Raw genomic sequence first — 48,298 nt, forward strand, 5'->3', positions numbered from 1 at the left:
GATGTCAATACATATAAGGCTTTTGGCAAAATAAAGATGCTTTTTTTGTGTTTATATGAGTGCTATAACTAATAATTTGGCATAATAGCTACTGAAGAACCGTTTATTTTTACATTTCAATTTGTTTGGCACATGTTAAACGCAAATGCTTGGCAAGGATGCAAATTAGTAAAGCGATCGCAACTTAAGCCAATTTTTTAGAAGTAATTCTGAAAAAAGGGCTTATTTACGGTGATGCAAGTTCGGTTAGATGGTGGATTGTAGCAGTTATACATGGTTTAGGTCATCGCCGAGTACTAAATATTATCAAAGCACATATTGATATTGCTCCCTTATGCGTAGAAAAAATACTTTATTGGCTACCTATGTTTTATAAAGAGCAATCTGAAGAATTTAAAAATTAGAAATTCGTGGACTGCAAACAGAAAATCGCCGTATTCTTGATATTTTACAGAATCGCAATCCTGAAGATGATTCCTCAAGTTAGCCATCAGAAAAACTAGATCTCCGACTTATCAAAAAAGTCGGAGATCTGATGTTGATTAACTAAATTGTTCGATAATTCCGCCACCTAAGACTTTATCCCCTTCGTACCATACCGCCGCTTGTCCAGGGGTGATGCTAAACTGGGGTTCATCAAACACCAAACGCACGCGGGAGTTTTCCAGAGGAATCACCGTTACTGGTGTGGGATGGGAACGATAGCGAATTTGCACTTCTGCATGAATTGGGGTAGAAGGTTCAGCAATAGAAACCCAATTGACGCGATTGACGGTGCATTCTGGTTGAGTGGCTTTAGTGCGATCGCCTACAATCACTCTATTATTTACCGCATCTAATTCAATCACATACAAAGGTTCAGCCGCCGCAACTCCCAAGCCTTTACGTTGCCCAATTGTGTAATGATGGACACCATCATGCTGTCCCAAAATTTTACCCGATGTATCGACAATATCGCCTTTTTTCGGTGCGAGATACTTATCCAGAAACGCCCGCATGGAACCGTTGCTTTCTACCAAGCATAAATCTTGGCTTTCTGGCTTATCGGCGGTGGCGAGTCCATATTCCGCAGCGATGCGGCGGGTGTCAGCTTTTTGCATATCTCCCAGTGGAAATACTGTAGCCGCTAGTAAATCCTGGGACAAATCATAAAGGAAGTAAGACTGGTCTTTATTGCGGTCAACTGCTCTTAACAATTGATAGCGCCCAGTAGCTTCATCATAGTTAATTTTGGCATAATGACCGGTAGCAATGCGATCGCATCCCAGTTCCTCACGCGCATATTGCACCATCGGCCCGAATTTCACCGTTTTATTACATTGCGAGCAAGGTAGCGGCGTGATCCCCACACTGTAACCAGCTACTAAATAATCGACTATATTTGTCTGAAAGACATCGCGAATATCAACAACTTGATGGGGAATACCCAATTGTTCGCAGATATTTGCCGCGTCGATCATTCCTTCAGAACAACATTGACCTTTACCTTTCATGAGCCAAAGGGTCAAACCAACAACTTCATAGCCTTGATTGTGGAGTATAGCGGCGGCGGCGGAACTGTCAACGCCACCGGAAAGACCAACGACGACTTTTTTCATATCCTCAAAATATTACTAGGCTAGTGGCTGCTGATAACGCTAATGCTAAACACCAAACGCAAGTTTTGCAGTATTGTTTTGCAGTATTAAAATATATGCCATGCAGCCCCATTGTGACGATTGTAGCATATATATCTTCAAAGCCTTGCTATATAAGCACTTCAGGTATATAAGTAGTAATAACTAAATTTTAGATTTGGAATTGCGATCGCCAACCATTTTTAATTCAAAAATTCTCACCCTCAAGGCTCAGAAAAGAACAACGGAAGGAGAAAAATTAGTATAGCCTTCTTAACCACTGACAACTGACAAAAATCGGAAATTTCAGCCAGACCTATGCAATGCCACTCAGCCCAATAAACACATTCTAAGTTAACACTGATATAGGTGCTACAACAGACTGCTCTATTAGTTCCAAGAAGGAAATTGTTGAGAAATCCTGTTACTACTATGTCCAGATCAATACCAGACCAACTATTTGCATTTCCCCTAGTCCCATTTTTTCTGGGAGGATGCTTGGCTTTGCTTCCCGATTCTACCCCAGCACAAGCACAAGTTACCAAGGATGGCTTTTTATTGGCACAACGAACGGTAGTAAATAGCTTACCACCGCCGCCCAACTTACAGACAATTCCTTACAATCAGCAGCCCTTAACTAAACCAAGTCAACTGACACAAACAGTACCTTGGAACTCATACAATCAAAATTTTCAGTCTCCTCCCAGAGTCAGGGTTAATCCATACAATCAAAATTTCAGGCCTTCCCAAACAGTCCAAGCTAATTCCTATACCTGGAGTGCTGAGCGCTATCTAGTATACGTCGATGGTGGTGATTACCAACAGTTACAACGTGTACGTCAGTTAGAAAGTAGTGCTTATATCAGACATGTCAATGGCCGTCCTGTTATTCAATCAGGAGCCTTTAGCAAACCAGCTAACGCTCAACAAAGAGTTAGAGAACTAGAGTTAAATGGTATTTATGGTGCTAGAGTTGTCAGATCTTCAAGCGGACAACAAGTAGGCTATGGTTCTGGTGGCCCTTATCCTTCTGATAGCCCTAATAACAGAAATTCTTCTCGACCACAAAGATCTAGTTATTACTATGTAACTATTCCCGCTAGGCCACAAGATTTATCTGCTATTGCTAGTCGCATTCGTCAAAGTTCTGGCAGATATGACATTGTAGTTGAAAGGCAGCAACCATTGGGGCCTCATGTCGCTGTAGGGCCTTTTGGAAAACGTGAGGATGCTGAACGCTGGAATGATTATCTACGAGATTTGGGATTTGGTAACGCCAGAGTGTATTACGGTAAGTGAAAAAGTGATACTTACCAAAAATATTTAGCCTTGCACTCAATGATATTTTTAGTGCAAGGCTGATATCTAGATAAATTATGCAATTTCTCAGGGCGATCGCTTAGCTCGACTGATAATGGCTATTCCTGCGGGTAACTTCAGGCTCATAAGTATAGATACATGCTGAAAATGGTTTTATTTCCGATTTTTCCATGCTCATGTTTCTTCGTCTTGACTCTTCATATTTTCAAAATAGATAAATTTGAGCTAAAGTCATACCAATTGAAATAATCTTGTGTCCTGAAGAATAATGTATGGGTCGCAAACCTTATTTAAATTAATATCAGCTTAAAAACTCAACCTAAATTTTTCAATACTCACGTTACCGCCTCTTCATTTGAAGAGGTTTTATATTACTTAACATTATTTACCAACGGCTTGATATATTTCCTTTATCAAATGGGTAATATAAGCTTACTCTGCTTACAACATCTTTATGAAGTTGTGAGCAGATAAATCATATTTCTGCAAAGTTAGCGTAAATTTACGGTATTAGTGCCCATAAACAGTAAGGAAATAAATCATTTTGGAAAAATCAGTATTTTCCGAATAAAACTGCAAACACAGCCCATGATATAAATCGAAGAAATTCTATTTTTGTTTATCTGCTTTTTAGACTTTATCAAAGGTTCTAATAACCAGACAAACAAAAAGAATATCATAGGCTGTGTGAGTATATTTAAACCAGAAACCCAGACAAAATTGCCAAAAAAACAAAAAACCTTTTTCCAAATGTAATAAAATCCTTGACAGGAAAGCAAATATGTCTCAGAAACGCCATCTAGTCAAGACAGCTAAAAAATTATTCAAACAAATTAGCAAGCAGTATTTGACTGCATTTAAAAAACTAATTATTTGGCTACTTAGAACTCTTTTTCAAACCAAAAAAAGAACCAGAGCCACAAATGCTGGTTTTGTATTGCCAACAGTGGCAATGGTCGCACTAGTAGTTGTGCTGCTAACAACAGCAATTTTATTTCGGTCTTTTGAGCGCTCAAAAAATGCCAGCAATGTGCGAGTAAATGAAGCAGTTCTCAATGCCGCAGCTCCAGCTATAGATCGAGCAAAAGCTAAATTAAATAAGCTGTTGTCAGATCCAACACTGCCAAGAGCAACACCTACAGATGCAGCTTTAGACAGTATATTTAACGATACTACCAAGCGGACTGAATATACCTTAGGTGATGAAACTCAACTCAAATTAACTAGTGGTACTGACAATATACGCTCCGCATGGATGTACCCAGTAGATACCGATAATAACGGTCTATTTGATAGCTACACACTTTATGGAATTTATTTTAAAAATCCTCCTGTTAGCGGTGGTGCATATACTCGTGCCAGAAATGCCATAGAAGCTAGAACTCCACCAATGGTAAATGGTGGTGCTGGTGACGCTTGTAAAGATACTAATGGTACTAGCGCTACTTTGGTGGGTAATTCGGGCTGGTTTAAGATTGGCGGTAAATTGAAAAAAGCCTTTTTTGTTTACACTGCCAATGTTCCGATTACAAACAGTGGTACTCTCCCGTCGGGATATGAGCGTCACAAAGGTAATAAAGGCTTTTCGGCAATAGAATATCAACAAGAGCGCGTACAACTACCGTTAGTTAATAATGCGGTAGTATATGAAGACGATTTAGAAATAACTCCTGGGCCAAGACTCAATCTAAATGGGCGGATTGTTACTAACAGTAACCTGCTCACAGGTAGCGGTTTTCAACAAGTAACCCTTTATCAAATTAGTAGCCCATATTCCTGTTATTATGAAGCGGACAATGCCAAAATAATTGTTGCTGGTAATGTCGCAGCAGGCACTTTTACTAATACTGATGCTGATTTAGCCAACGCAACTACGGTGCATTTATACCGTGGTGATGGCGTTAACCCTAATACCGCAGGTGATCTTAAAGAGAATAAATCTGTTAAAGATTCATGGTCAGCAGATATTGCATATAACAGTTTCGCTTACGCCAAACGTATAAATCGCTTAGTTGACGCTCAGATAGCTGCTGATAGTACTGGTAGTACTGACCCCCAAGAAGTGCAAAATGGCCCGACAACAAAAACCCGTCGGGAACGGCTAGAACTGTATTTTAAACGACGTACCCGCCGAGTACCTTATGCAGAAGTCCCGGCAAATTCAACCAATCCTTTACAAGTAGGAAGCGGTACAAATTACGCTACGACTAGTCCATTAGATGGTAGTGGAGAATCTCTACGCCCAATAGATGCATGGGTTTTTCCTTTTAATCCCAGTAATGGCACAGGTAAGACTGGTTATGCCAACTTAGACCTGAATAAGCCTAGTGGTGTAACTAATAGAATACTACCTTCGGCTACAGAGCCTACAAAACTAGAAAAAGAAGAGCAAGGTAAAGAAGCCTTTGTAGGCGATCGCGTTGCCGTTGGTAATAATCTCCCTGAATTATGGTGGGATAGTGCAAAAGGTCGGTTTGTTGGGCCAAATGTGGAAGACACCCAAACCATTACTACTAATTACTGGGATACTCCCCCTAATAACGCCGGCGGTACCAATACTAATGCCAATAACGTTCGCACTCGTCGCAGCCGAATTCAGCAACTAGCTGATTTAGGGGATATCAGCAGAGATGGAGAATGGGAACTAGCAGCAGCAAAAATACCAGCTACCGCCCAAGATCCTGTTGGCGGTTTGCGGGTAGTCACAGGTGCAGGTATTTATTTACCAGATGGTGCGACTACTGCAACTACTGACTTTTCCTCCTATGGCACAACACCACGAATCTGGCCTGATCTAATGCCAGCTAAGTATGACACAGTACCAGCTGCCATTAAACCCTTTGACATTTACGGTCTGAATATTGAATATAATGTGCCCCAACCACCTGCAAACGATGCATATCTGAGGATGCGGGCGACAGCAGTTTATCACTATAAAGCTACTAGCTATAGTGAAACCAGCCCCACACCAATCGCTTGTGTAAGTAGCTTCTACGACCCAACTAACAGCACAACTGCTAAGAATATTTCCACATTACCTTGGAATAATGCTACCGGAGGTAAATCTAACAACGGTATAGTTTACGGCCCTCCTGCTTCCACAAGCCTCGCTACTTATGAGAATTTACTCAACTACCAAGCACAATTAAGATATCCCGATCCTGCGCCAGGAGTTTTGGGACGTTTGGTCAATGAACCACTCAAAAATGCTTTAGCCAAAACTGCGGCAAATCGTACTCTTGCCGATCGCTCTGCAATTGACTCCGCACTTTGCGCCATAGAAATTATGGCCACAAAGACACCGGATAATACAGCTATTCCTCACGGTGCAATTAGAGAAACCACCTTTTTAGATGCCAGACAGATCCAGGCAATAGATGATGGTGATACTCTTACAGGAAATTACGATCGTCCTAAGAAAGACAGACAGCCTTTAGAAATCCGCACCACTGTATTGGATCTGAATCAGCTGCGACAACAAACAATTGGCACAGCAACAACAAGCAGCCCACAGGAATATTTGCTACCAAACAGCGGTATTATCTATGCCACTCGTGATGATGCACTAGCAGATCAAAGTGCAGGTACTTCAGCATCAGCCAAGCTAGAAAGCCCAGTTGACTTTAAACTTGACTCCACTCGCCGTCCTAACGGCATTATGTTGGTCAATGGTTCCAGACTTTTCCGTAGCACGACAAATACTTACCGCGACGTAGAAAAAGGATTGATTTTAGCCTCTAACTTGCCTGTGTATGTCAAAGGTGACTTTAACCTACATACTCAAGAAGAGTTTACTCAATTGCTCAACGATGACTGGACAACAAGTGCAGATGGTAAGTTCGCTTTTTATAGTCGCTCTACACTTAACCCCCAATTTGCCTGTCGTCCCAGCGATCCCAGGCTACCTAACTGTACTACTGGTGATGAATGGCGGTCTGCGGCTGTGTTAGCAGATGCTGTTACCCTACTTTCCAATAACTTTAGAGAAGGTTTCCGCAACGAAGGAGACTATGACTGGAAGGTTGTTACTAGTACTATTCCATCATTTTTTTCCAGTGACTTCTCTACTTATTTCTCTACCGTTAACAATTTTGTCCCACAGTTTAGATGGTATGGCAGCGATGGTATGCCCCAAGACCTTGATACTGTTGCTACTGGTTTTCAGGCTAGTTCCTATCTCAACAACTTTGTCACGCCAGTAATGAAATGGAGACCAGCTAGACAATACGCTTATGAAATTTGTCCGCAAACAAATGTCTCCCTATGTAGCGATCCTAAATACTGGATCATGACCAACACCAATACTGATCCAGAAACCTATGCTGGTCAAGGTCAAAGTTCATGGAACAACGGTGGACGTAATGTTGAGGGGAGTACAATCACATCTATCAAAACAGGAGCGATAGGTACTCCTCCTGAGGGCAAGTGGGCCAACCCCGCCTACCCAAAAAGACTTGCTTTTAAACGGGATCTTACAACTGGTGCGTTAGTTAGTCCCCTTCAGATTTACGGAGTAAAAGATGGAAACCCGAAGAAAATAGAAGCATTTGATTTTAACGGTGCTACACAACCAGCATTAGCAACAAGTGGTGGACAAACAATATACATACCTTGGTTAAGACCTGATAGCAATGGAAATTGGCAACGACCAATTTTACAAGTTGACGAACCTTTTACTACGGATAGTAACCCTACTCCTAATCCTAATATCATTAATGTTGGTTCACACGGGAACTGGTTGCCAGTAGCAACACAAACCACTTTCAATTTGATTATTGCTGCTGGAGATACCCCAGCTCGCCCCACTGAAGATAATGGTGGATTACATAACTTTCCGCGTTTCATAGAAAATTGGAACCCAACAGGAAATGTTAGCGATGCTATTAAAGCTAGAATTAGTGGCTCTTTTATCCAATTAAAGCGCAGTGAATATGCAACGGCTCCACTGATGGTAGTTTTATCAAACTCCTCCATGACCTATGCAACTGGGAATTCTAGTGGTAGACTACCCTTCTATTTTGCACCAACAAGGCAATGGGGTTATGATGTAGCCTTGCTATCTCAGTCACCAGATAGGTTTGCCCAAAAATTGGTAAGAATACCTGACGATTTACCCGATGAATACTACCGAGAAGTGAATCGAGATGACGCTTGGGTGAGGACTCTGTTGTGTGCCAAAAAACCAGATGATTCGCTGGCTGTGGATGCAGATCAGCGTCCTAATTGTAGTTAGTAATCTAGCCTAATTGTGGAGTTTGTAGTAAGCACTTATGTACTTAAAAAATAAGGACTAAAGTCCTTACTACAAAAACATTTATTCCTCAAAGTTAATGTAATAAACCATTAATCTCCACATCTTAGAAATTGGTGAGTAAGAATAATGAAGCACAAACAACAGTTAAAAATACCTTGTCCTAGTGAATCTGGTTTTACCATTATTGAATCGTTAATAGCGATGCTAGTTGTGACTGTTTTGCTGACTGCGATCGCACCTGTTATTGTCTTAGCTACAGCTTCTCGCGTCCAAGCTAGACGCATAGAACTAGGAACTCTAGCCGCAAGATCCTATATTGATGGTGTGAGAACAGGAGCTATTGCTGCACCAGCGGCTGCTAGCACAAGCACAGATTTTCAAAGCTTTGCTTCGCCAACAGCAGGCAGTTTAACCTGTAATGCCAATGCATACTGTACTGCTCCCGCCACCCCTGCCACCACTTTGTACTGTATCGATGGTAACAGTGATGGTATATGTAGCCTTACCAATAGTAAAGACTTGGTAATTCAAGCATATCGCTATAACAAGGCTTCTACCGATACTACTACTGGTTATGAACTAGGTGTAAGAGTTTACAGAGCAGATGGTTTTAACTCTGGTGGTAACTTAATAGCAGGTAGAAAACAAGCAACTTTCACCGCTGGTATAGGCGATCGCAAAGCGCCATTAGTAGAAATGACAACGGTGATTCCGCCTCAATCCACTTCATTTAATGAGTGGTGTAACCGCCTCAAAGTAACAGGTAGTACAACCTCGAATACTACATGTAACTAAGCCTTAATTTTGGGAATAAAAATATTCAGCATGAATCCAATTCAATTTCTGCTTGGTATCCAAATTAAACGCTCTAAGTTGTTGTCACAGAGCGGTTTTACCCTTCTTGAACTGCTGGTAGCCATGATTCTAGCTGTGCTGGTAATCACACCTCTGCTCGGATTTATGGTTAACATTTTGAACACAGATCGCCAAGAACAAGCAAAAGCTAATTCCGAACAAGAAATTCAAACAGCACTTGATTACATCGCTCGCGATTTGCAACAAGCAGTATATATCTACGATGCTACAGGCATTGATGCGATCAAAAACCAGCTACCTAGCCCAACCGCTACAGATAGAGTTCCTGTACTTGTTTTTTGGAAACGAGAGTTTATTGGACAGGCAATTACAGCAGCAGATAGTAATAAAGATGACACTTTTGTCTACTCATTAGTTGCCTATTATCTAATTAAAGACACTAGCACTATATGGTCTAATGCTGCGCGTATTGCGAGATGGCAAATCAGAGATGGTGTCTCAAGTAGCAGTACTAGCTCTGTTACTTGTAATGGATATACTGGCAAGTTTGTTAGTGGTTATTGCCCTAGTTCCGGTTACTCTTCATTTAACTTCGATGGAGTTGGTACTCTAGAGCAAAAGATGAATAGCTGGACAAGACTCAGCTCCTATACAACAACTACAACTACAGGTGGAAATACATCAACTACAACTACAACTGTAATGCCAGATGCGCCTTTAGTACTGGTAGACTACATAGATCAAACTACTACAGGCGCACCATCTGCAACCTGCCCTACTGGTTATTCAAAAGTAACGCCAACAAGTTTCAACACTAGAGATACAGGAAATATGACAGGCTTTTATGCCTGTATAGATAGGGTAAATACAACAGCCCAAGTATTTTTAAGAGGCAACGCACTAGCTCGCTTACGAACAACAAATATCAGTTATAGAGATAGTCAAAAAAATTATTTCCCTGGTATAAACATCAGGGTACAAGGACGAGGATTCGTATTTACAAAGTAATTTTTGCAACATTAAAAATTCAAAGCTTAAAACATTTCTAATTGGATTTTAAACCCTAATAAAATGTTCTACGACAAGAGGTAAAGGTCTTATCCCTTTGAAATTACGATAATTTATTAATGACAGGTTATTATGAACAATTTACCTGAGAATTTATCAACTGGAAGTACTAAGAAAGAGGTTGCAAACTATATATTTGTAACCAAGCAAGATAGTGGCTTTACTATACTAGAAGTCTTGGTAGTAATATTAATAGTAGGAGTTTTATCCGCAATTATTGCTCCTAATTGGCTGGCTTTTTTGAATAGACAGCGATTAAATAAAGCTAGCGATAATCTTGTTGCAACCTTGCAAGAAGCACAGCGACAAGCAAAAAGGAATAAACGTAATTATAGTGTCAGCTTTAGAACCAACAATAACTTACCAGAGATTGCCATTTATTCTGGTACTACACCAAGTAACTGGCAGAGTTTTGGTAAAGATGTAGGCGTTAAACAAGGGCAAGTAATAATTGGTACAAATTTAAGCGCGTTAAATACTACTACTGGTGCTACTGTATCCTATAATCTAACTACCCCAGTTACTATTACTTATGATTATATGGGAAGTTTGCCGAATGCAAACTTTGGCCCAATACCAACAGGACAAACAGAACCACCGGGTTTAAAAATTGTAGTTGCTTTACCAAGACCAGGAAGCCCGACAACAGCAGGTAATTTAAAGCGATGCGTAATTCTGCAAACCCTTATTGGTGGTGTCCGCACAGCCAAAAATACTGGATGCGATTAAATCAATCCAGCAAATCAATATAAAAAACCCTTAGAAATACTGAACTAAAAATAACATATCCAAAGCAGAATAGAAATAACAAATGCATAGTTGAGTTTCTATCTATAGATAGCTAGAGACCAATTATGCATATCTATTGCTTTGAGTATCTGTAGAATGAGCACTGCTCACGCTAATAATTTGTTCAAAAATAAAATAGTAAGTTCTATAGATACACCGTATTTGAATATGGTGAAATAACTAAATTCAAGCTAAAATGTCAGCTTAAATACCAAATTTTACTGTATATGTATACAGTCTTTGCTACTAAGAACACGGTAGTATTTTAAGTTTTTAATTGGAAATTACTGATGAGCGAGAGTTTAGACTTTACTGTAGCTATCCCCACTTATAACGGTGAAATTCGTTTACCAGAGCTATTAGAACGACTACGAAATCAACTCTACACCGAAGCATTTTCTTGGGAGATTATTGTTGTAGACAACAACAGTACTGATAATACAGCAACTATTGTCAAAAACTATCAAGCTTCTTGGCAATGTCCCTATCCTTTAAAGTATTTCTTTGAAGCAAAACAGGGTGCAGCTTATGCAAGAAAACGTGCTGTTGAGGAAGCTAAAGGTAAGTTCATTGGTTTTCTTGATGATGATAATTATCCAGTTTCTAATTGGGTAGCAGTTGCTTATGCTTTTGGTCAAAAGTATCCGAAAGCAGGGGCTTATGGAAGTCAAATTCATCCAGATTGGGAAGTAGAACCGCCCCAAGATTTTCAGCGAATTGCTCCCTTTTTAGCAATTACAGAAAGAGGGAATTTACCTTTAATTTATGACCCTCATAAAAAATTACTTCCACCATCTGCGGGATTAGTTATCCGCCGACAAGCCTGGTTAGAAACAATACCAAATGAGATGATTTTAACTGGTAGGGTCTCTAATAATACGCTGACTAGTGAAGATTTAGAAATGTTATCTCACATGCAAAAATCTGGTTGGGAGATTTGGTATAACCCAGAAATGGAAATTTATCACAAAATTCCTAGTTGGCGATTACGAAGAGAGTATTTAATTCCTTTTTTTCGAGGTATTGGACTCAGCCGTTATGTTACCAGGATGATACCTATAAAAACTTACTATAGACCCTTTGCATTTTTAGTTTATATAATAAACGATTTACGAAAAATTATTTGGCATTTAATTAAATATGGTAGAAGTGTCAAACTCGATCTAGTTGCAGCTTGTGAAATGGAATTATTTATCAGTAGTTTAATAAGTCCTTTTTATCTTTGGAAACAAGGATATTTGACCAAAAAATAACAAATAAATATAAAATTACTTCCCATGACTAATATACTCACTCAAAAACTAGATATTACCGTAGCAATTCCTACATATAATGGTGCGGAACGCTTACCTAAACTTTTAGATTTACTTTTAGCACAAACCGGAGTAGAAAACTTAAACTGGGAAATTATTATTGTTGATAATAATAGTTCTGATCGCACAGATATTGTCATTCAGAATTATCAAAAAATCTGTAATAGCATTTGTCCTTTAAGGTATTTTTTAGAAACTAAACAAGGAGCAGCTTTCGCTCGCATTAGGGGGGTACAGGAAGCAAGAGGTGAGGTAATTGCATTTTTAGATGATGATAATTTACCTGCACTTGATTGGCTAATAGCTGCTTATAATTTTGGAATTGAACATCCCCAAGCTGGTGTTTGGAGTGGTCAAATTCATGGTAGCTATGAGGTTAGCCCACCTAAAAATTTTGAAAGAATTCAAGGTTTTCTCGCTATCAGAGAACATGGTAATCAACCACATTTGTTTGAAGCAAAGAACTTAAGACTTCCCCCTGGTGCAGCGCTAGTTGTTCGCAAACAAGTATGGTGCGATCATGTTCCTACAATACCCATTCTGTCAGGAAAATTACCTGGTGTATTTGTGCAGGGTGATGATTATGAACCATTGCTATATATTCACAGCGCTGGTTGGGAAATTTGGTATAACCCAAATATGCATACTTATCATCAAATACCACATTGGCGCTTGGAAAAAGCTTACTTATTAACTTTAGCTCGCGGTTGTGGCTTATGTACTTTTCAATTACGCATGATTAAAACTAAAAGCTGGCAAAAACCAATAATATTTATTAAAACTTTTTTAGGTAATTTATATCGACTTATAAAACATATTATTAAATACAAAAAATCTTTAAAAAACGATACAATTGCACTTTTTGAATTTGAATTCTATTTGGGTAGTATGATTAGCCCTTTTTATTATATAAAAAAATTGAATATCTTTTCATAACAAGTTTGTAAAAACTATATTTTTAATAAATCATGTCTTCTGGTAACCAAAATAATCCTAGCATTTCTGTAATCATACCAGCTTATAATTGTCAAAAAACTATTCAAGCTACAATTGCATCAGTTTTAAACCAAACTTTTACTAATTTTGAATTAATTATAATTAACGATGGTTCGCAAGATTCAACTTTAGAGATTATTTATAAAATTGAAGACTATCGGCTGAAAATATTCTCTTTTGAAAATGCTGGCGGAAATGTTAGCCGCAATCGGGGATTAAAATATGCTATTGGAGATTTTGTCAGTTTCTTAGATGCGGATGATATTTGGAAGCCTGATAAGCTAGCAAGTCAGTTACAAGCTTTACAACAAAATAGCGATTGCAAGGTTGCTTATAGTTGGAGTGATTATATTGATGACAATGGTAAGTTTTTGGTGTCTGGTAGACATTTTATAGCTAATGGAGATGTGTATGAGCAATTACTACTAAATAATTTTTTAGAAAATGGCTCTAACCCCTTAATTTGTAAAGAAGCGATCGCTGAATTAGGTGGATTTGATGAATCTCTCAGTGCTGCTCAGGATTGGGATATGTGGTTAAAACTAGCCAACAAGTTTAATTTTGTATGTGTACCCTCTGTACAGATATTATATCGAGTCAGTGCTAATTCAGTTTCTTCTAATCTTGTTCGCCAGGAAAAAGCCTGTCTGCAAGTGATAGAAAGAGCATATAAAGCCAGAACATTTGATAAAAAAACTTGGCATATGGCTAGTGCAAATCTTTATAAATACCTGACATGTAAAGCTCTACAGCAACCATTTAATCGACATAAAGGTATGGCTGCTGCTTTATTTTTATGTAAGTATTTTATTAATAATTCTTCTCGACTACAGCGTATAAAATTTATGTTTAAACTATTGTTAAAAACATTGATAATTATTATTTTACCTACTGCTATATCAACCAAATTATTGTCAGGAGTAAAAACTGATTATCAGGATATAGAATATAGTTATAAATGATTTCATTTGTTTAAATAAAAATAATTTTTATAAAAAAAAGGTAAAAAGTATTGTGAAAAATCACTCTAACAGTGGCTTCACAGTGGTGGAACTGTTGGCAGTTATTTTAGTAGTTGGTATTTTAAGCGCGATCGCAGTACCTAGTTGGTTGAGTTTTGTAAATACTCGTCGCTTGAATGTGGCTCAAGATGAAGTTTACCGTGCCATGCGTCAAGCTCAAAGCGAGGCGAAAAGACAAAAATTGACTTGGCAAGCTAGTTTTAGAGAAAATAACGGTATTGTTCAATGGGCAATTCATCCTGAAAATGTAAATCCTGCCAATGCTAAGTGGCAAAATTTAGATGCGACTGTTCGCCTAGACCAGGAAACAACTTTACAACAATCAAATGGAGTCAGGCGTATCCAATTCGATCATATGGGTATTGTTGCTCAACCTCCGCTGGGGAAAATTACTTTATCTAATAAAAGTGGTGGTAAAGCTAAACGCTGTGTTTTTGTCTCGACAATTTTAGGGGCGATGCGAACTAGTAAAGAGCAAAATACGCCCCAAGATGGGAAGTATTGTTATTAATTTTGTCAGTGGTCAATAGTCAGTGGTCAGTGGTCAACAAATTTTATAATGTTGACGGTTGACTGTGGACTGTTGACTATGGACTCTTCTGTGCTGAAATCACCAGGTAGCTTTAAACAACACCTGATAGTTTTTACTCGCTATCCAGAACCGGGGAAGACGAAAACCCGAATGATACCTGCTTTAGGCGATGTGGGTGCTGCTGATTTACAAAAGCAGATGACTGAATACACAGTATCTCAAGTTAAAGAATTGCAAAAAATAGCGGAAGTATCTTGCGAGGTGCGTTTTGCTGGGGGCAATTTACAATTAATGCAAGATTGGTTAGGTTTGGATTTGGTTTACCAGTCTCAAGGAGAAGGAGATTTAGGCGATCGCTTGGCGCGATCGCTTAGTGATGCTTTTCAATCTGGTAGGGAACAAGTCATAATTATCGGTACAGATTGTCCTGGGGTAAATTCTCAGCTACTAACAAAGGCTTTTGAGCAAATTCGCAGCTTCGATCTAGTTATCGGCCCAGCAATTGATGGTGGCTATTACTTGATTGGTTTGCGTCAACTAATACCGAATTTATTCGCTAATATCGATTGGGGAACCCCGCAAGTATTACAACAAACTGTTAACATTGCTGAAAAACTTAACTTATCCAAGATTTACCTACCTGCTTTGAGTGATGTTGACTATCCAGAAGATTTACCAATCTGGGAACAAATTATTGCAGCAGAAAGGTGAGTTTATGGTAAATAATTATACTTATTTGGCAATACGGAGACGTTGTATCTGGTTTTTTAGCTAATTTATGGGTTTATTAAAACACTAAGTAAATTCTGAGGACACCCAAGATGACAGATGCTACTGTGGTGTAGTTTCATCCTCAAAGGCAGAAAACTCTAAGCTACTGACAATTTAATTACAGTAGAGGGTTTTCTTTGCAGTCTGATATGGAATGGATCGTTAAACGTTGCCATTCTGTAATTTTGTTGCATCTGCCTTTTGTTGCCATATAACAGTAAGGTTATGGGAACAATATTCAAGTAACTTGATATAGGACAATCACTCTGATTTATCAAAAGACCGAACAACTATGGTGAACCGTTTTACTTCTGTTAGCACTGCCCTCACATTAAAAGTAGTGGGCATAGTTTTAATTTTGTCCTTTTTGTTAGACTTTTTGCTGCTGTTGTTCCCCTTTCTACCAACTGATAGAGCTTGGCAAATCGGTTTGGCAACAAATCTTGTAGATCGAGGGATTGTGCCTTTGGTAGGATTAGGGATACTGTTTGCTGGACATTGGATTGAGAGTGCGGATAGCGATCGCCCACCAAGTTTAGATTTAAGATTTCCATCCCTAGTACTAGCAAGTGTTTTGGGGTTGATGTTCCTGCTAATTTTTCCCCTGCATCTTAATAATGTAAATCAAGCGAAAAATCAAACAGTCACTAAAATTAATGAAGATGCAGAACAGGCAGAAAAGCAACTAAATAATCAATTATCGCAATTGCAAGCACAACTGAATACAGAGCAAGGAAAAGCTCAATTACAACAAGCGCGAAATCAAACCAAAGCTCAGTTAACTGAAATACTTAAAGATGAGCAAAAATACAAGCAAGCACTAGCTAGTCCTCAAGTTCCCCCAGCTATAAAAGAGGTACTCCGAAAAGCGAAAGCAGATCCAAAAGAACTAGACAAAGCTATTGAACAACAAACAGATATTGAGGGACTACGTACCCAACAAATCAGCCAAGTCCGCCAACGTAAGGAAGAAGCTGAAAAACAAGCTAAAGACAATGCTTGGAAATCAGGATTGCGAACTGGAATTAGCAGTTTGCTGTTATCAATTGGTTACATAATCATCGGTTGGACAGGATTAAAGGGAATGGGTACTTTACAAAGTGGCCCCCGCAAAACTCCTGCACCACGTTAAGTAATTCGTAATTCGTAATTACAAAATTAGTCGCAAGTCTAATACCAATTCATAATTACAAAATCCCATATAATCCCAGGGCTAAATTGTAGAGAATTGGTATTACACTGACTTTAACTTGATGAATAAAAGCCGGAATGGGCAGTTTATAAAGCAATCTGTGAACTGGTGAAATTAAGCTACGAGTAATTAACCAATATATTAGCTTGAACAAATAATTTTTATTTAGAGTTTGGCATGTTCTCAATTTACATACTCACATATAACGAAGAATTGGATATTGCTGCATGTATAGAGTCAGCGATGTTATCAGATGACATTATTGTTGTAGACTCATGCAGTAGCGATCGCACTGTAGAAATCGCCAATCGTTATCCGATTCGGGTTGTGCAACATGCTTTTGAGAGCCACGGACGGCAACGTACTTGGATGCTAGAATCTATTCCGCCAAAGTATGAATGGGTTTATATTTTAGAAGCTGATGAACGGATGACACCAGAATTGTTTGCAGAATGCGAACAAGCTATTCAGCAATCAGATTACATTGGCTACTATGTTGCTGAACGTGTCATGTTCATGAATCATTGGATTCGCTACAGTACCCAATATCCACGTTACCAAATGCGCCTGTTTCGTCACGGTCAAGTCTGGTTTACAGACTACGGACATACTGAGAGAGAAGTATGTAACGGTGCAACCAACTTTTTAAAGTCAACTTATCCCCATTACACCTGTAGCAAAGGTTTGAGCCGTTGGATTGAAAAGCATAACCGTTATTCTACAGATGAAGCGGCAGAAACATTGCATCAAATAGAAGAGGGTAATGTTAACTGGCGAGATTTGTTTTTTGGTAAGTCAGAAGTAGAAAAACGGCGCGCCTTAAAAGATTTATCTTTACGGTTACCTGCTAGACCATTGATCCGCTTCTTCTATATGTATTTTTTATTAGGTGGCTTTTTAGATGGACGCGCTGGTCTTGCTTGGTGTACATTACAGGCATTTTATGAGTATTTAATTTTACTCAAAGTTTGGGAAATGAAACATCTACCCGTAACTAGTCTAGATACACAGTCTTTGGTTTCACAAACCAATACACAAGCTGATGCAACTTCAATAAATTTCAGCTAAAAAGCTATTTGAAGAGAAAGTTGTTTCTCCGTTATCTTCTTTTTGCGGCTCATACAGGCATATTGTAAGAATTGACAGTCTCAGCTGCGAAACTGAGCAGTTCTTCGTGGTTAAGTTAACTTAATATTTTTACAGGTTTTTATCAGAAAATAGTTTGAGCTTAATTGTAGTTTGTCAGGAGCAAAAATTGCTCTTAAGACTATCTGCAAAGAATTTTAGCAACATCAGTCCAGTAATGCTGATGCACGTTAATATTAGTATGATCGCAATACTTGCAACAATCATTTACAAGTCTGATAAAGAAAAGTAACATCATCTGAGATGAATAGCTGTAATTTCGGTTAGTAGTTACACCAAATCCATGTAAAGTTGCATTTTATCCATCTAGCGGCTGATAAGCCCATGTGATGGCAGAAAAAATCTGGATTTCCGGCGCAGGAACGCCTATGTTCGCAGCTGTGGCTCAGCTGACAGTGGAGACAGCTATTTGCAGTAGCTTGTGCTTCAAGTAATGTCTCCTTTGGTTAACAAATATATTTGACGAGCCTAAAAAAGGAGAATAAGGGTTTGGCACTTAATCGCTTAAAACAGGACTTAAAAAATGACCTGATTGCTGGACTGTTGGTTGTAATTCCGCTAGCAACTACAATCTGGCTGACTATTACTATTGCTAGTTGGGTAATCAACTTTCTCACCCAAGTTCCCAAACAACTGAATCCCTTTGAGGGGTTGCATCCTATATTAGTAAATATACTGAATTTAGCAGTAGGATTAGCTGTACCACTATTAAGTATTCTGTTGATTGGCTTGATGGCTCGGAATATTGTGGGGCGGTGGTTGCTGGATTTTGGCGAGCAGGTTTTGCAGGCAATTCCCTTAGCCGGACAGGTATACAAAACGTTAAAGCAGCTTTTAGAAACCCTACTTAAAGATTCTCCGGGTAAATTTCGCCGGGTAGTTTTGCTAGAGTATCCCAGGCGAGGAATATGGGCGATCGCATTTGTCACAGGTGTCATCAGTAATGAGATTCAAGCCCAAATGTCTCGCCCGATGTTGAGCGTTTTTATCCCAACTACACCCAACCCCACCACAGGATGGTACGCAATAGTTCCTGAAGATGAGGTAGTTAACCTGTCAATGTCGATTGAAGATGCTTTTAAAATCGTCGTTTCTGGCGGGATTGTTGCTCCTAACACCCTGTCACCAACTCTAGAAACCAGCTCCCAGGTCATCCCTATGGTAGAAAATATAAATCATTCGGATAAAGTTACCAGCAAGTAGATAATATAGTTGTCTGATCGTGCGAAAATCTACTGACTAGCTTGAAAATGGGTATAGGGCATGGAGCATAGGGCATGGGAAAAATAGATTTTTATGCTTGATTGTCCAAAACCTGGCATGAAGAACTAGCTTGAAAATAGGAGCTAGGGGCTAGAAGCTGACAGATAAAGGAATACAAGAAAGAAAAATTACTATTTTCTATTACCTTGTTGATAACTAACAACTGACAACTGACCACTGACAACTGATCACTGACCACTAACAATAATTCATCCAAACTTACTGTTATGCAAGACCGTAAACCTCAACAACTGGCGCGTGAATTAGCGCTGTTAAGCCTTAGTCAGCTACCAGTCAACCCAAAGAAACTGACAGAGGAACAACTACCTAAGTTAGTACTAGCAGCAGTGCGCACTTTGCGATCGGAAGTGCAAGATACTTTAGATAATGCGGCTGGTGAATTGCAACGCAGTCACGATCGCATTTTAAGTAGTCAAACTCGTGCTTCTGATGTGAATACTGCTAGAACAATGCTGCAAGAAGCGATCACGTATACGCAAACAGCTATCAATCAACTAGGTGCAGCTGTAGAGTTTCCCGAATTGATTCAGCTGGCGACTCAAGATAAAACAGTCAGCAGATACGCCATCGAGATTGTGAAGACAGTCAGCGAAGAACGCATTGCGATCGATGAACACATTACCGCCGCCCTCGTAGATTGGCAAGTTACTCGCCTCGCCCAAATTGACCGGGATATTCTGCGGATTGCTGTGGCAGAAATGCTATTTTTAGGCTTGCCTGATAGTGTCGCCATCAATGAAGCTGTAGAACTAGCTAAACGCTACAGTGGTGATGAAGGTCATCGGTTCATTAATGGTGTGCTGCGCCGATTTACAGAACAAAAAAAGACTGCCTGATGCCTATGGGTGTTAAGTTGTGAGTTAAGAGTGAGAAGTGAGGAGTGAGGAGATCCTGGCGGTTTTCACACCAGGAAAAAGTCAGGAGTTCAATTACACTCATAACTTAGTAACTCATACTTAATTAACAACTAATATTCACTAGCTGCAATGGTTTTTAATTGGTTCCGCCGTCAACATAACGAATCCTCTGAGCTTCCCGCCGAACAACAGCAGGGAGAAACTCCGCCTACCCAAGAACCCCAACCAGAAACAGCCGAATTGTCAACGCCAACAGCCGATACTGCACCGGAGACAGCAGCAGATTTGTTGGCTTTTGCTAAAGCTGCTTACAAAAATATTCAGCAAAAACAGCAATCTCAAGCAGTTGAGCCAGAATCACCAGCAGAGGTGGAAATTGAAACTGCACAATCAGTAGTAGCAGAAGTTGAGACACCAGAAGTTGAAACAACTGTTAGCCAAACTAGTGCAGTAGAAGCACCTGCTGAAGTGGTGGAAACTGCACCAAGTTTAGAAGTTGATGCAACTGTTGCACCCACCATTACTGAAGAGATAACTGCTGAAGAGACAACTGCTGAAGAACCATCTGTTACGGAAGAAACAACTCCAGCTACTTCTGCAATTAAAACTTCACCAATTGCAGAAATTGCAGAACCGCCAGATATCGTCACTCCAGAAGCAACTGCATCGGTAACTACCCCAGAGGAAACCCAGCCAACAGCACCAGCCAATTTATCATTTTTAGAACGGGCGGCGGCGGAACGACAAGCGAAGCAGGAAAGGTTAATCGCTAGCGCCATTGAAGTACCTGAACCGGAAATATTACCACCAGTAGCTACCGCCAGCCCCACTACACCAGAAACTACAGAAGAATTTGCTGGACTGGCTTTTGATGAAGGGTTTGTTTGGTCAGCAGAAATCTTAGCAGCCCAAGGTAGGCGTCCTGAGGATGTTTCCATTGAGGAAATTACCTGGCTGAAAAAGTTACGCCAAGGCTTAGATAAAACCCGACGAAATATACTTAACCAACTGAAAGCAATTGTTGGTCAAGGGCCCCTTAACCAAGCGGCTGTCACTGAAATCGAAGCCTTGCTGCTGCAAGCTGATGTGGGTGTGGAAGCGACGGATTTTATTATCACTTCTCTACAGAAAAAACTGCGCGAAGAAGTGACTCCGCCAGAGGAAGCGATCGCTTATCTCAAACAAATTCTCCGGAATATGCTGGATGCTCCCGTGCAAAAAAATTACCAACCTGCCTTTGCTCCGGAAAAGGATACTCTGAATATTTGGTTGATTACAGGGGTTAACGGTGCAGGTAAAACCACAACTATTGGTAAAATTGCGCACCTTGCCCAACAATCAGGTTATAAATGCTTGATTGGTGCGGCAGATACTTTCCGGGCTGCGGCTGTGGAACAGGTGAAAGTTTGGGGAACTCGTAGCGGTGTCGAAGTAATTTCTAACCCTAGTAAAAATACTGATCCGGCTGCCGTGGTGTTTGATGCGATCGCCGCAGCTCAAGCTAGAGATACGGAATTACTTTTAGTTGATACTGCTGGGCGCTTGCAAAACAAGAAGAATTTGATGGACGAATTGACAAAAATTCGCCGCATTATTGACAAAAAAGCTCCTAATGCCAAAATAGAATCACTTTTAGTGCTAGATTCTACCTTGGGTCAAAATGGATTGCGGCAAGCGGAAGTATTTTCCCAAGCTGCACAACTTAGTGGTGTGGTACTAACTAAGCTGGATGGTACAGCTAAGGGTGGTGTCGCCCTGGCTGTTGTGCAGCAATTAGGTTTACCAATTCGCTTTATCGGTGCTGGTGAAGGAATCGAAGATTTACGTCCTTTTTCTAGCTACGAGTTTGTGGAAGCACTATTAAGTGGCTGATTTTGGATTTTGCAGTTAAGATTTTTCTTTGAAAAGTCATCAATTGGAGAATCACTGCCATCAGTGCGATTACATAAATTAAGTATTAACCACAATACCTTCGCCCATTTCCTCAACCGCTATCAGCGATAAGCTTGTCAGTAAACTTACTGATATTACCTGCATTAGTTGCAATCTTACAGTCTGTAAAGATAGCTTTTAAGCGGTTATTAACACACTTAGTAGGTGTCGAATTTTGGCGAAGGTATTTAATAAATGATGAGAAAAAGCTTAATTCCGGGGATAAAAATTTTTTTACACAGATTGGACTACTTTTGCTAGAATTCTACTCTAATACTGCATTTTTAACTCTTTAATAAAGGAGTTACTCCAAGATTACAGTATAATTTTCGTCCAGAAAGCTTTGTAGATCTCCCTGTGGTGCTATTTTTCAGAGCGGCTTGTCGCAAATATTGTTGTCTGCATGAATATTCTCTGTAGAAAAATTAAGCTTGTAAAATATGTTTATTAAACTACAAAATTCTGCATAACCTCCTAGTGTTAGATGTCATGAGTTATTCTCAGTATGTTAGTGGTCAAGACCTGATGCGATGGATTTTGCACTCAACTTTGTCCTGAGTGCAAACTGTTAAAAAGTAGGGTGATGAATCTTAACTAAAACAGGGTATAAACCCACCACCATCAGCAATGTCTGAAACTGTCGTCAAGAGGTAATTACGAATGGGAAATTTTCTCCAAGCGTATCGATGTACATCGTTGAAATCGGTGTATTCTCAATGGTATCCATAACTTTTGAGAGTACCTCATACCCCTAGACCCTCAGACCCCTCACCCCGATAAATCAAGTCAACAACGTAATATATTATTTTCCTGATGAAGGATTTTTCAGCCGCAAGAGATATAACTGAGTAAATAAGTTATGAAAAAATCATAATTTTCCTAATCTCTGGCAGAAATTGCTGAATTTGACCTAGTAGTTTCTCTGTGAGAATACATTTTTTAAAATTACTATCTTTAGTAAGAGATTAAATCAGCAAATGCAATACTCATATAATTCCGGTCGTACGTCTTTCTACTCTTGCTAAAATGATAAATCTTATCCCAATATGGTTTAGCAATCCCAAAAGCAAGAGATTAATCAGTAATCGAAAGTTTGCCTATCTAAAAATGCAATAGAAACTGTGCCTGTGTCTCAACTGCCCTCTCAACCCACTGACAGTAATAGTAGTGCTGCAACGGATGTGACTCCAGTCGTAGCCCTAAAAGAACTTGTGTCAAGGCTGCACCGGGAACAGAACAAAATTCAGGATTTGTTAAGTTCTTTAGGATTTGCCCTCAGAAGTTTCAACAATTTAAATCAATTTTTGGAATTGATTCCCCTGATGGCAACTAGAGTTACAGATGGGGATGGTAGCGCCCTATTTCTCTATAAACCTAACGGTCAAGTCAGATTAGAACAATTGCACTGGCAAGATAGCGGACAGCGCAAAAATATTCGTAAAGCCCTAGAAACAGCTACCAGTCAAATTACACTTTTGCCAAATACTGCTCCTCTTGCTAATGCCACAGGGATTTTAGACGATCAAATGCATCGTTATTTAGGACCAGATGTACAAATATTTGGCACTGCTATTTTGGTAAAACATACAGAAAGGGGATGGTTATATGTTTTAAGTCGCGATCCGGAATATAGTTGGACAGAAACTAGACAAAAATTAGTCCGGTTAGTGGCAGATCAAACCGCAGTAGCGATTGAAAATGATGAATTAGCAGTAGAACTTAGGAAAAAAGAACGCTTAGATCAAGAATTAGAAATTGGTGCAGAAATTCAACGGCGACTTTTACCCCGCCAATGTCCGATTGTACCCGGTGCAGTATTAGCAGCAAGATGTAAACCAGCTAATCGTGTAGGTGGAGATTATTACGATTTTATTCCCACAAACCAAAATCAGAATAGTCTCCATAACAAAAGTTGTTTAGAAACCGGGCCTTTGGGTTTAGTAATTGGGGATGTGATGGGTAAAGGTGTACCCGCTGGGTTAATTATGACCATGATGCGGGGAATGTTAAGAGGAGAAGTATTGCATGGTAATTCTCCTTCTAAGATTCTGCAAAATTTAAATCGAGTCATGTTTGCGGATTTAGAAAATTCCCACCGCTTTGTGACGCTATTTTACTCAGAATATAATCCGCAGACGCGAATTTTATCTTATAGTAATGCTGCCCATAATCCACCTTTGTGGTGGCACGCAGCGACAAAAACTGTCACCAGATTAGATACTCTGGGAATGTTAATTGGTTTAGATGCCAATAGCCAATATGAAGATGCCCAGGCACAATTAGAACCTGGGGATACAGTGATTTATTATACAGATGGCTTAACTGATGCCGCAGCAGCAGGTGGCGATCGCTTTGACGAAGAAAACTTTGTTTCTAGCTTTAGCGCTGCTTGTCGATATTGCGATGGCCCAGAGGAAATTGTTGATTACTTATTTGATCAAGTACAGCAATTCATCGGTGATGAAAAACAAAACACCGATGATATGACACTTGTGGTTTTACAGATTCAGTAGTTAATGGATAATTTCAGTCAAAGTTAAATTAGCTGGATCAATCAGCTATGATGCTCAATTTTGGTTTTCATCAGATTCAGATTAGAGTATTACCCTGTAGGGTAATTTTTTCATCAGCCATTAGTGAGCAATTATTCCTAGCCAATGGGGATAAGCATAAGAATGTGCGATCGCTAATTGGGAATATTGGTAAGTCTGGAATACATGGCTGGCTGTAGCTTTAAGATTCTCCAATATCCGGCTATCTTCGCCAAAAGCTTCAAAAGCCAAACTCCACCAAGCATTTTCTCGAAGCGTCAAATTAGTTATTTCTATACTGCAACCGTTATCTATACGTTCATTCGTGGCGACAGCTGCTACTGAACAATCCGCGAAAACTTGAAAAAGCTGAGAATAGCGAACTTTCTGCACAATCACCCATACAGGATTACCTAAAACCATCTCAGGCTGAAAACTTTCTCCTTGAGAATCTTTACATAGCCATTTACCCCATTTTTCAGCCTTACCTGTAACTAATTCGCCCAAATCCATCACAGCAAGTTCTGCTTGTCGCCATTTTACTTCTAGCCTTCCCTGTCTTAGCTTAATTCCCAGATAATCACATCCAGGCGAATAAAGATAAACATCTTCCCGTGCTTCTGGAGATTTTAAAGGGTCTATTAGACAATTTTGCTGGAACCAAAGTTGAATATTTTCTGGGATATAGCCTGGATAAAACCAGCGTAATTCATTACTGATAAGCATAAGGTCATTATTCATTGGTTATTTGTCCTCCTTGTCCCCCTAATTCCCCCATTCCCAAAAATAACCATATAACTAGCACCTGACGTTATTTAACAGAGTCCCGGTTGATGGGACAATGAGAAATTGTGCTTGCTTTGTTTTGCTTCCAGTCCAAAGGAATTTATAAAAAATGTGGAAACGAATCGCATTAATGTTGCTATTGGTATTGAGTTTCAGCCTAAGTAATCCTGGTATAGCAGCGGCGGCTGGATTTAAAAGCTTCGTAAACACTGAGAATGGCTATGAGTTCTCATATCCTAACGGCTGGGTGCAAGTGAAAGTTGCTAACGGCCCTGATGTAGTGTTCCACGATTTAATACAAGTTAGTGAAAATGTCTCGGTAGTGATTAGCCCCGTTCCTGAAGGTGAAACTTTAGCACAACTGGGAACACCAACAGAAGTTGGGTATAAATTAGGTAAGGCTGCTCTGGCTCCCCCAGACTCTGGTCGTACAGCGGAATTAGTCAATGCTTTTGAACGAGAATTGAATGGTAAGGCTTACTATTTCCTAGAGTATTTGGTGAAATTACCAAATAAGCAAGAGCGACACAACATTGCTAGTGTTGCTGTTAGTCGAGGTAAACTGTTTACTTTTAATGCTTCAATTCCCGAAAAACGTTGGCAGAAACTGAAATCTGCTATGGAAGAGGTTGTAAGTTCGTTTTTAGTTTATTAAATAGTAATTGGGCATTGGGCATTGGGCATTGAAAAAAATTTTGGATTTTGGATTTTAGATTTTAGATTGGAATCCAAAATCGCAAATCTAAAATCTAAAATTCTCCCTGCCCCTAGCCCCTCAATGGCACCTTTAATTCATCATTAATAATTGATAATTCATAATTCTGTATGACAAGTCCCCAGTTTGTACTTGCTTCTGCTTCGCCAGCACGACGACGTTTATTGCAAAGTGTTGGGATTGAACCAATAGTGTACCCTAGCGATTTTGATGAATCGCAAATTCAATTAGATGATCCCGATCGCTTGGTGCAAACTCTTGCGCAATGCAAAGCGGAAACTGTAATTCCCCAGTTTGAATCAGCTTTGATTATGGGTTGTGATTCGGTTTTGGCTGTGAATGGTCAAATTCATGGTAAACCAGCTAACCCTCAAGAAGCGATCGCCCGTTGGCAGATTATGCAAGGTAATTTTGGCGACTTGTACACTGGGCATACCTTAATAGACTTGACGCAAAACCGCACTGTCACTAAATGTCAGGTAACTAGAGTTTACTTCGCGCAAATGAGCGATCGCGATATTCAAGCTTACGTAGCGACAGGCGAACCCCTCAAATGTGCTGGAGCTTTTGCGCTGGAAGGTTTCGGTAGTTTATTTGTCGAAAAAATTTCTGGTTGTCATAGCAACGTCATCGGTCTTAGCTTACCCCTGCTGCGCCACATGCTTGCAGAACTAGGGTATAACGTAGTGGACTTTTGGCAATAATCACAAATGACAAATGACTAATAACTAAACTCCCCTGAATGAAGGATTACTTCCCCATGATCGGGAATCCAGGCTACCCACTCATCATCCGAAACCTGACACAATAAAAGCGCTTCATCAAAACTATATGGATTGGGAAATTGCAGCAACTTCACCCAACGAGAAGTTGCTAGCCTCTGTGGTAGCCGCTTGATGCTGCAAGAGTGAGTGGTAACATCCAGATTCCGCCTTCTGAATTGTGTTGCAAAATGTGGTCTGTGAGAATCTAGTTTCATGACTAATGGGTCAATATCAAATTATTTCTGTAACTAAGGATACAAAATAAATAATACTATTGAAAAGTAGCCGTTTGATAACTTTACATAAGTTCATTTTTTCCACCTCCCTGATTCTCCTGACTTGTCCCCTTTATCCCCCTTATTCCCCTCATTCGCCATCTGTAGGTTCTGTTACGTTTTCCCGTAACTGATGAATGTAGAATTCAATTAAGCAAAGTTTGATGGAGTGATTCAAAAACAGTCAATAACCTAACTGCGTAGGGTGCGTCAATCCTAGAGATTGAGAATGTAGCAGATGTATTATTTCCTGACACATCCTACAAATGGGGTATTTTTTTCAATTTTCATTACCTAAGTTAAAAACACTAGATCAACTAAGTCTTTGGATATCTACATCAAAGAAAAGTTAGTTGTCTTTGTTAATTAAAGCTAATACAGTTTATTTAGCGGAGAAACTGTAAATTTCAGCTTTGTCAAACTCTACAAGATTATCAAAAAAATCAAAGCATCTATCACAACGATAAAAACTGCTAAAGTCTAGAGATTTTTGCAAATACAATACACTTTCAATATCACAGAATATGTCACGATAATTGGTAATTGGTAATTCGTAATTGCTACCTTCAGCAATGACTTTCTTAGTCAGTACTTTAGTCATTTAGCATTGAAGTACTAAAGCGCTCACTACAAACCTATAAAAATTAATGCGCTAGAGAAAAATTCGACTAAGCGTAATAGTAATTATTGGAAAATCGCCTACAGATTTACACCTTAAACCCTGGATTCTGTGCGAATTATATAATTACGAATTACGTAGACGCAAAGCGGCTTCTCGAAGGGTATTACGAATTACACTTTGCTTTTCCTTCCATCAGCACAATTCAGATAAGCGGGCAATATATCATGTCAAGGGTGACTGAAAGGCCAAAGCTCACGGAGCAGTCAGTTGAGCAACCTAAAATTTGGTGGAGTATTGCTGTAGCCCTACCAATAGTAATAGCTGCTGGGGTACTGGGTACAGCCAAAGTCGAACAATTAAGAAAGTTAGCTTCCTCTGTATCCATCAGACCGATGAGTAACAGTATTACTGCTGTTGGTCATTTAGAACCACAAAGCGAAGTAATTAAATTATCTGCGCCAATGGGGGGGATGCAAGCGGCGTCGCGAATACAAAGACTCTTGATTCAAGAAGGCGATAAAGTCAAGCAAGGTCAAGTAGTGGCGATTTTAGATAACCACGACACCCAAACAGCAGTACTAGAAGAAGCAAAAGCAAAATTGCAGGAATCCCGTGCTAATTTAGCACAAGTAAGAGCCGGCTCACCCAGAGATATTCAAGCCCAAAATTCTGTAATTGCACGTTTAGAAGCTCAGTTACGTGGTGAAAGGGACGCACAGCAAGCCACGATCGCACGGATTGCGGCGCAATTAAGTGGCGAAAAAATGGCTCAACAAGCCATGATTAATCGCTTAGAAGCTGAACTGAGCGGACAAAAAGATACTTTAAGAGCCACCCTCACCCGCATACAAGCTGAACAGCGTAACGCGCAAGTTGATGCGCAACGCTATGAGATGTTGTATAAAGAAGGTGCTATTTCCCAACAAGAACGAGATCGAAGACGCTTAAGTGCAATCACCAGCAATCAGCAAGTAGTGGAAAGCCAAGCGACTTTCAAGCAAACTGTTGCAACTTTACGCCAACAAATAGCAGAAGCGAGAGCAAACCTGGTTAAAACTTTATCCACCTTACAGCAGCAATTAATAGAAGCTAAAGTTAACCGCGATAAAACCGTAGCTACCTTACAAAGACAAATCGACGAAGAACGAGCCAAATTTAAAAGACTACTAGAAGTTAGTCCGGCTGATGTGCAGATGGCGCAAGCGCAAGTGAGTAATGCGATCGCAATGGTGAGAAAAGCCGAAGCCGAACTCAAATTAAGCTATGTTAGAGCGCCGATTAATGGTGAAATATTAAAAATTCACACCAAGTCAGGAGAAGCCATCAATCAAATGGGAATTGCTGAACTTGGACAAACCGATCAAATGATTGTAATTGCTGAAGTACCTGAAGATTCTATTAGTAGAGTGCGCCTCGGTCAAAATGTGACTGTTAGTAGTGACAATGGAGCTTTTACTACTGAATTAAGGGGAACAGTCACAGAAATTGGCAGAAAAATTGGCAAGAAAGATGTGCTGAATACAGATCCAGCGGCTGATGTAGATGCCAGAGTTGTAGAGGTAAAAGTCGCCTTAACGCCAGAAGATAGTACAAAAGTTTCTGGTTTAACCTATGCAAAAGTTGTTGTAGAAATTAATAACTAATACTTTTTGTAATTTGTCATTTGTCATGAATAAGGCTTCAACTGGGCATTTAAATAAATTGCCCATTGTACATTTATGAATCCCTAAATGAAAAGGTAATTACAAATTATGAATTAATTAATTAGTTAGTTAGTTAGGCACAAAATTATACATTTGAAAAGCTCAAACCCTTGTCATTGCGATGGACGAAGCAATCGCAATACATATTTAATTTTGCACAACCACTTACGAATTACGTAGGTGCAAGCCTTCCCGCAGGGTATTACGAATTACGAATTACGAATTATTGGTCAATGATTAAACAACTAATTAATAGTATTTTTCAATTTTCCAATCCCAATAAAAAAATTCCTTTATCATGGCTGCAATTAACAAGGGAAAAAACTCGTTTAGCCGTGGCTCTGGCAGGTATTGGCTTTGCTGATATCTTAATGTTTATGCAACTTGGGTTTCGAGATGCTTTGTATTACAGTAACGTTCGCTTCCATACAAGTTTGCAGGGTGACATTATTTTAATTAATAGCCAATCTAATGCTGTACTGTCGATGAAAAGTTTTTCTCAAAGACGGTTATATAAAGCTTTAGATTTACCAACAGTACAATCAGTACATGGTATATATTTAGATTATACAAGTTGGAAAAATCCGGAAACAGGACGCCCTCGGAGCATCCTGATATTTGGGTTTAATCCGGAAGTTAACTTATTTAATTTACCAGGAATTCAAGAAAATTTAGAACAGTTAAAATTGCCTGATGTCGTTTTATATGACCGTTCTTCTCGATTAGAGTACGGGCCAATTGCGGCAAATATTGATGCAGGTAAAACAGTAACCGCAGAAGTACGGCGACGGCGAATTAAAGTAGCTGGATTATTTACTTTAGGCGCATCGTTTGGAGCCGATGGTAATCTCATTACTAGTGATGTTAATTTCTTAAGAATATTCAGCAACCGTCAACGGGGTTTAATTGATATTGGCGTAATCAAATTAAAACCTGGTACAAATGTAACTGCTGTGGTTCAGGATTTAAGAAATTATATACCTAAAGATATTAATGTTTTAACTAAACAAGAGTTTATCGACTTTGAGCGTAATTATTGGGCTACAAGTACTGCGATCGGCTTTATTTTTACTTTGGGTACAATTATGGGTTTTATTGTAGGTACTGTAATTGTTTACCAAATACTTTATACAGAGGTGGCAGATCATCTAGCTGAATATGCAACTTTAAAGGCGATAGGATATACACAAAATTATTTGTTAACTGTGATTTTACAAGAAGCACTAATATTGGCTTTGATTGGTTATTTACCAGGGTTTATCTTTGCTTTGTTTATGTATAAAACGGCAAGAGAAGCAACTTTATTGCCAGTATTTATGAGTTTAGACCGTGCGGTATTGGTGCTGTTTTTAACTATATTCATGTGTTTTATTTCCGGAGCAATTGCTGTGCGTAAATTGCGATCGGCAGATCCGGCAGACATATTCTAAATAATATTAAGTAGCTAGTAATACTATTTTTATATTTTAAAAAATCAAAAATAAAATAATCATAAATGCTCAATACATCTGAAAAAGAATATTTTATTATTAATAAGTAGTAATTTGTTTTACAAAAGCTATAGCTAGGAAAAAACTAAATTCTAGGTAATCAATTTATGGTCAACTCAGAGCCTGTAATTGCTATTAAAACTCTCAATCATTACTATGGTAAAGGTGTACTCAAGAGACAAATTTTGTTTGACATCAACCTAGAAATTTATCCTGGTGAAATTGTAATTATGACTGGCCCTTCAGGTTCAGGAAAAACGACATTACTGAGCTTAATTGGTGGTTTACGGTCTGTACAAGAAGGTAGTCTGAAGTTTTTAGGTACAGAATTATATGGTGCTAGCCAAAACAAATTAGTGCAAGTCCGGCGCAAAATCGGTTATATCTTTCAGGCGCATAATTTGTTGGGTTTTTTAACCGCCAGACAAAACGTGCAAATGGCGGTAGAGTTGAATGACGAGATTGCTCAAAGTCAAGCGATCGCCAAATCAGAAGCGATGCTCAAAGCAGTGGGCTTACAAGAAAGAATTAATTACTATCCAGATAACCTGTCTGGGGGTCAAAAACAAAGGATTGCGATCGCTAGGGCTTTGGTGAACCATCCACCCCTAGTACTAGCAGACGAACCCACAGCAGCTTTAGACAAGCAATCTGGACGTGATGTGGTAGAAATCATGCAGAGTCTTGCCAAAGAGCAAGGAACCTCTATTTTGTTGGTAACTCACGATAACCGGATTTTGGATATAGCCGATCGCATTGTGGAAATGGAAGATGGTCTGTTAACCCGTGATTCCCAAGGTATGGTGAGAAATCATCACTCGTAAATAACTCATACATAATGGTAGATCTGCACCCTACAATCCTAATACCACTTCGCAAAATTCAAAACTTGTACCGAGCTTGTCGCAGTATTCAAAATTCAAAATTCCAATAGCTATACAGCGTTGGCATTTCCTTGGTTTAAATGGGTAATTTATGTACGCTGTGGTGTACCAGTAATTATTTAGCAGAACCTGATTGTTTAATGACAGACTCCTGCAAATTTTTCTGAGCATTAGCTTGGCGGCTAGTACGAAATGTCACATTCACTCCTTCATTTGATTGTTCGAGTACTAACAGCGGAGTAGGCTTAGCCTTTTGATCCCACTGCATATGAGCAACCCGCCCTTGAATTGTTGGTTGCCAAGTATCTTCATCGTCGGAGGGACTTAGGTAAGTTTCAATACAATCAATAATTTGACTAATAGTGGCAGAAGTCGCTTGTGTGGGTAACTTCATTAACCTAATCTGAATCCGAAATAGTACTCGCTTAGCAATGTTAGGTGGAGTACCAGTTTCATACTCAACATCAAAAATTTCGTCCACCTGGCGTCCTGTATTACTGGCAATTCCTACCATTCCCTGTTGAGACTGATTGGGGCGCAAAGCTTGAGAAATTTTTTCTTTAACTTTGATTTTAATTTGATTAACGATCGCAAAATGAAATACCTCTTCTGACATCCGCATCCGCAGATAGTCTAAGTTAAAGTCCCGTGAGTTAACCAAATCGGGATTTGTTTCCATTTTGCGAATGGTATCCAGTGCTAATTTAAACTTTTTTTCTAGCTCCCGCGTCCGGAATTGTTCAAATTTCAGCTTTTTCTCCAGCTGAGTCATCAAGATTTTGCCATAAACAATCACAGCAATTAATGCTAGAGTTAATCCGCCAGTACCTACAATTAATATGGGTATTATTCCTGAATTATTAGCGGGTACTTCCTGCACAGCCTTTTTAGGCTTTGGCGATTGCGCCACCATAAATATCAAATTTGACATAGCTAGCAAATAGAAAAACTTCATTCCTGATGTTTAGGATGCCCAAATTTAGCCTGTCATTTTGCGGTATTATTACTGTTTTTTACAGCTTTTCTGAAATCGTATATGTACAGACACCTTAACCCGGCTGGTGAAGGTTTGATAAATACCGTACCCTTGTCTCAAACTGACTTAATTTGCTGGCACAATATTCGACTGGTTGCTACAGACATGGATGGTACTTTAACCAGTCAAGGAAAATTTACAAATCAATTGCTGCAAGCTTTAGAAAATTTAGCAACAGCAGGAATTAAAGTGTTAATTGTTACTGGACGTTCTGCGGGTTGGGTCAGTGGAATCAGTAGTTTAATGCCAGTAGTGGGTGCTGTAGCAGAAAACGGTGGCCTTTTTTACCGTGCTGGAAGCGATCGCTCAATTCCCTTAACACCAATTTCTGATTTAGCTAGCCATCGTCAGCAATTAGCTGCGGTTTTTCGGGAATTACAAACCACATTTCCCCAAATCCAAGAATCTGCTGATAATCGCTTTCGCATCACTGACTGGACTTTTGATGTAGCTGGTTTAACTCCCAGTGAAATCCAAACTCTCAGCCATCTTTGCCATGATCTGAGTTGGGGATTTACTTACAGTAACGTGCAATGTCACATCAAACCCCAAACCCAAGATAAAGCTACTGGATTGTTACAGATATTGCAGCAATATTGGCCGGAATATTCATTAGAAAAAGTTGTTACAGTCGGCGATAGTCCGAATGATGAAAGTTTATTTAATCGCGATTATTTTCCCTTGTCTGTAGGTGTAGCCAATGTATTGGCATATATTGATAAATTAAAGTATCAGCCTGCTTATGTGACTGATGCAGCAGAAGGAGAAGGATTTTGTGAATTATCTCGCTATATTTTGCAAGCTGCAAATTAGTTTGTACTCAGAAATTCAGCCTTGAATTGTGACGACTTGACAATATCATCTCTTCACTCTGTGTCCTCTGTAAACTCTGTGGTTAGATAAATTATTTTCAACCACAGAGTTCACAAAGAGCGTAGAGAACAAATTAACACTCTCACCACTAAACGCTTCGCGCATTTCTACGCATATACAAACGCTTTTGGACTTTGGACAAAACGCTTAAATATCAGCCGACGGTTCTAACAACTGAACAGTAGTTTGTGCTGCTACTTTCACTGTGGCTTTTTTATTAAAAGTTAATCCAGTTTCACCTTTGTCAATCACAATTGTGTCTCCAGAAATAAAGGTATTTTCTAATAACTTAGTAGCGATAGGATTTTCAATTTCCCGCTGAATTGCTCGTTTTAGAGGACGCGCACCATAAACGGGATCGTAACCTGTTTCTACTAAATAGTCACAAGCAGCAGCAGAAATTTCAAAAGAGATTTTTTGTTCTTTGAGGAGATTTTCTACACGCTTAAGTTGAATATAGATGATATTCCGCATTTCTGAACGACTGAGGGTATGGAAGATCACAGGTTCATCCACACGATTCACAAATTCTGGGCGGAAGTGCGATCGCAAGGCTTCTGTTACCCGCTTTTGCATCATTTCATACTTGGAGTCATCACCAGATACATCGAGGATGTGTTCGCTACCGATGTTACTGGTCATAACAATCACAGTGTTGCGAAAATCTACTGTTCTGCCTTGGGAATCAGTAATTCTCCCATCATCTAATACTTGCAATAAAATATTAAATACATCGGGGTGGGCTTTTTCGACTTCATCCAATAAGACGACAGAGTAGGGATGACGACGAACCGCTTCGGAAAGTTGACCGCCTTCCTCATAGCCCACATATCCTGGAGGCGCACCTACCAACCGAGAAACCGAGTGCTTTTCCATATACTCGGACATATCCAAGCGGATTAAAGCATCATCAGAATCAAAGATAAACTGGGCTAGAGCACGGGCGAGTTCGGTTTTACCTACACCTGTAGGCCCCATGAACAAAAATGAACCAATAGGGCGATTAGGGTCTTTCATTCCCGCCCTAGCACGGCGAATCGCTGCTGCTACGGCTGTTACCGCTTCTTGTTGACCAATAACTCGTTGATGTAAATGATGTTCAAGTTGCAGTAATTTCTGCCTCTCTGACTCCATCAGGCGATTTACGGGAATTCCTGTCCATTTAGCGACAATTTCGGCAATATCAGCTTCTGTCACTTGCTCTCGCAGCAGGGTAGCACCGGTACTTTGAATTTTTAACAGTTGTGCTTCTTTGGCTTCGCGATCGCGCTGTACTCCTTCTAATTTGCCATACTTCAATTGAGCAGCTTTATTTAGGTCATAATCTCGTTCGGCTTGCTCAATTTGTACCCGTAAAGCGTCTTCTTCTTTCTTTAAAGCACTAATTGCTTCCAATAGCTGCTTTTCACCTTGCCATTGATCGTTAAATTTTTGCTGTTTAACTGTCAAGGTGCTAATTTCTTCTTCAATTCGCTGCAAACGTTCCTTGGTTTGCGGCGTACCTTTATCTTCCCCAGCCAATGACAGCTTTTCCATTTCTAGCTGCATCAGGCGACGGTCGATAGTTTCCAATTCCGCCGGTTTGGATGTAATCTCCATTTTCAACTGGGCGGCGGCTTCATCTACTAAGTCAATGGCTTTATCGGGTAAAAAGCGATCAGCAATATAACGCGCTGACAGCGTGGCTGCGGCGACTAGAGCGGAATCAGAAATTTTGACGTTGTGATGCACTTCATAACGTTCTTTCAACCCCCGCAAGATGGAAATTGTATTTTCTACAGTGGGTTGATCGACAAATACCTGCTGAAACCGCCGTTCTAAAGCTGCATCTTTCTCAATGTGTTTGCGGAACTCATCTAAGGTAGTCGCCCCAATGCAGCGCAACTCGCCCCGCGCCAGCATAGGTTTAAGTAAATTCCCTGCATCCATTGACCCTTGTTGATTGGAACCCGCACCTACAACAGTGTGCAGTTCATCAATAAATAAAACGATTTGCCCGTTTGATTCCGTAACTTCCCGGAGAACGGCTTTGAGGCGGTCTTCAAATTCACCTCGGTATTTAGCACCAGCAATTAAACTACCAATATCGAGAGAAATTAGCTGACGGTTTTTTAGCGATTCGGGAACGTCACCGTTTACCATGCGTTGGGCTAAAGCTTCCGCGATCGCAGTTTTTCCAACTCCCGGTTCGCCAATTAATACGGGATTATTCTTACTACGGCGCGATAATACCTGAATTACCCGGCGAATCTCATCATCGCGCCCAATTACTGGGTCAAGCTTGCCTAATTTTGCTTGTTCTGTCAAATCTCTGCCAAATTTTTGCAAAGCTTCATAGCGAGACTCTGGGTTTTGATCCGTAACTTTTTGACTACCACGCACAGTTTTTGTCACCGCTTCTAGCTTACTAATATCTAAATTAAAGCCTTTCAGGAGTCGCCGCCCAATCCGCTCATCTTCAGCAAAAGCCAGCAATATATGTTCTACAGAAATAAAGCCATCTTTCATCCTGACGCGATTTTCTTCAGCACGATCGAGGAGAACATCTAAACTACGTCCTAAGTACAGTTGATCGCTTTTACCCACTCTCGGTTGTTTTTTGGTAAAAGCTTCCAGTTGCTCTTGTAAGCGAATCGGATCGACCTCAGAGCGGGCGAGAATACGTATTGCTAAACTAGTAGGTTCTTCTAAAAGGGCAATAATTAAATGTTCAACATCTAGCTGCTGTTGTTGATAAGCACGGACTATATCCTGAGATTTGACAATTGCTTCCCAGGCTTTATCAGTAAATTTATTCGGATCTGTAGGTTGCATCTTGAGAATTTTGTGGTGGAGATTTCAAATTTAGGAGCCACTGTCAGATTGATCGGGCTGACATGAAGTGGCGAACTTTACTTTAATAAATTGGCGATTAGGGAGGAATAAACACACAAAAAGCGCAATATATAGCGATGTATTTACTGCCTGAGAAAAGGGGCTAGGGGCTAGAAACTAGGGACTAGGGACTAGGGTTGTGGATTTAATGCAAATGACAAGTGCTATATCCTACTTCATATCAAATATCGAAACATTATTGCCATGTATTAGCGTGTATCTGAAGTTGCAATTTAAACTTAGTAATTGATTGTAATGCAACACATTACCTATTTTGTGAGATCCTCCTATAAGTCATGCTATCGCATACAGTTTAGCTTTCCCAACGACTCTAACTATTGCTGAAAATACTCAAGAGGCTCTCAAAAATAATCAACATTGGATTTGTTAATCAATTTTCAGATGAGTTTGTTAACAGATAAATCTGCTACTTCCATAAGATGGAGATTACTGAACAAACAGCTATTTATGCTATGAGTTTGTTTGTGGAAGTAAGAAGTAATAGAAATTACTTCTCAATCATTATGGGCGATCGCAATGCCTGAATCTGCGAGTCTTGACTGAAAATCAGATAACTCAGACAATAAATTTTTAGCCCCAGGCATTGCTTCACCCTTAACTGTGCGATCTGAATTATTTTTCGATAATTACTGCGTCACCAATGTTTGTGATTCCTGTTTTGTCTCGCTTCCCTGAGTACCCAATTGAATCAGTTCAACCTTATACCCATCTGGATCTTCCACAAATGCAATTACGGTAGTACCGTGCTTCATTGGGCCTGGTTCCCGCACTACCTTACCGCCACGTTTTTTAATTTCTTCACAGGTTCCATAAATATCATCTACGCCAAGGGCAATATGACCATAGGCATTACCTAAATCATACTTTTCCACTCCCCAGTTGTAAGTTAGTTCGAGAACTGTATGGTCACTTTCGTCGCCATAGCCGACAAAAGCTAAAGTAAATTTTCCATCTGGATAATCTTTTCGTCGCAGTAATTTCATTCCGAGGACTTCACTGTAGAATTTCAAAGACTCTTCAAGATTGCCCACCCGTAGCATTGTATGAAGTAAGCGCATCATTAAACTCCTGATTAGTTCTTTACTGATTTTAATTTGCTACCCAGGGACAAGGGGATGAGGCAGGAGAGCAGGGAGCAGGGAGCAGGGGAGAAAAACTCACTCAATGCCCCATGCCCCATGCCCCATACCCTATGCCCAATTGTCAATCAGTTGACGTAATCACCGGAAATATTCTTTAATCTCAGCCTACAGCGTCACGTAAACGCCTATGCTAGCGATTGGATAAATGACTGTACTGTTTGCGATCGCTTAACGGACGCACTTCTAAACAAGGAAACAAAGGATCAACCACACATGAGTACAATTCTTGATTCTGCCATTGAGGCAATTGTTGCCCGTGAAATTCTCGATTCACGCGGTAGACCTACAGTTGAAGCCGAAGTCCATTTGCTCAACGGTGCTGTGGGGCTAGCACAAGTTCCTAGTGGAGCCTCTACCGGCACTTTTGAAGCCCACGAACTACGGGATCAGGATAAAAGCCGTTATGGAGGTAAAGGCGTACTCAAAGCAGTGCAAAATGTCCAGGAGGTACTGGCACCAAAGTTATTAAACTTGGATGTGCTAAACCAAGAACTCCTCGACCGAACAATGATCGCCCTCGATGGTTCGGCAAATAAATCCAGTTTGGGTGCAAATGCAATTTTGGCAGTTTCTCTCGCCGCCGCCAAAGCTGGTGCTGAATCCCTGGGAATTCCCTTATATCGCTATTTGGGCGGGCCTTTAGCGAATTTGCTGCCAGTACCATTGATGAACGTGATTAACGGTGGTGCCCACGCAGCAAACAACGTGGATTTTCAAGAGTTTATGATTGTCCCTGTTGGCGCTTCTTCTTTCAAAGAAGCTTTGCGCTGGGGTGCGGAAGTATTTGCAACCCTGAGCCAGGTATTGGATGAGAAAGGTTTACTAACTGGTGTAGGCGATGAAGGCGGCTTTGCACCCAACTTAGAATCGAATCAGGTAGCCTTAGAATTGCTAGTTGCTGCCATTGAGAAAGCAGGTTACAAGCCCGGAGAACAAGTAGCCTTAGCTTTAGATGTAGCCGCTAGCGAATTTTACAAAAATGGGCAGTATGTTTACGATGGTAAACCCCACGCACCCACAGAATTTATTGACTATTTAGCCCAGTTAGTTAGCCAATACCCCATTGTCTCCATTGAAGACGGCTTACATGAAGAAGATTGGCAGAGTTGGCAATTGCTCACCCAGAAGTTAGGTTCCCAGGTGCAATTGGTAGGTGATGACTTATTTGTAACTAACGCTACCCGCTTACAAAAAGGCATTGAACAAAAAGCTGGCAACGCCATTTTGATTAAACTCAATCAAATTGGTTCTTTGACCGAGACTTTGGAAACAATTGACCTCGCTACCCGCAACGGTTTCCGCTCAGTAATTAGCCATAGATCTGGTGAAACCGAAGACACCACCATCGCGGATTTAGCAGTTGCTACCCGTGCCGGTCAAATTAAAACAGGTTCTTTATGTCGTAGCGAAAGAGTTGCCAAATACAATCGCCTGTTGCGCATTGAAGATGAATTAGGCGATCGCGCCCTATATGCCGGTACAGTTGGCTTAGGGCCGAAGTAGGGGCTAGGGGCAGGGAGAATTTTAGATTTTAGATTTGCGATTTTGGATTCCAATCTAAAATCTAAAATCCAAAATCCAAAATTTTTTTCAATGCCCCATGCCCAATGCCCCATTACGGATAAAACCCCAACTTAGGCAACCCTAAGGTTTCATCCCAACCCATCATGATGTTTAAACACTGAATCGCTTGACCCGCTTGCCCTTTAATTAGGTTATCGATTGCTGACATCACAATCACGCGCCTGGTACGCGGGTCAACTTCTATACCGATGTAACAGAGATTGCTGCCGCTTGCCCACTTAGTCTGCGGGTAGACGCCGCTTTCACAGATTTTAACCCAGGGAGCATTACGGTAAAAGGCATTATAAATTGTTACCATATCATCCCTGACAAGACCGGGATCGCGGAGTGTGGCATATACAGTAGCTAAAATTCCCCGCACCATTGGAATGAGATGGGGTGTAAATTGGACTGTTAGCTCATGTCCTGCCAAATCGCTACAAATTTGCTCAATTTCTGGGGTATGGCGATGACGAGCAACTCCATATGCAGCGAGGGAGTTATCTGCCTCCGCTAAGAGCATATTCATTTTGGCTTGTCGTCCCCCGCCAGAGGTACCAGATTTAGCGTCGATGATGGCGGTTTCGGGCACAATTAAGCCCTGCTTTAAGAGTGGTGAAAGTGCTAGGAGACTAGCTGTGGGATAGCAGCCAGGACAGCCAACAAGTTGTGCTTCGGCAATGCGATCGCGATAAAGTTCTGGTAATCCGTAGACTGCTGAAGCTGCTATTTTTTGATCGCTTCTTTCTGTACCATACCAAGTGGTATAGGTTGCCAAATTTGTAAATCGGTAATCGGCACTGAGATCCAGTACTTTAATCCCTTTTTCTATCAGTTTTGGCGTAATTTGGCAAGCCAGACCATTTGGTAAAGATAAAAATACTGCTTCACAGCGCTGGGCGATAATTTCTGGATCTACCGCTTCGATTGGCAGGTTAACTGCATGAGCCAGATGGGGGTAGAGATCTGCAAAGGGTTTACCTGCACTACTCTCACCGCCTAAGTAAACTAGTTCGAGTTCTGGATGATCCATTAATAAGCGAACTAACTGTACTCCGCCATAGCCTGACGCGCCAACAATTCCAACTGGTACGCGTCCATTTTTGCCCATAATGATGAAATCCTTATCCGCTTTTGTTTAATTAGTTCTTAGCTATCAACTGATTGGTGACCAGATACGCAATGCGTAATTAGCCACGGACTTGAGCCAGAGTATTGATGGCTCCACACTTAATAGCAATGAGATTCTATGGTCTCACCAAAAGTCAGTTTTTGCGTTTTTTCTTCCCAGGGGTGGGAGTAGCAACTGCCCACTGACTTAAGTAAATAAGAAATCAAAGATGGTGAAAATCTCATATTCACACAATCCCACACCTTTTATTGGTGGCATGAGCTTGACAGTATACTCCCGTTAAAGGCCTATTACTGCTGCATTTGAGTAATAAACCTTAATTTTAGAGCAGAAATTTTATCCATGTTATCGATTCATTGCCAATGTACTTCTATGCCTAATAAACGAGCTACAATCTAAAAGAAGAAATTGTAAAAAAAATTTACTTTTGGTAGCTGGAATTACTCTGTGTCAAAGCCTAAGACTAAACAGCAGTCACAAGCCACTCCTTTAAACTCTAGCGACCAGAGCGCTGGAATCGCTCCGCTAGAGCAAACTTTCGATCGCTCGCCTGAGTCGGAAAATGATGGCGCAGTCTCAGACCATAACGGTACTAGTTCATCTTTTAAGTTTGATTCCATTGACGCGGCTTTAGCGGATTTAAAAGCCGGTCGGGTGATCGTCGTGGTAGATGACGAAAATCGCGAAAACGAAGGCGATCTAATTTGTGCCGCCCAATTTGCAACACCGGATACAATCAATTTCATGGCGGTGGAAGCTAGGGGATTGATTTGTTTGGCAATGACAGGCGATCGCCTCGATGAATTAGACTTACCGTTAATGGTGAGCAAGCTTACTGATACTAACCAGACAGCTTTTACCGTCAGCATTGACGCTGGGCCTCACTTGGGCGTCAGTACCGGGATCTCCGCCGACGACCGCGCCCGGACTATTCAAGTAGCCCTTAACCCAGCCACCAAACCTTTAGATTTACGTCGTCCCGGCCATATTTTCCCCATCCGTGCTAAAGAGGGTGGCGTACTCAAACGTGCGGGACATACAGAAGCGGCTGTAGACTTATCTCGATTAGCAGGGTTATATCCAGCTGGGGTTATTTGTGAAATCCAAAACCCCGATGGTTCAATGGCGCGGTTACCCCAGCTCATTGAGTATGCTCGCAGTCACAATCTGAAAATTATTAGTATTGCTGACTTAATTAGTTATCGCCTCCAGCACGATCGCTTAGTTACCCGCGAAAGCATTGCTGAGTTACCTACCCAGTTCGGTCACTTTAAAATCTATGCTTACCGCCACACCCTCGATAATTGCGAACACGTAGCCATTGTCAAGGGCGATCCCGCCAGCTTCAAAGACCAGGAAGTGATGGTGCGGATGCACTCAGAATGTTTAACGGGTGACGCTTTAGGTTCTTTGCGCTGCGACTGTCGAATGCAATTGCAAGCTGCATTAAAGATGATTGAAGCGGCTGGACAAGGTGTTGTCGTATACCTGCGTCAAGAAGGGCGAGGAATTGGTTTAATTAACAAACTCAAAGCCTATTCCTTACAAGATATGGGTTTGGATACAGTAGAAGCCAACGAACGCTTAGGATTTGCGGCTGACCTGCGAGATTATGGTATGGGTGCGCAAATGCTCATGGATTTGGGTATCAAAAAAATCCGCTTGATTACCAATAATCCCCGGAAAATTGCGGGCGTTAAAGGCTATGGTTTGGAAGTAGTCGATCGCGTTCCGTTATTGATTGAGGCTAATGACTACAATTCTTACTACCTAGCCACCAAAGCACAGAAACTAGGTCACATGCTGCTGCAAACTTATTTAGTCACAGTAGCAATTCATTGGCAAGACGATCCCGAATCAGTGACGCAACGCTATGAACGCCTAGAAAAAATTCGCAATTTGGCAAAAAATCATCACTTATTGCTACAAGAAGAAGCGCGACCATTAGCGATCGCTCTTTTTGATAAACCATCCTTAACAGTACACTTAGGTTTTGACCAACCGAAAGTAGCTGCTAGCGATTGGTATCAGCAAAAAAATCATCCTTATCTCCAAGCAATCGGGCAAATTCTCGACCATTTAGTGAGTTTACCGGAAATCCAAAAACTCGAATTCCTGATTTCTGTCGGTAACGATCCGCTAACCAACCTACAAGTTCAACTAGATCGCCAGACCTTTGCAGATGGTACAGTACCCTCGGCAATTTGCGATCGCTTAGAAACTCAGCAAATCTATAGCTTTAGTAATTCGTAATTATTAAATACAAGATACCCGAATAGTTAATAATTCAGGTATCTCAAGTCTATTGATTTTTATTCATCAAATAAGACATTTTTAACCTGAACAAAAATTCTCTTCTTCTCTCTGTGTCACGCCAGTTGCTACAACGCGGGGAACCCGCGCAACGCACTGGCTCCTCTGCGCCTCTGTGGTTCAATAAAATATCTTGTCTAATAATTACGAATTATCAATTACGAAATACTTTGACGGTAATTATGAAGTAAATAGAAGAACTTATTAAAATCAAAACTGAGCGGGTCAACTCTTTGTCCTGAAAGGTCTACAGCTTGATGAGTTGTGATGCGATCGTCAGGAACTTGACTTTGAGCAATTAACCAAGCCAGAGAATAATATTGTGCATCCGTGTAGCCACTGTGCGATTGGATGCGATTATTTCCCCAAGCTTCTGGCGGTGTTTCTAACGAAACATGATAGGCAAAATTATTCACCGATGCTGGTAAGTTCGGGTTAGTCTTCACAGTTTCCAAACCATCAGTTCCCTGAAATACCGAATTACCTGCACCAAAAGCGCGCTTTTCAGGTGGGATGAGATAAACTACCGTCCCATCTCGCCTAATTAAAGTGTGATAACTAGCTTGGATATTTTCGTTATCATGAGGTGTTTGAAAAAAGTTAATTGCGCTTGAGGCAGAATTACTAGTTTCATGTAGCACTATAATCGGCTGATTGCGTACTACAGTACCATAAATATCTTTGGCGTATCTTTCACCGTAGTTACTTGGATTTACAGGTCGGACTTCATACCGAGGTTTATATTTAGTAAAAGCTGCTGTGGTCTTATATCTAGCTAGAGGCGGACTTTTCTTCACCCGTGATTTCAGCAAATCCTTTTGGGAATCAAGCTCCTGAGTCTTTGCTGATTGTAATTGTGCTTTGGGATACTCACTCCACGATGTAATCTGTGACATTGCGGTGGCGGTATCGTTCTGTGGTTTGGTGGATTTTCCAGCAAACAGCGCCAAAATTAGAGTGGCGAACAATAGGCAAATTAGCATGACCTTAGTAGCCCATTCTCTAAATCTCATTTTTTTATACTTATAAAACAGCTAATAGTAATTTTAATATCTTCAATTTAGGGAAAACTAGGTTACTAGTATACTTGTTAAACTTCCGTAATTTTGTTAAGCCAGGGTGATATTGTTTTTGAGTCAGGATTTTAGAGAGTGGCTGAGTACAGCTTTACATAAAATTGTGGCTGATTGAGGGTGGAAATTTAAACGCATAGGCTCGCAAAGGTAAGCGCGGAGGTACGCAGAGAATGAGGTAAGAGTTAATAAAATGTTGTATTTAGATTAGAAGACCAATTGCTCAACTAATAGAAAAGCTAAAGCCGCACTCCCTAGAGGAACGGTTAAATTATCAATACCTAACAGGGAAACGGCTTCTAAAGCTGTAGCCACAACTGCTACTAACAGAGATATTACCCAAGTTTGCCAAATATTCCCTTGGACACCCAGCAAAATTAAACTACTGACAATATAACTAACGAGGGTCATTGTCAAAGAACCTTCCCAGCTTTTTTGGGAGCCAAAAACCTTATATTTATGTTTACCAAAGCGCTGACCAATTAAAGCCGCTAATCCATCTCCCCATGTCATCACCAAAATACCTAATGCTGCATATTGGGGTTGTTGCAAATACCAAAAGCAAGCAATGAGAATACCAAAACTGACAGAGTAAAAAAATGTCCCCAGACTTTGACGCCCAACACTATTAATTCCTGGGAGAATCGGCAAGCGGTAGGACAATAAGGTGACGGCGCTGGCTAAAATTGAAGCTGTAATGCCAAGACTGGCAGGAATATTTAACCACCAAGCCAGTAAAATCACATTACCAGTGCCAATATGCACTATCTTGCGGACAATTTCTGGATCTTTATGGGCGAGGCGATTAACTCCCCAGGCGATCGCTAAAATAAATAACACCCAAACCGCAACGATGGCAATTTGTAGCCATAAAGGAGAAATTGAGTCTAAAGCAGGAAAAGTATTCACCAAAGATATTACTAGCAAGAAAAATTTCGGTCTTTATTTCTACTTTATTAGATTTGGTTGCCGCTATGAAAATAATATTGATTTGGCTGATTCAGGGCTACAGAATGTTTATTTCACCCTTATTTCCCCCAACTTGTCGCTTTCAGCCGACTTGTTCTATGTACACTATCCAAGCAATTGAGAGATTTGGTGCTGTACGGGGTTCGTGGATGGGAATTCGCCGCATCTTACGCTGTCATCCCTTTCATCCCGGTGGTTACGATCCAGTACCAGAGGTGGTTGAAAAAACCAAAGATTGCTGCTGATGTTTTATTTGATGAATTTTGATTTGTTTCTAGATCCCTGACTTTTTCTAAAAGTCGGGGATCTAACTAATCTAACTAGTACTCTCAATCTAAAATCTAAAATCTAAAATCTAAAATTGCCAATGAGACCCTATCATCAGATAGAAATCTGCGAATGTGGTGAACCGTTAGTAGAGATTCCTTTAAAATTATTTGCTGTGGAATCTCCCCATCCTTATGAAAAATTAGGCGCACCTTATGGGGTACATTCTCCCTATTATTTACGGCAGACTGTGGTAGAAAATTTAATTCAAGCGCAAAAGCATTTACAATTACTGCGTCCTCATTGGTACATTCAAATATTTGATGCTTATCGCCCGGTAGCTGTGCAGCAGTTTATGGTCGATTATAGTTTTGCACAAGCCTTAAATGAGAGGGGATTGACTGAAGCGGAGTTATCGCCAACCCAACGCCAAGAAATCTGGGAATTAGTTTATCAAATTTGGGCGGCTCCTAGCTTAGATGAAAAAACGCCCCCACCTCATAGTACAGGTGCAGCCATAGATGTGACCCTGGTAAACGAGCAAGGACAAATTGTTGATATGGGTTCGCCGATTGATGAAATGTCAGCGCGATCGCTTCCTGATTACTATGCTAATAATCAAGATCCACAAGCACAGCAGTATCATACGCATCGTCAGTTATTACACAATGTCATGTTAAAAGCTGGTTTTCAACGCAACCCTAGAGAATGGTGGCATTTTTCTTTTGGCGATCAAATGTGGGCTTGGTTATCTAATCAATCCAACCCAGAAAATTCTTTTAAAGCTTGCTATGGGCGGCTGAAAATAGATGCCTAATATTAGAAATTAAAAATCAATGTTTCTCTTCTGTGCTTCTGCACTCTGCCTTTGTTCACTGATAATTATTTTTGCAAAAGCGCGATCGCACAATGCATAATTTTAATTTCATTGACAATCCGCTCTAACTCTGTGGATAGGGTAGTTTGTTCGCGCACGGCTTGTAATGTGGGGGTTACAGCATGAGGATTTGTGGCTATTTCTGATATCCGCACTGTATGTAGCTGTTCAATTTCATTGTGAATTGCTTCAAGATAAATATCCAATTCTGGTAATGGTTGCGGTGGCTGTTGCTGTTGCAGTGCTTGGGCTAAGTTCTCTAAAACTTGGATAATCGCATCGGCTAATCGCCTAAGTTCAGTAAATTGATAATCGCCGCTAAATTCTCGCAGATGTTCGCCTAAAGTTGTCACTGAACTGAAAAAGGCGCGAATGTAAATCATCAGCGTCATTACAGGTTCAACTTCGCCCTGAACGTGACGGGGTTCGCCAAATAATCTTTGCGCCGCCGCCTCAGCGTTGGCGTTCTCCAGTGCTGCTTGATGGCGTAGGGTGTTAATAGAATTATCAGCAGCTTGTCGGGAATTGAGATAATTGGCAATGACTTGTTGAAAGTAGACAAGATTTGCACGTATGGTTTTTTCTAATTGGCTGGGGAGTTGCTGACGTTCCCAACTAGGAAAAAGCAGATAACTACCCAGCAGTACTAATATTCCCCCAGCGAGGGTATCAACAATCCGCAATACTCCAATTTGCCAGCCACCTGTACTAATAACATTCAGTAACAGAATGATTACAGGAGTCTGCATCATGGTAAATAGGCTGTAGCTTAACGATCGCACTGACATCGCCGTAAACATCAACAGCAAAATCCAAATTGCGATCGCTAAAGGATTCTTGATCAGCACAACCAGAGCAATACCAATTATCCCACCAATAAATGTACCAAGGACACGTTGCACTGTTGTCTGGGTAGTTCCGCCAAAATTCGGTTTAAGTGCAACTATAGCCGTTAGCGTTACCCAATAGCCTGTGGGAAATTGCAATATTGAGGCTACTAATTCGGCAATTGTGGTAATTAATGCTAGGCGTAAGGCGTGACGAAACAAAACTGAATCAAAATTAAGATTATCCCGCAGCGTATTTATCCAAGAAAAGCCCTCTGATGGCTGTGGAGGCGAAATTTCCCGGCAAATGTGGCTATGGCGTTTTCCTGTACTCAAATTAGCTACAATCTCAGCATCGCTATGAAGCTGTTGAGTCAGCTTTGTCAGACTAGTTGCAATCTTCCGCAAGTTAACTAAATCCGCATATTCATCTGTGTGCAGATCGTTTGTCCGATTAACAACTTGACTGCGCAATATTAACCATTGATGTTCTAATGCTTCAATCTTTCTATCCAAATCTCCCAGGTGAACTGAACTTCTACCTTTAACAATTGCTGTTGATAAAGTTTGCATTGCAATTGCTAACTCTGCCATTACTTGCCAAATTTCCGGCTGTAACCCAGAAAATAACGGACTTGGGGAAGCGATCGCCAATAATTCTACCTCAGCCACCACAGAATTAATAATTTGGTTGGCATCCTCAATTAAAATTAGTAACTGATTGCCCCGTAAATTCACGGTTTTTTGTCTAGTCCACACAGATGCCCAATTATTCCGCGCATCACTTAAATCTTGTGTCACAGTATCCTGCGCTTGCAAAAATTGTTTTGTCCAATTTTGCATATCTTCCGGATTTAACACTCTCTGGCTAGCTAATTCCACGAATTTACTCAATGAGAGGTAACATTTAGCAACAGACTCCATCACAGGTGTGTAAGGACGTATCGCCCACAACCCTAAAGACAGCACCATTGCCCAAATTCCACCAGCTAGAGATAACAAACATTGCCATAACACAGCAGATAAATCGGGAAATGAAGCAAATTTTGCCAGCGCCACCACATACATAATCGAAATTACCAAGCTGACAGAAGCCGCCACACTGCCAAACAGCCCCGCTAAACCTGCAAGAAAGATGACAATGAATGTTGTGGGAAGTGCTAACCAAAGATTGCTGCTGACTAAATTGGCTAACAGGAACGCTACAGTTACCCCAATAGTTGCAGCTATCATCGCCGTGGCTTTTTGACGATAAGCACCGCCCACATCCACCATATTCACAAACATCGCCGCCATAACTGCGATCGCACTAGCTGCACCATGACCGGTTATAATTCCCACGGCAATCGGAACACCTAGCGCCAAAATAGCCCGCAATCCGTAGACAAATGCTGGCTTACCTGGCTTGAGTTGAAACTGCTGTAACAGCCAACTAAGACAACCTAGATATGTAGATGGCATTATTTAAGCTGAGGATTGTGGGAAACAAGTAAAGCGCGATCGCTTCTTAGAGAATTGTACTTATTGGAAGAAGGCAGAAGCTAAGAAAAGTTGGTTCTTTAGTACTTGTTATGCTAAACTAACAATCAAAATGCCAGTTTAACAAGCATCTAATTCGGAAGTTTTCAAAGTTTCTAAATCCATAAGCCGAGC

Annotated in this window: 37 protein-coding genes; 26 read left to right on the top strand and 11 right to left on the bottom strand. The window is 40.4% G+C overall.

Features of this window, described 5'->3' with window-relative positions; all coding sequences use genetic code 11:
- Window positions 1-542: 542 nt before the first annotated feature.
- The gene (mnmA, locus tag H6G41_RS26715) at window positions 543-1,598 is read right to left on the bottom strand and encodes a tRNA 2-thiouridine(34) synthase MnmA (protein WP_190750282.1); all 1,056 of its coding nucleotides are present in this window, start codon (window positions 1,596-1,598) and stop codon (window positions 543-545) included.
- Between the two features lie 450 nt (window positions 1,599-2,048).
- Here mnmA and H6G41_RS26720 point away from each other — a divergent pair, with 450 nt between their 5' ends.
- From H6G41_RS26720 to H6G41_RS26795, 16 genes are all read left to right on the top strand, one after another.
- A complete protein-coding gene (locus H6G41_RS26720; protein WP_190750284.1) occupies window positions 2,049-2,915 on the top strand; it encodes a hypothetical protein in 867 nt (288 codons plus the stop codon).
- Window positions 2,916-3,717: 802 nt separating this feature from the next.
- Window positions 3,718-8,169: a hormogonium polysaccharide biosynthesis protein HpsA gene (gene hpsA, locus H6G41_RS26725; protein WP_190750286.1), complete on the top strand. Its 4,452-nt coding sequence runs from the start codon at window positions 3,718-3,720 to the stop codon at window positions 8,167-8,169.
- A 147-nt stretch (window positions 8,170-8,316) separates the two neighbouring features.
- Window positions 8,317-8,985 carry a hormogonium polysaccharide secretion pseudopilin HpsB gene (gene hpsB / locus H6G41_RS26730; RefSeq protein ID WP_190750288.1) on the top strand — a complete coding sequence of 223 codons (669 nt, stop codon included), beginning with the start codon at window positions 8,317-8,319 and terminating at the stop codon, window positions 8,983-8,985.
- A 30-nt stretch (window positions 8,986-9,015) separates the two neighbouring features.
- Window positions 9,016-10,014: a hormogonium polysaccharide secretion pseudopilin HpsC gene (gene hpsC / locus H6G41_RS26735; protein ID WP_190750290.1), complete on the top strand. Its 999-nt coding sequence runs from the start codon at window positions 9,016-9,018 to the stop codon at window positions 10,012-10,014.
- A gap of 132 nt (window positions 10,015-10,146) precedes the next feature.
- Window positions 10,147-10,803 carry a Tfp pilus assembly protein FimT/FimU gene (locus tag H6G41_RS26740; protein ID WP_190750292.1) on the top strand — a complete coding sequence of 219 codons (657 nt, stop codon included), beginning with the start codon at window positions 10,147-10,149 and terminating at the stop codon, window positions 10,801-10,803.
- 350 nt (window positions 10,804-11,153) lie between these two features.
- Window positions 11,154-12,116 carry a hormogonium polysaccharide biosynthesis glycosyltransferase HpsE gene (gene hpsE / locus H6G41_RS26745; RefSeq protein WP_190750294.1) on the top strand — a complete coding sequence of 321 codons (963 nt, stop codon included), beginning with the start codon at window positions 11,154-11,156 and terminating at the stop codon, window positions 12,114-12,116.
- 24 nt (window positions 12,117-12,140) lie between these two features.
- Window positions 12,141-13,112, top strand: a complete 972-nt coding sequence (hpsE, locus tag H6G41_RS26750; RefSeq protein ID WP_190750296.1) for a hormogonium polysaccharide biosynthesis glycosyltransferase HpsE — start codon at window positions 12,141-12,143, stop codon at window positions 13,110-13,112.
- Window positions 13,113-13,144: 32 nt separating this feature from the next.
- A complete protein-coding gene (locus H6G41_RS26755) occupies window positions 13,145-14,134 on the top strand; it encodes a glycosyltransferase (protein WP_190750298.1) in 990 nt (329 codons plus the stop codon).
- A 52-nt stretch (window positions 14,135-14,186) separates the two neighbouring features.
- On the top strand, window positions 14,187-14,705 hold the full coding sequence (locus H6G41_RS26760; RefSeq protein WP_190750300.1) for a GspH/FimT family pseudopilin: 519 nt from the start codon (window positions 14,187-14,189) through the stop codon (window positions 14,703-14,705).
- Between the two features lie 78 nt (window positions 14,706-14,783).
- The gene (locus H6G41_RS26765; RefSeq protein ID WP_199316329.1) at window positions 14,784-15,437 is read left to right on the top strand and encodes a TIGR04282 family arsenosugar biosynthesis glycosyltransferase; all 654 of its coding nucleotides are present in this window, start codon (window positions 14,784-14,786) and stop codon (window positions 15,435-15,437) included.
- A gap of 352 nt (window positions 15,438-15,789) precedes the next feature.
- A complete protein-coding gene (locus tag H6G41_RS26770; RefSeq protein ID WP_190750302.1) occupies window positions 15,790-16,629 on the top strand; it encodes an HpsJ family protein in 840 nt (279 codons plus the stop codon).
- A 237-nt stretch (window positions 16,630-16,866) separates the two neighbouring features.
- The gene (locus tag H6G41_RS26775) at window positions 16,867-17,757 is read left to right on the top strand and encodes a glycosyltransferase family 2 protein (protein ID WP_190750304.1); all 891 of its coding nucleotides are present in this window, start codon (window positions 16,867-16,869) and stop codon (window positions 17,755-17,757) included.
- Window positions 17,758-18,288: 531 nt separating this feature from the next.
- Complete coding sequence (locus H6G41_RS26780; RefSeq protein WP_190750347.1) at window positions 18,289-19,038, top strand: DUF502 domain-containing protein; 750 nt, start codon at window positions 18,289-18,291, stop codon at window positions 19,036-19,038.
- A gap of 287 nt (window positions 19,039-19,325) precedes the next feature.
- Window positions 19,326-19,955: a transcription antitermination factor NusB gene (gene nusB, locus H6G41_RS26785; RefSeq protein ID WP_190750306.1), complete on the top strand. Its 630-nt coding sequence runs from the start codon at window positions 19,326-19,328 to the stop codon at window positions 19,953-19,955.
- 150 nt (window positions 19,956-20,105) lie between these two features.
- On the top strand, window positions 20,106-21,848 hold the full coding sequence (ftsY, locus tag H6G41_RS26790; RefSeq protein WP_190750308.1) for a signal recognition particle-docking protein FtsY: 1,743 nt from the start codon (window positions 20,106-20,108) through the stop codon (window positions 21,846-21,848).
- 1,181 nt (window positions 21,849-23,029) lie between these two features.
- On the top strand, window positions 23,030-24,421 hold the full coding sequence (locus H6G41_RS26795; protein WP_190750310.1) for a SpoIIE family protein phosphatase: 1,392 nt from the start codon (window positions 23,030-23,032) through the stop codon (window positions 24,419-24,421).
- A gap of 120 nt (window positions 24,422-24,541) precedes the next feature.
- Here H6G41_RS26795 and H6G41_RS26800 read toward each other — a convergent pair whose 3' ends face one another.
- Window positions 24,542-25,180 (bottom strand): hypothetical protein, encoded by a 639-nt coding sequence (locus H6G41_RS26800; protein WP_306790451.1) that lies wholly within the window; start codon window positions 25,178-25,180, stop codon window positions 24,542-24,544.
- A 154-nt stretch (window positions 25,181-25,334) separates the two neighbouring features.
- On the opposite strand from H6G41_RS26800, the gene psbP reads away from it, so the two are divergent.
- Together psbP and H6G41_RS26810 are read left to right on the top strand one after the other, a co-directional pair.
- Window positions 25,335-25,880, top strand: coding sequence for a photosystem II reaction center PsbP (gene psbP / locus H6G41_RS26805; protein WP_190750312.1), 546 nt, complete (start codon window positions 25,335-25,337; stop codon window positions 25,878-25,880).
- Window positions 25,881-26,050: 170 nt separating this feature from the next.
- Window positions 26,051-26,644, top strand: coding sequence for a nucleoside triphosphate pyrophosphatase (locus H6G41_RS26810; protein WP_190750314.1), 594 nt, complete (start codon window positions 26,051-26,053; stop codon window positions 26,642-26,644).
- Between the two features lie 17 nt (window positions 26,645-26,661).
- Here H6G41_RS26810 and H6G41_RS26815 read toward each other — a convergent pair whose 3' ends face one another.
- Both H6G41_RS26815 and H6G41_RS26820 read right to left on the bottom strand, forming a co-directional pair.
- A complete protein-coding gene (locus H6G41_RS26815; protein WP_096644543.1) occupies window positions 26,662-26,919 on the bottom strand; it encodes a hypothetical protein in 258 nt (85 codons plus the stop codon).
- 442 nt (window positions 26,920-27,361) lie between these two features.
- A complete protein-coding gene (locus H6G41_RS26820) occupies window positions 27,362-27,580 on the bottom strand; it encodes a hypothetical protein (RefSeq protein WP_190750316.1) in 219 nt (72 codons plus the stop codon).
- A gap of 245 nt (window positions 27,581-27,825) precedes the next feature.
- Here H6G41_RS26820 and H6G41_RS26825 point away from each other — a divergent pair, with 245 nt between their 5' ends.
- The 3 genes from H6G41_RS26825 to H6G41_RS26835 all read left to right on the top strand — a co-directional run bounded on the left by H6G41_RS26825 (window position 27,826) and on the right by H6G41_RS26835 (window position 31,618).
- A complete protein-coding gene (locus tag H6G41_RS26825; protein ID WP_190750318.1) occupies window positions 27,826-29,244 on the top strand; it encodes an HlyD family efflux transporter periplasmic adaptor subunit in 1,419 nt (472 codons plus the stop codon).
- A 293-nt stretch (window positions 29,245-29,537) separates the two neighbouring features.
- A complete protein-coding gene (gene devC / locus H6G41_RS26830) occupies window positions 29,538-30,734 on the top strand; it encodes an ABC transporter permease DevC (RefSeq protein ID WP_190750320.1) in 1,197 nt (398 codons plus the stop codon).
- Window positions 30,735-30,901: 167 nt separating this feature from the next.
- Window positions 30,902-31,618, top strand: a complete 717-nt coding sequence (locus tag H6G41_RS26835) for a DevA family ABC transporter ATP-binding protein (protein ID WP_190750322.1) — start codon at window positions 30,902-30,904, stop codon at window positions 31,616-31,618.
- Window positions 31,619-31,793: 175 nt separating this feature from the next.
- Here H6G41_RS26835 and H6G41_RS26840 read toward each other — a convergent pair whose 3' ends face one another.
- Complete coding sequence (locus H6G41_RS26840) at window positions 31,794-32,609, bottom strand: hypothetical protein (RefSeq protein WP_190750324.1); 816 nt, start codon at window positions 32,607-32,609, stop codon at window positions 31,794-31,796.
- 105 nt (window positions 32,610-32,714) lie between these two features.
- On the opposite strand from H6G41_RS26840, the gene H6G41_RS26845 reads away from it, so the two are divergent.
- Window positions 32,715-33,527 (top strand): HAD family hydrolase, encoded by an 813-nt coding sequence (locus tag H6G41_RS26845; protein WP_190750326.1) that lies wholly within the window; start codon window positions 32,715-32,717, stop codon window positions 33,525-33,527.
- A gap of 207 nt (window positions 33,528-33,734) precedes the next feature.
- Here the strand turns inward: H6G41_RS26845 and clpB are convergent, their stop codons facing one another.
- Both clpB and gloA read right to left on the bottom strand, forming a co-directional pair.
- Window positions 33,735-36,401 (bottom strand): ATP-dependent chaperone ClpB, encoded by a 2,667-nt coding sequence (clpB, locus tag H6G41_RS26850; RefSeq protein ID WP_190750328.1) that lies wholly within the window; start codon window positions 36,399-36,401, stop codon window positions 33,735-33,737.
- 707 nt (window positions 36,402-37,108) lie between these two features.
- Window positions 37,109-37,540 (bottom strand): lactoylglutathione lyase, encoded by a 432-nt coding sequence (gene gloA, locus H6G41_RS26855; protein WP_190750350.1) that lies wholly within the window; start codon window positions 37,538-37,540, stop codon window positions 37,109-37,111.
- 297 nt (window positions 37,541-37,837) lie between these two features.
- On the opposite strand from gloA, the gene eno reads away from it, so the two are divergent.
- Window positions 37,838-39,127 (top strand): phosphopyruvate hydratase, encoded by a 1,290-nt coding sequence (gene eno, locus H6G41_RS26860; RefSeq protein WP_190750331.1) that lies wholly within the window; start codon window positions 37,838-37,840, stop codon window positions 39,125-39,127.
- Window positions 39,128-39,239: 112 nt separating this feature from the next.
- Here eno and argC read toward each other — a convergent pair whose 3' ends face one another.
- Window positions 39,240-40,298, bottom strand: a complete 1,059-nt coding sequence (gene argC, locus H6G41_RS26865) for an N-acetyl-gamma-glutamyl-phosphate reductase (RefSeq protein WP_190750333.1) — start codon at window positions 40,296-40,298, stop codon at window positions 39,240-39,242.
- 468 nt (window positions 40,299-40,766) lie between these two features.
- Between argC and ribBA the strand changes: the two genes are divergently transcribed.
- On the top strand, window positions 40,767-42,572 hold the full coding sequence (gene ribBA / locus H6G41_RS26870) for a bifunctional 3,4-dihydroxy-2-butanone-4-phosphate synthase/GTP cyclohydrolase II (protein ID WP_190750335.1): 1,806 nt from the start codon (window positions 40,767-40,769) through the stop codon (window positions 42,570-42,572).
- A 218-nt stretch (window positions 42,573-42,790) separates the two neighbouring features.
- Here the strand turns inward: ribBA and H6G41_RS26875 are convergent, their stop codons facing one another.
- Window positions 42,791-43,645: a peptidoglycan recognition family protein gene (locus H6G41_RS26875; RefSeq protein WP_190750337.1), complete on the bottom strand. Its 855-nt coding sequence runs from the start codon at window positions 43,643-43,645 to the stop codon at window positions 42,791-42,793.
- Window positions 43,646-43,912: 267 nt separating this feature from the next.
- Window positions 43,913-44,617 (bottom strand): diacylglycerol/polyprenol kinase family protein, encoded by a 705-nt coding sequence (locus H6G41_RS26880; RefSeq protein ID WP_190750351.1) that lies wholly within the window; start codon window positions 44,615-44,617, stop codon window positions 43,913-43,915.
- A 62-nt stretch (window positions 44,618-44,679) separates the two neighbouring features.
- Between H6G41_RS26880 and yidD the strand changes: the two genes are divergently transcribed.
- Both yidD and H6G41_RS26890 read left to right on the top strand, forming a co-directional pair.
- Window positions 44,680-44,919, top strand: a complete 240-nt coding sequence (gene yidD, locus H6G41_RS26885; protein WP_190750339.1) for a membrane protein insertion efficiency factor YidD — start codon at window positions 44,680-44,682, stop codon at window positions 44,917-44,919.
- Between the two features lie 122 nt (window positions 44,920-45,041).
- A complete protein-coding gene (locus tag H6G41_RS26890) occupies window positions 45,042-45,758 on the top strand; it encodes a M15 family metallopeptidase (RefSeq protein WP_190750341.1) in 717 nt (238 codons plus the stop codon).
- Between the two features lie 65 nt (window positions 45,759-45,823).
- Here H6G41_RS26890 and H6G41_RS26895 read toward each other — a convergent pair whose 3' ends face one another.
- Window positions 45,824-48,106 (bottom strand): FUSC family protein, encoded by a 2,283-nt coding sequence (locus tag H6G41_RS26895; protein ID WP_190750343.1) that lies wholly within the window; start codon window positions 48,104-48,106, stop codon window positions 45,824-45,826.
- Window positions 48,107-48,298 lie beyond the last annotated feature (192 nt).

The sequence above is a fragment of the Tolypothrix sp. FACHB-123 genome (assembly GCF_014697075.1).
GTDB lineage: Bacteria > Cyanobacteriota > Cyanobacteriia > Cyanobacteriales > Nostocaceae > Aulosira.

What these genes read in the sequence shown, in the direction of transcription:
- H6G41_RS26820 (WP_190750316.1), bottom strand. Translation starts at nt 27,580, where the DNA reads ATGACTAAAGTACTGACTAAGAAAGTCATTGCTGAAGGTAGCAATTAC.
- H6G41_RS26875 (WP_190750337.1), bottom strand. Translation starts at nt 43,645, where the DNA reads ATGAGATTTAGAGAATGGGCTACTAAGGTCATGCTAATTTGCCTATTG.
- H6G41_RS26775 (WP_190750304.1), top strand. Translation starts at nt 16,867, where the DNA reads ATGTTCTCAATTTACATACTCACATATAACGAAGAATTGGATATTGCT.
- H6G41_RS26720 (WP_190750284.1), top strand. Translation starts at nt 2,049, where the DNA reads ATGTCCAGATCAATACCAGACCAACTATTTGCATTTCCCCTAGTCCCA.
- H6G41_RS26765 (WP_199316329.1), top strand. Translation starts at nt 14,784, where the DNA reads ATGGACTCTTCTGTGCTGAAATCACCAGGTAGCTTTAAACAACACCTG.
- nusB (WP_190750306.1), top strand. Translation starts at nt 19,326, where the DNA reads ATGCAAGACCGTAAACCTCAACAACTGGCGCGTGAATTAGCGCTGTTA.
- hpsB (WP_190750288.1), top strand. Translation starts at nt 8,317, where the DNA reads ATGAAGCACAAACAACAGTTAAAAATACCTTGTCCTAGTGAATCTGGT.
- H6G41_RS26800 (WP_306790451.1), bottom strand. Translation starts at nt 25,180, where the DNA reads ATGAATAATGACCTTATGCTTATCAGTAATGAATTACGCTGGTTTTAT.
- H6G41_RS26890 (WP_190750341.1), top strand. Translation starts at nt 45,042, where the DNA reads ATGAGACCCTATCATCAGATAGAAATCTGCGAATGTGGTGAACCGTTA.
- H6G41_RS26755 (WP_190750298.1), top strand. Translation starts at nt 13,145, where the DNA reads ATGTCTTCTGGTAACCAAAATAATCCTAGCATTTCTGTAATCATACCA.
- eno (WP_190750331.1), top strand. Translation starts at nt 37,838, where the DNA reads ATGAGTACAATTCTTGATTCTGCCATTGAGGCAATTGTTGCCCGTGAA.
- hpsE (WP_190750294.1), top strand. Translation starts at nt 11,154, where the DNA reads ATGAGCGAGAGTTTAGACTTTACTGTAGCTATCCCCACTTATAACGGT.
- H6G41_RS26815 (WP_096644543.1), bottom strand. Translation starts at nt 26,919, where the DNA reads ATGAAACTAGATTCTCACAGACCACATTTTGCAACACAATTCAGAAGG.
- H6G41_RS26770 (WP_190750302.1), top strand. Translation starts at nt 15,790, where the DNA reads ATGGTGAACCGTTTTACTTCTGTTAGCACTGCCCTCACATTAAAAGTA.
- H6G41_RS26825 (WP_190750318.1), top strand. Translation starts at nt 27,826, where the DNA reads ATGTCAAGGGTGACTGAAAGGCCAAAGCTCACGGAGCAGTCAGTTGAG.
- H6G41_RS26810 (WP_190750314.1), top strand. Translation starts at nt 26,051, where the DNA reads ATGACAAGTCCCCAGTTTGTACTTGCTTCTGCTTCGCCAGCACGACGA.
- H6G41_RS26840 (WP_190750324.1), bottom strand. Translation starts at nt 32,609, where the DNA reads ATGTCAAATTTGATATTTATGGTGGCGCAATCGCCAAAGCCTAAAAAG.
- hpsC (WP_190750290.1), top strand. Translation starts at nt 9,016, where the DNA reads ATGAATCCAATTCAATTTCTGCTTGGTATCCAAATTAAACGCTCTAAG.
- gloA (WP_190750350.1), bottom strand. Translation starts at nt 37,540, where the DNA reads ATGCGCTTACTTCATACAATGCTACGGGTGGGCAATCTTGAAGAGTCT.
- ftsY (WP_190750308.1), top strand. Translation starts at nt 20,106, where the DNA reads ATGGTTTTTAATTGGTTCCGCCGTCAACATAACGAATCCTCTGAGCTT.
- mnmA (WP_190750282.1), bottom strand. Translation starts at nt 1,598, where the DNA reads ATGAAAAAAGTCGTCGTTGGTCTTTCCGGTGGCGTTGACAGTTCCGCC.
- psbP (WP_190750312.1), top strand. Translation starts at nt 25,335, where the DNA reads ATGTGGAAACGAATCGCATTAATGTTGCTATTGGTATTGAGTTTCAGC.
- H6G41_RS26835 (WP_190750322.1), top strand. Translation starts at nt 30,902, where the DNA reads ATGGTCAACTCAGAGCCTGTAATTGCTATTAAAACTCTCAATCATTAC.
- H6G41_RS26740 (WP_190750292.1), top strand. Translation starts at nt 10,147, where the DNA reads ATGAACAATTTACCTGAGAATTTATCAACTGGAAGTACTAAGAAAGAG.
- H6G41_RS26845 (WP_190750326.1), top strand. Translation starts at nt 32,715, where the DNA reads ATGTACAGACACCTTAACCCGGCTGGTGAAGGTTTGATAAATACCGTA.
- hpsA (WP_190750286.1), top strand. Translation starts at nt 3,718, where the DNA reads ATGTCTCAGAAACGCCATCTAGTCAAGACAGCTAAAAAATTATTCAAA.
- argC (WP_190750333.1), bottom strand. Translation starts at nt 40,298, where the DNA reads ATGGGCAAAAATGGACGCGTACCAGTTGGAATTGTTGGCGCGTCAGGC.
- devC (WP_190750320.1), top strand. Translation starts at nt 29,538, where the DNA reads ATGATTAAACAACTAATTAATAGTATTTTTCAATTTTCCAATCCCAAT.
- hpsE (WP_190750296.1), top strand. Translation starts at nt 12,141, where the DNA reads ATGACTAATATACTCACTCAAAAACTAGATATTACCGTAGCAATTCCT.
- clpB (WP_190750328.1), bottom strand. Translation starts at nt 36,401, where the DNA reads ATGCAACCTACAGATCCGAATAAATTTACTGATAAAGCCTGGGAAGCA.
- yidD (WP_190750339.1), top strand. Translation starts at nt 44,680, where the DNA reads ATGAAAATAATATTGATTTGGCTGATTCAGGGCTACAGAATGTTTATT.
- H6G41_RS26895 (WP_190750343.1), bottom strand. Translation starts at nt 48,106, where the DNA reads ATGCCATCTACATATCTAGGTTGTCTTAGTTGGCTGTTACAGCAGTTT.